General features: G+C 64.9%; 54 protein-coding genes and 1 tRNA gene (2 of these 55 running past the window's edge). 26 read left to right on the plus strand and 29 right to left on the minus strand.

The genetic code is table 11. The features are described from left to right. Positions 1-534 carry the end of an NAD(P)/FAD-dependent oxidoreductase gene (locus BMI91_RS08315; RefSeq protein WP_078604631.1) on the plus strand. Its footprint begins 753 nt before the window's first position, so only the last 534 of its 1,287 coding nucleotides appear in the window; its start codon lies beyond the left edge, outside the window; its stop codon occupies positions 532-534. A 161-nt stretch (positions 535-695) separates the two neighbouring features. Next, complete coding sequence (locus BMI91_RS08320; protein ID WP_078604632.1) at positions 696-2,804, plus strand: OmpA family protein; 2,109 nt, start codon at positions 696-698, stop codon at positions 2,802-2,804. 76 nt (positions 2,805-2,880) lie between these two features. Here the strand turns inward: BMI91_RS08320 and BMI91_RS08325 are convergent. Further along, positions 2,881-2,957 (minus strand) — tRNA-Met (locus tag BMI91_RS08325). A gap of 137 nt (positions 2,958-3,094) precedes the next feature. Here BMI91_RS08325 and selD point away from each other — a divergent pair. Beyond that, entirely contained in the window at positions 3,095-5,260 is a 2,166-nt protein-coding gene (gene selD, locus BMI91_RS08330; protein WP_078604633.1) for a selenide, water dikinase SelD, read from the plus strand. A gap of 174 nt (positions 5,261-5,434) precedes the next feature. Here the strand turns inward: selD and mnmH are convergent, their stop codons facing one another. The 3 genes from mnmH to BMI91_RS08345 all read right to left on the minus strand — a co-directional run bounded on the left by mnmH (position 5,435) and on the right by BMI91_RS08345 (position 7,421). Continuing rightward, positions 5,435-6,484, minus strand: coding sequence for a tRNA 2-selenouridine(34) synthase MnmH (gene mnmH, locus BMI91_RS08335; RefSeq protein ID WP_078604634.1), 1,050 nt, complete (start codon positions 6,482-6,484; stop codon positions 5,435-5,437). After that, positions 6,484-7,068 carry a L,D-transpeptidase gene (locus tag BMI91_RS08340; protein ID WP_078604635.1) on the minus strand — a complete coding sequence of 195 codons (585 nt, stop codon included), beginning with the start codon at positions 7,066-7,068 and terminating at the stop codon, positions 6,484-6,486. Before BMI91_RS08340 ends, mnmH begins: the two co-directional genes overlap by 1 nt. A 146-nt stretch (positions 7,069-7,214) precedes the next feature. Continuing rightward, complete coding sequence (locus BMI91_RS08345; protein WP_078604636.1) at positions 7,215-7,421, minus strand: YgaP family membrane protein; 207 nt, start codon at positions 7,419-7,421, stop codon at positions 7,215-7,217. 127 nt (positions 7,422-7,548) lie between these two features. Here BMI91_RS08345 and BMI91_RS08350 point away from each other — a divergent pair, with 127 nt between their 5' ends. Beyond that, on the plus strand, positions 7,549-9,777 hold the full coding sequence (locus BMI91_RS08350; RefSeq protein WP_078604637.1) for a heavy metal translocating P-type ATPase: 2,229 nt from the start codon (positions 7,549-7,551) through the stop codon (positions 9,775-9,777). Positions 9,778-9,881: 104 nt separating this feature from the next. Then, positions 9,882-10,343 carry a lytic transglycosylase domain-containing protein gene (locus BMI91_RS08355; RefSeq protein WP_078541963.1) on the plus strand — a complete coding sequence of 154 codons (462 nt, stop codon included), beginning with the start codon at positions 9,882-9,884 and terminating at the stop codon, positions 10,341-10,343. 136 nt (positions 10,344-10,479) lie between these two features. Here BMI91_RS08355 and BMI91_RS08360 read toward each other — a convergent pair whose 3' ends face one another. Together BMI91_RS08360 and BMI91_RS08365 are read right to left on the minus strand one after the other, a co-directional pair. Beyond that, positions 10,480-12,987 carry an ABC transporter permease gene (locus BMI91_RS08360; RefSeq protein ID WP_078604638.1) on the minus strand — a complete coding sequence of 836 codons (2,508 nt, stop codon included), beginning with the start codon at positions 12,985-12,987 and terminating at the stop codon, positions 10,480-10,482. Beyond that, a complete protein-coding gene (locus tag BMI91_RS08365; protein WP_078604639.1) occupies positions 12,984-13,682 on the minus strand; it encodes an ABC transporter ATP-binding protein in 699 nt (232 codons plus the stop codon). The genes BMI91_RS08360 and BMI91_RS08365 overlap by 4 nt, the downstream gene beginning before the upstream one ends. A 40-nt stretch (positions 13,683-13,722) precedes the next feature. Between BMI91_RS08365 and BMI91_RS08370 the strand changes: the two genes are divergently transcribed. Continuing rightward, complete coding sequence (locus BMI91_RS08370; RefSeq protein ID WP_244176592.1) at positions 13,723-14,385, plus strand: arylesterase; 663 nt, start codon at positions 13,723-13,725, stop codon at positions 14,383-14,385. 4 nt (positions 14,386-14,389) lie between these two features. Here the strand turns inward: BMI91_RS08370 and BMI91_RS08375 are convergent, their stop codons facing one another. Then, positions 14,390-14,797, minus strand: a complete 408-nt coding sequence (locus tag BMI91_RS08375; protein WP_078604641.1) for a hypothetical protein — start codon at positions 14,795-14,797, stop codon at positions 14,390-14,392. A gap of 115 nt (positions 14,798-14,912) precedes the next feature. On the opposite strand from BMI91_RS08375, the gene hemF reads away from it, so the two are divergent. Next, positions 14,913-15,812 carry an oxygen-dependent coproporphyrinogen oxidase gene (gene hemF, locus BMI91_RS08380; protein ID WP_078604642.1) on the plus strand — a complete coding sequence of 300 codons (900 nt, stop codon included), beginning with the start codon at positions 14,913-14,915 and terminating at the stop codon, positions 15,810-15,812. Positions 15,813-15,955: 143 nt separating this feature from the next. On the opposite strand, the gene hemE is transcribed toward hemF, so the two are convergent. Next, a complete protein-coding gene (gene hemE / locus BMI91_RS08385; RefSeq protein ID WP_078604643.1) occupies positions 15,956-16,987 on the minus strand; it encodes a uroporphyrinogen decarboxylase in 1,032 nt (343 codons plus the stop codon). A 99-nt stretch (positions 16,988-17,086) separates the two neighbouring features. Between hemE and hemC the strand changes: the two genes are divergently transcribed. After that, positions 17,087-18,040 (plus strand): hydroxymethylbilane synthase, encoded by a 954-nt coding sequence (gene hemC, locus BMI91_RS08390; protein ID WP_075774169.1) that lies wholly within the window; start codon positions 17,087-17,089, stop codon positions 18,038-18,040. A 4-nt stretch (positions 18,041-18,044) separates the two neighbouring features. Here the strand turns inward: hemC and BMI91_RS08395 are convergent, their stop codons facing one another. Then, positions 18,045-18,605: a hypothetical protein gene (locus tag BMI91_RS08395; protein ID WP_078604644.1), complete on the minus strand. Its 561-nt coding sequence runs from the start codon at positions 18,603-18,605 to the stop codon at positions 18,045-18,047. 180 nt (positions 18,606-18,785) lie between these two features. Here BMI91_RS08395 and BMI91_RS08400 point away from each other — a divergent pair, with 180 nt between their 5' ends. Next, positions 18,786-19,991 (plus strand): MFS transporter, encoded by a 1,206-nt coding sequence (locus tag BMI91_RS08400; protein ID WP_078541972.1) that lies wholly within the window; start codon positions 18,786-18,788, stop codon positions 19,989-19,991. A 3-nt stretch (positions 19,992-19,994) separates the two neighbouring features. Here BMI91_RS08400 and BMI91_RS08405 read toward each other — a convergent pair whose 3' ends face one another. From BMI91_RS08405 to clpS, 3 genes are all read right to left on the minus strand, one after another. Further along, complete coding sequence (locus BMI91_RS08405) at positions 19,995-20,804, minus strand: SDR family NAD(P)-dependent oxidoreductase (protein ID WP_078520396.1); 810 nt, start codon at positions 20,802-20,804, stop codon at positions 19,995-19,997. A gap of 40 nt (positions 20,805-20,844) precedes the next feature. Then, entirely contained in the window at positions 20,845-21,924 is a 1,080-nt protein-coding gene (locus BMI91_RS08410) for a class I SAM-dependent methyltransferase (RefSeq protein WP_078604645.1), read from the minus strand. 79 nt (positions 21,925-22,003) lie between these two features. Next, entirely contained in the window at positions 22,004-22,330 is a 327-nt protein-coding gene (gene clpS, locus BMI91_RS08415; protein ID WP_078520398.1) for an ATP-dependent Clp protease adapter ClpS, read from the minus strand. Between the two features lie 120 nt (positions 22,331-22,450). Between clpS and BMI91_RS08420 the strand changes: the two genes are divergently transcribed. Both BMI91_RS08420 and BMI91_RS08425 read left to right on the plus strand, forming a co-directional pair. Continuing rightward, positions 22,451-23,149, plus strand: a complete 699-nt coding sequence (locus BMI91_RS08420; protein WP_078604646.1) for an HAD family hydrolase — start codon at positions 22,451-22,453, stop codon at positions 23,147-23,149. Positions 23,150-23,436: 287 nt separating this feature from the next. Further along, positions 23,437-25,254, plus strand: coding sequence for a D-alanyl-D-alanine carboxypeptidase family protein (locus tag BMI91_RS08425; protein ID WP_425274933.1), 1,818 nt, complete (start codon positions 23,437-23,439; stop codon positions 25,252-25,254). A 192-nt stretch (positions 25,255-25,446) separates the two neighbouring features. On the opposite strand, the gene ccoS is transcribed toward BMI91_RS08425, so the two are convergent. The 5 genes from ccoS to BMI91_RS08450 all read right to left on the minus strand — a co-directional run bounded on the left by ccoS (position 25,447) and on the right by BMI91_RS08450 (position 30,769). Then, entirely contained in the window at positions 25,447-25,608 is a 162-nt protein-coding gene (ccoS, locus tag BMI91_RS08430) for a cbb3-type cytochrome oxidase assembly protein CcoS (protein WP_078520399.1), read from the minus strand. 12 nt (positions 25,609-25,620) lie between these two features. Then, positions 25,621-27,846: a cation-translocating P-type ATPase gene (locus BMI91_RS08435; RefSeq protein ID WP_078604647.1), complete on the minus strand. Its 2,226-nt coding sequence runs from the start codon at positions 27,844-27,846 to the stop codon at positions 25,621-25,623. A gap of 4 nt (positions 27,847-27,850) precedes the next feature. After that, a complete protein-coding gene (locus BMI91_RS08440) occupies positions 27,851-28,315 on the minus strand; it encodes a FixH family protein (protein ID WP_341853195.1) in 465 nt (154 codons plus the stop codon). Continuing rightward, positions 28,312-29,760: a cytochrome c oxidase accessory protein CcoG gene (ccoG, locus tag BMI91_RS08445; RefSeq protein WP_078604648.1), complete on the minus strand. Its 1,449-nt coding sequence runs from the start codon at positions 29,758-29,760 to the stop codon at positions 28,312-28,314. The genes BMI91_RS08440 and ccoG overlap by 4 nt, the downstream gene beginning before the upstream one ends. Before the next feature lie 124 nt (positions 29,761-29,884). Continuing rightward, a complete protein-coding gene (locus tag BMI91_RS08450) occupies positions 29,885-30,769 on the minus strand; it encodes a LysR family transcriptional regulator (protein WP_078604649.1) in 885 nt (294 codons plus the stop codon). A gap of 100 nt (positions 30,770-30,869) precedes the next feature. Between BMI91_RS08450 and BMI91_RS20025 the strand changes: the two genes are divergently transcribed. Next, positions 30,870-31,034 (plus strand): hypothetical protein, encoded by a 165-nt coding sequence (locus BMI91_RS20025; RefSeq protein WP_158522118.1) that lies wholly within the window; start codon positions 30,870-30,872, stop codon positions 31,032-31,034. Positions 31,035-31,328: 294 nt separating this feature from the next. On the opposite strand, the gene ccoP is transcribed toward BMI91_RS20025, so the two are convergent. The 4 genes from ccoP to ccoN are packed head-to-tail and all read right to left on the minus strand — an operon-like array spanning position 31,329 to position 34,804. After that, positions 31,329-32,213 (minus strand): cytochrome-c oxidase, cbb3-type subunit III, encoded by an 885-nt coding sequence (gene ccoP / locus BMI91_RS08455; RefSeq protein WP_078520403.1) that lies wholly within the window; start codon positions 32,211-32,213, stop codon positions 31,329-31,331. A gap of 31 nt (positions 32,214-32,244) precedes the next feature. After that, positions 32,245-32,445 (minus strand): cbb3-type cytochrome oxidase subunit 3, encoded by a 201-nt coding sequence (locus tag BMI91_RS08460; protein ID WP_078604650.1) that lies wholly within the window; start codon positions 32,443-32,445, stop codon positions 32,245-32,247. A 13-nt stretch (positions 32,446-32,458) separates the two neighbouring features. Beyond that, positions 32,459-33,187 (minus strand): cytochrome-c oxidase, cbb3-type subunit II, encoded by a 729-nt coding sequence (ccoO, locus tag BMI91_RS08465; protein WP_078604651.1) that lies wholly within the window; start codon positions 33,185-33,187, stop codon positions 32,459-32,461. Between the two features lie 12 nt (positions 33,188-33,199). Next, positions 33,200-34,804 (minus strand): cytochrome-c oxidase, cbb3-type subunit I, encoded by a 1,605-nt coding sequence (gene ccoN / locus BMI91_RS08470; protein ID WP_078604652.1) that lies wholly within the window; start codon positions 34,802-34,804, stop codon positions 33,200-33,202. Between the two features lie 263 nt (positions 34,805-35,067). On the opposite strand from ccoN, the gene BMI91_RS08475 reads away from it, so the two are divergent. Further along, a complete protein-coding gene (locus BMI91_RS08475; protein WP_078604653.1) occupies positions 35,068-35,907 on the plus strand; it encodes a universal stress protein in 840 nt (279 codons plus the stop codon). A 48-nt stretch (positions 35,908-35,955) separates the two neighbouring features. On the opposite strand, the gene BMI91_RS08480 is transcribed toward BMI91_RS08475, so the two are convergent. Continuing rightward, complete coding sequence (locus tag BMI91_RS08480) at positions 35,956-36,261, minus strand: hypothetical protein (protein WP_158522119.1); 306 nt, start codon at positions 36,259-36,261, stop codon at positions 35,956-35,958. Positions 36,262-36,485: 224 nt separating this feature from the next. On the opposite strand from BMI91_RS08480, the gene BMI91_RS08485 reads away from it, so the two are divergent. Further along, a complete protein-coding gene (locus BMI91_RS08485; protein WP_078604655.1) occupies positions 36,486-36,896 on the plus strand; it encodes a hypothetical protein in 411 nt (136 codons plus the stop codon). Between the two features lie 12 nt (positions 36,897-36,908). Here BMI91_RS08485 and fnrL read toward each other — a convergent pair whose 3' ends face one another. Further along, a complete protein-coding gene (fnrL, locus tag BMI91_RS08490; protein WP_078541984.1) occupies positions 36,909-37,655 on the minus strand; it encodes a transcriptional regulator FnrL in 747 nt (248 codons plus the stop codon). Positions 37,656-37,715: 60 nt separating this feature from the next. Here fnrL and hemN point away from each other — a divergent pair, with 60 nt between their 5' ends. The 5 genes from hemN to BMI91_RS08515 all read left to right on the plus strand — a co-directional run bounded on the left by hemN (position 37,716) and on the right by BMI91_RS08515 (position 41,765). Continuing rightward, complete coding sequence (gene hemN / locus BMI91_RS08495; protein WP_078604656.1) at positions 37,716-39,071, plus strand: oxygen-independent coproporphyrinogen III oxidase; 1,356 nt, start codon at positions 37,716-37,718, stop codon at positions 39,069-39,071. Positions 39,072-39,173: 102 nt separating this feature from the next. Then, positions 39,174-39,338 (plus strand): DUF2256 domain-containing protein, encoded by a 165-nt coding sequence (locus BMI91_RS08500; protein ID WP_078605101.1) that lies wholly within the window; start codon positions 39,174-39,176, stop codon positions 39,336-39,338. Positions 39,339-39,369: 31 nt separating this feature from the next. Continuing rightward, the gene (gene acuR, locus BMI91_RS08505) at positions 39,370-39,999 is read left to right on the plus strand and encodes an acrylate utilization transcriptional regulator AcuR (RefSeq protein WP_078604657.1); all 630 of its coding nucleotides are present in this window, start codon (positions 39,370-39,372) and stop codon (positions 39,997-39,999) included. An 11-nt stretch (positions 40,000-40,010) separates the two neighbouring features. Next, complete coding sequence (acuI, locus tag BMI91_RS08510) at positions 40,011-41,003, plus strand: acrylyl-CoA reductase (NADPH) (protein ID WP_078604658.1); 993 nt, start codon at positions 40,011-40,013, stop codon at positions 41,001-41,003. A 12-nt stretch (positions 41,004-41,015) separates the two neighbouring features. After that, the gene (locus BMI91_RS08515) at positions 41,016-41,765 is read left to right on the plus strand and encodes a sulfite exporter TauE/SafE family protein (RefSeq protein WP_078604659.1); all 750 of its coding nucleotides are present in this window, start codon (positions 41,016-41,018) and stop codon (positions 41,763-41,765) included. On the opposite strand, the gene BMI91_RS08520 is transcribed toward BMI91_RS08515, so the two are convergent. Further along, a complete protein-coding gene (locus tag BMI91_RS08520) occupies positions 41,762-42,766 on the minus strand; it encodes a helix-turn-helix transcriptional regulator (RefSeq protein WP_078604660.1) in 1,005 nt (334 codons plus the stop codon). The genes BMI91_RS08515 and BMI91_RS08520 overlap by 4 nt on opposite strands. Before the next feature lie 57 nt (positions 42,767-42,823). Here BMI91_RS08520 and cysD point away from each other — a divergent pair, with 57 nt between their 5' ends. From cysD to argE, 4 genes are all read left to right on the plus strand, one after another. Next, positions 42,824-43,759 (plus strand): sulfate adenylyltransferase subunit CysD, encoded by a 936-nt coding sequence (gene cysD, locus BMI91_RS08525; RefSeq protein ID WP_256365665.1) that lies wholly within the window; start codon positions 42,824-42,826, stop codon positions 43,757-43,759. A gap of 58 nt (positions 43,760-43,817) precedes the next feature. Then, positions 43,818-45,725 carry a sulfate adenylyltransferase subunit CysN gene (gene cysN, locus BMI91_RS08530; RefSeq protein WP_078600135.1) on the plus strand — a complete coding sequence of 636 codons (1,908 nt, stop codon included), beginning with the start codon at positions 43,818-43,820 and terminating at the stop codon, positions 45,723-45,725. A gap of 134 nt (positions 45,726-45,859) precedes the next feature. Further along, positions 45,860-47,044: a M24 family metallopeptidase gene (locus tag BMI91_RS08535; protein WP_078604661.1), complete on the plus strand. Its 1,185-nt coding sequence runs from the start codon at positions 45,860-45,862 to the stop codon at positions 47,042-47,044. Between the two features lie 4 nt (positions 47,045-47,048). Beyond that, complete coding sequence (argE, locus tag BMI91_RS08540; RefSeq protein WP_078604662.1) at positions 47,049-48,203, plus strand: acetylornithine deacetylase; 1,155 nt, start codon at positions 47,049-47,051, stop codon at positions 48,201-48,203. Between the two features lie 6 nt (positions 48,204-48,209). Here the strand turns inward: argE and bhcA are convergent, their stop codons facing one another. Beyond that, positions 48,210-49,403: an L-aspartate--glyoxylate aminotransferase BhcA gene (bhcA, locus tag BMI91_RS08545; RefSeq protein ID WP_078604663.1), complete on the minus strand. Its 1,194-nt coding sequence runs from the start codon at positions 49,401-49,403 to the stop codon at positions 48,210-48,212. 196 nt (positions 49,404-49,599) lie between these two features. Here bhcA and bhcR point away from each other — a divergent pair, with 196 nt between their 5' ends. Beyond that, on the plus strand, positions 49,600-50,400 hold the full coding sequence (gene bhcR, locus BMI91_RS08550; protein ID WP_078604664.1) for an HTH-type transcriptional regulator BhcR: 801 nt from the start codon (positions 49,600-49,602) through the stop codon (positions 50,398-50,400). Here bhcR and BMI91_RS08555 read toward each other — a convergent pair. The 4 genes from BMI91_RS08555 to ugpB all read right to left on the minus strand — a co-directional run bounded on the left by BMI91_RS08555 (position 50,397) and on the right by ugpB (position 54,591). Next, positions 50,397-51,449 carry an ABC transporter ATP-binding protein gene (locus BMI91_RS08555; protein WP_078604665.1) on the minus strand — a complete coding sequence of 351 codons (1,053 nt, stop codon included), beginning with the start codon at positions 51,447-51,449 and terminating at the stop codon, positions 50,397-50,399. The genes bhcR and BMI91_RS08555 overlap by 4 nt on opposite strands. Positions 51,450-51,458: 9 nt before the next feature. Then, entirely contained in the window at positions 51,459-52,295 is an 837-nt protein-coding gene (gene ugpE / locus BMI91_RS08560; protein WP_078605102.1) for a sn-glycerol-3-phosphate ABC transporter permease UgpE, read from the minus strand. Positions 52,296-52,327: 32 nt separating this feature from the next. Next, the gene (gene ugpA, locus BMI91_RS08565) at positions 52,328-53,209 is read right to left on the minus strand and encodes a sn-glycerol-3-phosphate ABC transporter permease UgpA (RefSeq protein ID WP_078520423.1); all 882 of its coding nucleotides are present in this window, start codon (positions 53,207-53,209) and stop codon (positions 52,328-52,330) included. Between the two features lie 68 nt (positions 53,210-53,277). Then, the gene (gene ugpB / locus BMI91_RS08570; RefSeq protein ID WP_078569990.1) at positions 53,278-54,591 is read right to left on the minus strand and encodes a sn-glycerol-3-phosphate ABC transporter substrate-binding protein UgpB; all 1,314 of its coding nucleotides are present in this window, start codon (positions 54,589-54,591) and stop codon (positions 53,278-53,280) included. A 394-nt stretch (positions 54,592-54,985) separates the two neighbouring features. Here ugpB and BMI91_RS08575 point away from each other — a divergent pair, with 394 nt between their 5' ends. Beyond that, positions 54,986-55,456 (plus strand): hypothetical protein, encoded by a 471-nt coding sequence (locus BMI91_RS08575; RefSeq protein ID WP_078604666.1) that lies wholly within the window; start codon positions 54,986-54,988, stop codon positions 55,454-55,456. A gap of 104 nt (positions 55,457-55,560) precedes the next feature. After that, positions 55,561-55,677: the start of a hypothetical protein gene (locus BMI91_RS08580; protein WP_146684030.1), read on the plus strand. Its footprint extends 414 nt past the window's final position; 117 of the gene's 531 nt are visible here — the first part of the coding sequence; it begins with the start codon at positions 55,561-55,563; the stop codon falls past the right edge of the window.

Below are 55,677 nucleotides of genomic sequence, written 5' to 3' on the forward strand. Positions count from 1 at the left end.
CCGTTCAAATACTCGATGATGCTGCCGCCCTTCCGCGGCATCCCCGCGGTCATGGGGCTTGAAGGGCTCGTGAACCCGCGCGGCTTCGTCATCATCGACAAGCACCAGCGCAACCCGAAATACCCGAACGTGTTCGGCATCGGCGTCGGCATCGCGATCCCGCCCATGGGCCCGACCCCGGTGCCCTGCGGCGTGCCGAAAACCGGCTTCATGATCGAGTCGATGGTGACCGCCACCGCGCATAACCTCGGCAACATCGTACGTGGTCAGGAACCCGACGAGACCGGCACCTGGAACGCGATTTGCTTGGCCGATTTCGGCGACAGCGGCATCGCCTTCGTGGCCCAGCCGCAGCTTCCGCCGCGCAACGTCAACTGGTCGAGCCAAGGCAAATGGGTCCACCTCGCCAAGATCGGTTTCGAGAAATATTTCATGCGCAAACTGCGCAAGGGCACCTCGGAACCGTTCTACGAGAAGACCGCGATGAAGATGCTCGGCATCGACAAACTGAAAGCGGTCAAGAAGACCCACTGAGCCCAACCGGCACAGATATTTCTTGCCAAATCACGGGGCGGGCCTGCGGGTCCGCCCCGTGCTGATTCCTGCCGACGATCAACAGAGCGCCGGAACACACAGGTCTGTGAAACGTTTGCCCCCCCGATACGCGGCCAGATGCCGCATGAAAGGGAGACGACATGAAGACGTTGAAGACGACCACTGCGCTCGTTGCCGGCCTTGCCGCGCTGAGCCCGGCGATCCTGCCGTTCAGTGCGCTTGCCCAGGATAGCAATACCGCCGCCGCTGAATGCATCGCGAAGGCGGTCGCAGATGGCACCCCGATGGAGAAGGCGAAAGCCGATTGCGAGGCCGACGCGGCAAATGCCGATGGCTCCGCCGAAGCTGCGGCAGGCACCGATCCGGCGAATGCCGACGCGCCGATGAGCGACAGCGAAGCCGATCAGGCCGCAAAAGCCGCGATCGAAGGCGCAGCCCCGCCCGCCGATCAGGACCCGGCTGCGAGCGGTGACACCCCCGACGCCAGCGCGAAAGCCGCAGTCGAAGGCGGCGCGGATGTGACCACTCAATCCGAGACCACGGGCACCGATACCAACGCCGACGCGGCCGCCGCTGCGACGACGGATGCCAATACCGATGCGAATGCCGATGCCTCTGCCGAGACCGACGCAGCCGCTGCGACCGACGCACAGCCCGATGCTGCGGCACCGGAAGAAACCGACGGTTCGGCCACCGCAAACACCGATGGCTCGACCACCGCAACGGCTGATGGCTCGACCGATGCCACCACCCCTGCCGACGGCCAGACGGACGCCGAGGCGACGAGCACGCTCAGCCCCGACACCACCTCGCAGGACGCCCCTGCCCCGGTGACCGACACCACCGAAAACGCGATGCAGAACTCGGAGGCCCAAGCGGACAGCACCGCGACGGCAGAGCCCGAGGCGAAACCTGCAGGCGAGGCTTCGACGGACACCACCTCCGACACGCAGGTCGTGCAGGAAGGCAATGGCGGGTCCGGCGCTGAAGTCGAACCGAAGGTGATCCAGCCAGAAGAGGCCGCCAATGCCGACGCGACCGCGGACGGCTCGGCCAGCGCGGACACGACCGCAAATGCCGAAACCGATCAGCAGGCGAGCCAAGACACCGCGGCCACCAAGGCGACGAAGCTGCTGGAGAACGCGCTGACCGATACGAAAGCCGCGATCGAAGGCGAAGCCGTGCAGAACGAGGCGCTCAACGCGCCGACCGACAGCGCCGACTCCGCCGACGCCACCGAAGAGACGGTGACCGAAGAGACCGCGCGTAGCGCATCCGAAGACTTCTCGACCTCGGTCGACGCCAAGCGCGACGCAGAAGCGCAGGCCACCGCGCAGACCGACTCGTCGAAGAAGAAAAAGAAAGACCGCCTGAGCACGCTGGAAACCGCCGCGCTCTCGGGTCTTGGTGCGCTCGCCGTGGGGGCGATCCTGAACAACGGCTCGAAAGTGGCCGTGAACTCGGGCGACCGTGTCGTTGTGCAGCAACCCGATGGTTCTTACCAACTGGTGAAGGACGACAACGCGCTGCTGCGTCAGCCCGGCTCGAAGATTCGCACGCAGGACTACGCGGACGGCTCGTCGCGCACGATCGTGACCAAGCCCGATGGCAGCCAGATCGTCACCGTCTATGACGCCCAGCGCCAGATCCTGAAGCGGACGCTGGTCCAGCCCGACGGCACGCAGTACCTGCTGGTCGACGACGCGCGCGGCGCCGACCCGGTCGACGTCTCGGCGCTTCCCAAGCCCAAGCCCGTCGCGACGGTTTCGTCCAGCAACGAGCAAGCGCTCCGTGATGCGCTGACCCGTCAGAGCGGCATCGACCGTACCTTCACGCTCTCGCAGGTGCGCAACATCACCCCGGTGCGTGATCTCGCCCCCGCGATTTCGGTCGAGAACATCAACTTCGAGACCGGGTCCGCCGCGATCCAGCCCGATCAGGCGCAGGCCCTCTCGGCTCTGGGTCAGGCGATCCAGCAGCGCATCGACGAGAACCCGCGCGAGCTGTTCCTCGTGGAAGGCCATACCGACGCCGTCGGCAGCGCCGCCTACAACCTCGCGCTCTCGGACCGTCGCGCGGAATCGGTTGCGCTGGCTCTGAGCGAGTATTTCGACGTGCCCGCCGAGAACCTCGTGGTGCAAGGCTATGGCGAACAGGACCTGAAGGTGCAGACCGAAGGCGCCTCGGAAGCCAACCGCCGTGCCGCAGTGCGCCGGATCACCGATCTTCTGCGCACCGCCTCGAACTGAGGTTGAGCCAGAGACAAAAGCAAAGGGCGCCCTGCGGGGCGCCCTTTTCGCATGTCTCCCGAAAGAGAGGGAGGAGTGGTGGCGAGGGGGGGACTTGAACCCCCGACCCCACGATTATGAGTCGTGTGCTCTAACCAGCTGAGCTACCTAGCCACTGGGGGGCTAACTAGGCAAAGCGGATCGTCCAGTCAAGGACGTTTTGCGGGAAATTTGCCCCCATTTCGCTGCGGCATATTGGGAATTGGCGAAGCCGCGCGCAAAGGCTAGGCATGAGGGGAAAAGGAGAGACCATGCACGCCGCCCCTGCCCTGCCCCTGACACGCGATATCGTTCTGATCGGGGGCGGACATACCCATGCGCTGGTGCTTCGGATGTGGGGGATGAACCCGCTGCCGGGTGTCCGGCTGACCGTGATCAATCCAACCCCCTCCGCGGCCTATTCGGGAATGCTGCCGGGCCATGTCGCGGGGCATTACACGCGCGACGAGCTGCAGCTCGATCTGGTGAAGCTCGCGCGGCATGCGGGCGCGCGGCTGGTTCTGGGGCGCGCCACGGGGCTCGACCGGGCGCGGCGGCTGATCGAAGTGCCAGGGCGTGCGCCGATCGCCTATGACGTGGCCTCGATCGATATCGGGATCACGGCCGAGATGCCGCAACTTCCGGGCTTTCTCGACCACGTCGCGCCCGCGAAGCCGCTCGACGCTTTCGCCGATGCCTGGGACGCTTTCGCAGCCAATCCGCCCGTGTCGCCAAAGATCGCCGTGGTCGGCGGCGGCGTGGCGGGGGTGGAGCTCGCGATGGCCTGCGCGCATCGGCTGCCGCAGGCACAGGTCACGGTCTATGAGGCTGCGCCCGAGTCGCTGCGCGCGCTTGGCGCCGGCGCGCGGAACGCGATGCTGGCGCACTGCGCGCGGCTTGGCGTGACCATCGAGACCGACGCGGCGCTGATCGGCGCGGGAAAAGGGCAGCTCCTGCTGGAAGGCGGCCGCACGGCGGAGGCCGATTTCATCATCGGCACAGGCGCCACGAAACCCGCCGACTGGCTGCCCGAGACCGGGCTCGATCTGACCGACGGCTTCGTCACGGTCGGCCCGACGCTGCAAAGCTCCGACCCCGCGATCTTCGCCGCAGGCGACATCGCACATCTCAGCCACGCGCCGCGCCCCAAGGCGGGCGTCTATGCGGTGCGCGAAGCGAAGCCGCTCTTCGCCAACCTGCGTGCGGCGGCGTCAGGCGGCGCGATGAAGACCTATCAGCCGCAACGCGATTATCTGAAGCTGATCTCCACGGGCGGCAAGCAGGCGGTGGCCGACAAATGGGGCCTGCCGTTGAACGGTGCATGGCTGTGGCGCTGGAAGGACCATATCGACCGCAAGTTCATGGCGAAGGTCCACGACCTGCCCGCGATGCTGCCGCCGCCGCTACCGCGTGAGCACGCGCAGGGGATCGAAGACGTTCTGGGCAGCAAACCGATGTGCGGCGGCTGCGGCGCGAAGCTCGGCGGTCAGGCGCTGCGCGAGGCGCTGTCCGATCTGCCCGCGCCCGCGCGCGGCGATGTGCTGAGCGGTCCGGGCGACGATGCCGCCGTGCTGTCTTGTGGCACGCAAACGCAGGTCTTCACCACCGATCACGTCCGCGCCTTCACCGAGGACCCGTGGCTGTTGGGCCGGATCGTGGCGCTGCATGCGATGAGCGACGCCTGGGCGATGGGCGCAGCCCCGCAGGCGGCCTTGGCGCAGGTCACCCTGCCCCGCCAATCAGAGGAACTCGGCGCGCGGGCCCTGCGCGAGATGCTTAGCGCGGCGTCCGAGGCTTTCCGCGACGCGGGCTGCGATCTCATCGGCGGCCATACCTCGATGGGCGCGGAGCTGACACTGGGCTTCACCGTGACCGGGCTGGCGGAGCGGACTTTGGGCCAAGACGGCGCGACGCCCGGCGAGGTGCTGATCCTGACGAAGCCCCTTGGAACGGGCGTGGTCCTCGCCGCCGAGATGGCGAAACACGCGCCGGGCGAGGTGGTGGCAGGCGCGCTGGAGAGCATGGGTCGCAGCTCTGCCGAGGCCTCCGTGATCCTCGCGCCGGTGGCCTCTGCGATGACGGATGTGACGGGCTTTGGCCTCGCGGGGCATCTGCTGGGTCTGTGCGAGGCGTCGGGCGTCTCGGCAGAGCTGAACCTCGCCGCGATCCCGCTGCTCGATGGGGCCGAGGCTTTGGCCGAGGCAGGCGAGCACTCGACGCTTCTGCCGCAAAACATCGCCAATTGCGCGGGCCGGATGACCGCGCCGCCGGGCCCGCGAACGGAGCTGCTGCACGATCCGCAGACCTCGGGCGGGTTGCTGGCGAGCGTGCCCGCGGCGCAGGCTGCGGAGGTTCTGGCAAAGCTGGAAGCGGCAGGCTACCGCGCCACGCAGATCGGCGTGATTGCGGAGGGTCCGGCGTTCCTGCGGGTGCGGTGAGAAAAGGGTCGCGCCCGACCCTTGGGTGGGCGCTTTGACCGGTCGGTGGCTTGGCGCGTTATCTCGCAAGTCCGGAAGACATTCCAACTCGCGATGACATCGCCGATGCGCCCTCCCGGGGGGGAGGGTCGGGCGCGGCCCGGGACTGGTCGCCCGCGCGGAGGGCTCACGTACTTAGCGCTCCGCCATCTCCTGCGCCTCTTTCACCACCTGCGCAGCCAGCCCCTCGATCGCCTCCGGCGCGAGGCTTTCCGCCTCGATCACCCGCTCATGTTCCACATGGCGCGCGCGGTGCTTCTCGTATCGTGGATCGTAATGGTCGCGCATCAGCTCGCCCGCCAGCGCCGCATATTCCCCCGCCGTGGCCTGTGCCTGCCACGCCGCGATCCGCTCGGCGGGTTGGAAGGGCCGCAGCTGATCGAGCACCGCCAGCAGCCGATCGGCATCCGCCGTGATATCCGCATAGGCCCGCGCCAGGTACTGCGCCCGCTCCGACAGCGGCGCACGCACTCGCAGGCGCGGAGCGTCCTTGATCGCGGCCCAGATCCCCGCGGGCAGTTGCAGATCACCGATCTTGGAGCTTTCCGCCTCCAGCAGCACCGGCCGCGCCGGATCGAGCGCCGCGATCTCCATGATCAGCCGCGACTCGAAATCCTTCTGGCTGGACTGGCCGCCCTCCATCGCCCCGAAGAGCGAGCCGCGATGATTGGCGAGCCCCTCCAGATCGATGACCTGCGCACCCTGCGCCCGCGCGGCTTTCAGGATGTCGGTCTTCGCGGTGCCGGTGTTTCCGTCGAGAACGACCACCGGACAGGGCATCGCGGCAAGCCCGGCCTCCACGACCAGCGACCGGAAGGCCTTGTAGCCGCCCTCGACAAGCTCCACGCGCCAACCGACCTGCTTCAGGATCGTCGCGAACGACCCCGAACGCTGCCCGCCGCGCCAGCAATAGACCAGAGGCCGCCAGCCGCCTTCCTTATCGGCCAGTGGCCCTTGCAGGTGTTTCGCAGCATTCCGCGCCACCAGCGCCGCGCCGATCTTGCGCGCATCGAACGGCGCGACCTGCTTGTAGATCGTGCCGACACGGGCGCGCTCCTCATCGTCGAGCACAGGCAGGTTGATGGCGCCGGGGATATGATCCTCGGCGAATTCCGAAGGTGAGCGCACATCGATGATCGTGTCGAAATCGAGCGCGGCGACCTCGGCAATCGAGGTAAGTTTCATCAGTAGACAGTGACCTGCGTGCCGACGGGAACGCTGTTGAACAGATCGATGACATGATCGTTCACCATCCGGATACAGCCGTTCGAAACCGCGTGCCCGATCGAGCCCGGCTCGGTCGTGCCGTGGATGCGGATCGCGGTGTCACGCCCGTTCTGGTAGAGATACATCGCCCGCGCGCCGAGCGGGTTCTGCGGCCCGCCCTCCATCCCGTCCTCGTATTTCTTGTAGGCCGGATTGCGTTCGATCATCTCGCGGGTGGGCGTCCAGCTCGGCCACTTGACCTTGCGCGCCACCGTCGCGGTGCCGCGGAACTTCAGCTCATCCTTGCCGACGGCCACGCCGTAACGCATCGCCACGCCCGGCGCGACGATGTGATAGAGGAAGAACTTATCCGAGACGATGATGATCGAGCCCACCGGCAGATCCGGCTTCACCGCCACTTTCGTTGGGTAATATTGCGAGCCGATCGGCCAGCGCTTGGCCGGCCCGGTCTCGACGCTTTGCGCAGGTTCGGTTGCGGCAATGGCGGGCAGGCTTGCGAAGGGCAAGGCGGCCAGCGAGAGAAGAAAAGCGCGGCGATCCATTATCAAACTCCTGCAAAATCCTGCGGCGTCTCCCGGCTACGCGTTCGACACAAACCAAGGGTGAGGCTAGCAAAGCCGCCCCACCCTCTCAAGAATTTGGTCTCGGGTCAGAAAAAGGCCAGCGCCAATCGTTGCCGCTTTGTCGATTACTTACCGAAAGCGCAGCCCGATTTGATGCCGAACTTGCCGAAGATCATCGCCGCCGGGCAGAAGCCGGTGAAAGCCGATTGCAGCAGGTTCGCGCCGATGAAGGCGGTGAACCACAGCCAATATATCGAGACATAGACGGCCAGCAGCAGCGAGATCAGGATCATCACGCCAGCAAAGGCAAAAATCGCACGGTCGAGGTTCATTCGAGGGCACTCCACGAAAAAAGGTTACGTTGTCAGAAGATATAACAGTTACTCACGACAAATTCAATTGCTTGCATATGTCGCGCGACGCTTGACCGCAGCCCCGTGCAGGATCAGATAACGCCCTATGAGCGAAGCCACTTTTATCATCGACGCCATGCATTGCGGGGCCTGCACCGGACGGGTCGAACGCGCACTCATGGCACAACCCGGCGTACAGAACGCCTCGGCCAACCTGATGGCGCGCAGTGCGCATGTTGAGTTCGACGGGCCTGCCGATCTCGAAAGCCTCAAATCGGCCCTCGACCAGGCGGGCTATCCGGGCCGTCTGAAAGAGGAGATGGCCAGCGGCCCCAGCGCCGCCGAGCGCCAGATGCAGGAGGCGCGCCAGCTCAAGCGCCAGTTCCTGACCGCGCTCGCGCTGACCGCCCCGGTCTTCGTGCTCGCGATGGGCGCGCATATGATCCCCGGCATGCATCACCTGATCGCCAATACGATCGGGATGCAGGCAAGCTGGTGGGTACAGATGATCCTCACCGCGCTGGTGCTGGCCTTCCCAGGCCGCGTTTTTCTGCGTATCGGGGTGCCCGCGCTGTTGCGCGGCTCGCCCGAGATGAATTCGCTCGTCGCGATGGGCTCGCTCGCCGCGTTCGTCTATTCCGCCCTCGTCACGCTTGCGCCCGGGCTTCTGCCCGAGAGCGCGCGCGGCGTCTATTTCGAGGCGGCGGCGACCATCGTCACGCTGATCCTGCTGGGCCGCTGGCTGGAGGCGCGCGCCAAGGGCCGCGCAGGCGAGGCGATCTCGCGGCTGATCGGGTTGCAGCCCAAGACCGCGCGCGTGCAGACCGAAAACGGCGTCGAGGAACGTCCGATCGAGGAACTCGTGCCCGGCGACATCCTTCTGCTCGCCCCCGGCGAGCGCGTAGCCCTCGATGGGATGATCGCCGAGGGCGCCGGCCATATCGACGAGAGCATGCTGACCGGCGAGCCGGTCCCCGTCGCGAAATCCGAAGGCGATCCGATCACCGGCGGCACGGTGAATGGCGAATCCGCGCTGAGCTACCGCGTCACCGCGACCGGCGCCGACACCGTCCTGTCGCGGATCATCGCGATGGTCGAAGCCGCGCAGGGCGCGAAACTGCCGGTGCAGGCGCTGGTCGACAAGGTCACCCGCGTCTTCGTGCCCGTGGTGATGGCGCTGTCGCTCCTGACTTTCGCGATCTGGATGATCGCGGGCATGGGCTTTTCGCATGCCTTCGTCGCGGCGATTTCGGTGATGATCATCGCCTGCCCCTGCGCGATGGGTCTGGCGACGCCGGTCTCGATCCTCGTGGGCACCGGGCGCGGCGCCGAACTGGGCCTGCTGTTCCGCCGCGGCGACGCGCTGCAACGCCTCTCGGAAGTCGCAGTCGTGGGCTTCGACAAGACCGGGACGCTGACCGAAGGCCACCCCGCCCTGACCGATCTCGAACCACTCGCCGATCTGCCCGAGACGGAAATCCTCGCGCTCGCTGCAGGGGCCGAGGCGCGCTCGGAGCATCCGCTGGCCCGTGCGATCCTCGCCGAGGCTGAGACGCGCGGCATCGCCCATGCGCCGGTCAAACGCGTCAAGGCGTTGTCCGGCAAGGGGCTGCGCGCGCAGGCCGAAGGCGCGAAGCTCTGGATCGGCAATGCCGGTGCGATGGACGAGGCCGGGGCCGATATCGCCCCCTATGCCGAACGTGCGAAGGCGCTGGCCGCAAAAGGCCGCACCCCGGTCTGGATGTCGCTCGACGATCGCCCTGTCGCCCTGATGGCGCTGTCGGATCCGATCAAACCCGAGGCGCGCGAAGCGGTCGACGCCCTCCACAAGGCGGGCAAGCAGGTGGCGATGGTCACCGGCGACACGCGCGCCACTGCGGAAGCGGTCGGCCACGATCTCGGCATCGACCGGATCGAGGCCGAAGTGTTGCCCGACGGCAAGCGCGACGCGGTCGAAAGCCTGCGCCAGATCGGCCCGGTCGCCTTCGTGGGCGACGGCATCAACGATGCGCCTGCCTTGGCTGCTGCCGACGTGGGCCTCGCGATCGGCACCGGCACCGATGTCGCCATCGAGGCCGCCGAGGTCGTGCTGATGCGCGGCGACCCGAACGGTGTCGCGATGGCGCTGGAACTGTCGCGCGCGGTGATGCGCAACATCCGGCAAAACCTGTTCTGGGCCTTTGCCTATAACGTCGCGCTGATCCCGGTCGCGATGGGCATCCTCGTGCCCTTCGGCGGGCCCGGCCTGTCACCGATGCTGGCGGCGGGCGCGATGGCGTTCTCCTCGGTCTTCGTGGTCACCAACGCGCTGCGCCTGCGTCGCGCCCTGCGCTGATCCGGGCGTGGATCGGCGAGAGCGCGCCGAGGCTGGAACTCCGCCCTTCCCAAGCGGCAACGACGGCGTTTAGCTGCTTGCGACCCACCACCCGGAGCGCCCGCATGCTGACTCGTCGCCTCTTTCTGCTCTCGCTCGGCGCTCTCGCGGCCTGTGGCGGCTCGCCGCGGCCGATGGCGAAACCGGCCTACGCACTGCCGCTCCATCGCAACGAGACGCCGGAAATCCGCGCCCTGATCAACCGCTATTCGGACCATTATGGCGTTCCGCGCAGCCTCACCCACCGCGTGGTCCAGCGCGAGAGCCGCTACCGCGCCGATGCCCGCAACGGCCCCTATTACGGGCTGATGCAGATCCTGCCGCAGACCGCGCGTGGCATGGGGTTTCGCGGCAAGCCGCATGACCTGCTCGACCCCGACACCAACCTGAAATACGCGGTGAAATACCTGCGCGGCGCGTGGCTGGTCTCGGATGGCTCGGAAGATCGCGCGGTCAAATGGTATTCGCGCGGCTATTATTACGAGGCGAAACGGCGCGGATTGCTCCGGGAAACCGGGCTGCGCTGACCTGCGACCTGCGCATCCTCGAACGAAGGACGCTCCGCGGGGATATTTGAACCAAGGTGAAGCAAAGCGCCCTTCCTTCGGCTTGGCCGAAATATCCCCGCCGGAGGCATCCGACAGTTTCCAAGCAGAGCTGCCCTCACTCAGGCGCGCGCAACACCCCCGCAGGCCGCGCCGCCAAGGGACGCAGCGCGAAGACCAGACCGGCCAGCAGCGTCGCGATAACGCCGCCCGCGACGATCAGAAGCGCGGGGAGCGGGGCGAAATGGAACTCCGCCCCCATCACCAGATCGACCACGGCCCAACCCGCGAGCCCGCCGAAGAGGATCGCGACCAGACCCGCCGCCGCGCCCATCAGTGCCGAACGCAGCGCGAAGCTCGCTAGGATCGCCCCGCGCGTGGCGCCGAGCGTCTTGAGCATCGCAGCCTCCCAGGCCCGCTCCCGCTCGCCTGCCGCTGCCGCACCGATCAGCACGACGAAGCCCGTCAGCAGCGTCACGCCCGCGGCCAGCGAGGTCGCCCGTGCGATGGCCGAGAGCGCATCGGTCACGCGCTGCAGGGCGTCGCGCACGCGGATCGCAGTGATATTGGGGAAACGCTCCGCCAGATCGCGCATCACCTGCGCCTCGGCGCTTGGCGGCGCGTAGATCGTGGCGAGCCATGTATGGGGCGCGCCGCGCAGTGCCGCCGGATTGAGGGTCAGGACGAAACCGATCCCGCCGGTCGAGAAATCCACATCGCGGAACGAGGTCACCTTCGCGGTGATGTCGCGCCCGAGGATGTTCACCGTGATTGTATCGCCGAGCTTCAGGCCGATCTCCTGCGCCTCCTTGGCCGAGAAGCTAGCCAGCGGCGGGCCGTTATAGTCCTTCGGCCACCATTCGCCTGCGGTGATCTTCTCGCGCGGGGTCTCGGCATAGGTCACGCCGCGATCGCCGCGCAGCACCCAATGCTCGCCATGCGTCTTGCGCGCGTCCTCGCCGTTGATCTTGGTGATCACGCCGCGCAGCATCGGCACGCTTTCGACCTTGGTGACTTCGGGCATATCCGCCAGCAGATCGGTGAAGGGCTGGATCTGGTCGGGCTGGATGTCGATCACGAAATAGGCGGGTGCGACCTTCGGCAAATCGCGGTCGATCGCCCCGCGCAGACCGCTATCGACCTGCCCCACGGCCGCCAGAACCGAGAGGCCGAGGCCCAGCGACAGGATGACCGAGCGCGCTTCGGAACGCGGCCCGCCAATCGCGGCAAGGGCTGCGCGCAGCACGGGGCGGCCCCGGGCGCTATGCTGGGCGCGGCGCGCCAGCCAGCGGATCAGGCTGGCGGCGAGCGTGAGGATCAGGAGCGCCACGGCGATGCCGCCGAGGCTCGCCAGCGTCAGTGTCCAGAGGCCCGAGAACCACGCCGAGACGGAGACAATGACCGTCAGAAGCGCGACGGTCAGCACAAGCGTGGGCCAGCCCGGCAGGCGGCGGCCTGCGCCGGTGTCGCGGTAAAGCGTCGCCGCGCGCATCTTCGACATGCGCGAGAGCGGCCAGAGGGCAAACAGCATCGCGACCAAGGCACCGTAAAGCGCGGCCTCGCCCAGCGGGCCGGGATCGAGCCCGATCTCGACCGGCAGCGGCAGCGCGCGTTCGATCAGGCCGGATGCGCCGAGGACGAGACCGGCGCCAAGGACGAGCCCCGCGAGAATGCCCGCGAGGCCGAGAGCTGCGAGCTGCAGCAGAAACGCCGCGCGGATCGTACTTCCGGTCGCGCCGAGCGCGCGCAGGGTGGCGATGGTGGGCGCTTTGCGTTCGATCCATGCCGCGACGGTGGCTGAGATGCCGACGCCGCCCACTGCCAGCCCGGCAAGCCCGACCAGCACGAGGAAAGAGCCTAGCCGTTGCACGAAACGCTCCGCCCCCGGCGCGGCACGGCGGCGGTCGGACCAGCGCATGCCAGCCCCGTCGAACCGGGTCTCGGCCTGCTGTTTCAGGGTGGCGAGGTCGGTGTCTGGCGGCAGGGTCGCGCGGTATTCGGTCTCGAAAAGCGAGCCCGGCGAGAGAAGCGGCGTGTTCTCGATGGCCGAGAGCGAGACGATGGAATGCGGGCCAAGCCCCATCCCCGTCCCGGTCGAATCCGGCTCGCGCACGATCCGCGCCATCATCACGAAATCCTGCCCGCCAAGCTGCACCTTATCGCCGGGGCTCAGGCCCAGACGGTCGGCGAGGATCGGATCGAGGAAAATCCCCGGCACGCCGCCCTGCCCCGTCAAAGCGTCCGGCGCAACGGGCGGATCAAGCTGCAGCTTTCCGGTCAGCGGATAGGCCCCGTCCACTGCCTTCACCTGCGTCAGCGCGCGGTCGGCGGGATCGGTGCCGGTCGACAGCATCGAGCGAAAATCGATCACCTCGGAGACCGCGGTGGCGCGGTCGGCGATCCATTGCAGCTCCTCGGGCTTGGCGCGGCGATAGGTGAATTCGTATTGAGCGTCGCCGCCCAGCAGCACCGCGCCCTGATCCGACAGCGCGCGCTCGATGGCCGAGCGCACCAGCCCCACGGAGGCGATCGCCGCTACACCCAGCATCAGGCAGAGCAGCATCACCCAGAAGCCGCGAATGCCGCCGCGCAGCTCGCGCCGGGCGATGGAGAGCGCGAGGCTCATGCGGGGGCGTCCGTTGCGATGTGATCGCCCACGACTTCGCCGTCGCGCAGCTCCACGATGCGGTCGCAGCGCGCGGCCAGTTCCGGTGCGTGGGTCACGAGAACCAGCGTCGCGCCGTGTTTCTCCTGCAGACCAAAGAGCAGCTCGATGATCGTCTCGCCCGTGGCACTGTCGAGATTGCCGGTGGGTTCATCGGCCAGCAGGATCGCAGGCCGCGGCGCGACCGCGCGGGCCAGAGCCACCCGCTGCTGCTCGCCACCCGACATCTGGCTGGGATAATGTTCGAGCCGATGCGCCAGCCCGACGGCGTCCAATTCGGCTGCGGCGCGCTCGAACGGGCGCTCCACCCCCGCGATCTCAAGCGGCATCGCGACGTTTTCCAGCGCCGTCATCGTCGGGATGAGGTGGAAGCTTTGGAAAACCACCCCCATATTACCCCGACGAAACCGCGCCAGCGCATCCTCGGACAGCTTCGAGAGATCATGGCCCAAAGCGGTGACAGACCCGGAGGTGGCGCGTTCGAGCCCGCCCATCAGCATGAGGAGCGACGATTTGCCCGATCCAGACGGCCCCGTAAGCCCGACGCTTTCCCCTTTCGCGATGCTCAGGTCGATCCCGTTGAGGATCTCGACCGGCCCGGTATTGCCATCGAGCGCAAGCCGCGCGTCTTTCAACTCAAGGATCGTGTCACTCATGCGCCGTCTTTCTTTTGCTTCAAAGGGATATGGGCCGCGGATGGGGATACGCAAGCGGATCGCGGCGGGTTTTATCGCCGCAGGGCTGGCTCTGGGGGCCGGGCCCGCGATGGCGGAGGTATCGATCCTCGCATTGGGGGACTCGCTGACCCAAGGCTATGGGCTCGATAATCCGGCGGACGGGCTGGTGCCGCAGCTGCAGGGCTGGCTGCAGGGTCATGGGCAGGATGTGAAGATGATCAATGGGGGCGTCTCGGGCGATACGACCGCAGGCGGGCTGTCGCGGATCGACTGGCTGCTGACGCCCCAGCCCGACGCGGTGATCGTGGCCTTGGGCGGCAATGACCTGCTGCGCGGGCTGCCGCCGGAACAGGCGCGGGCGAACCTCGATGGCATTCTGGCGAAACTGCAGGCGAAGGGCATTCCGGCGCTGCTGGCGGGGCTGCCCGCACCGGGGAATTTCGGGCCGAAATATCAGCAGGATTTCGACGCGATCTATCCCGATCTGGCGAAGAAATACGATGCCGTTCTGGTGCCCAACCTGCTCGCTCCGATCACGGAGACCCCGATCGAGGAGCGCGCCAAGACCGACCTGATGCAGCCCGACAATATCCATCCCTCGCCCGAAGGGGTGAAGAAGGTGGTTTCTGCTCTGGGTCCAAAGGTGCTGGAACTGCTCGCGAAGGTGAAACAGGGGAGCTGAGCGCTCAGCTCTCCTCTTCGGGATAGGCCGCCTTGCAGGCCGCGATCTGCGCCTCGGCGGCCTTCGACAGCTCCGCCTGCCGCTTCAGAAGCGCTTCCAGCTTGCGTTTCTCGGCGGCCGGATCGATCGGAATCGGGCGCTGCCGCGTCACCGTGTAATCCTCAAGGCACATACGCGGCCTCTGGATCACCTTGTCGCCCTTGGTGATCGTGTCGTAGCCGCAGATTTCCCAGCGGCTCGACGTGGTCTCGTAGCTCTGCCACGCGTAGCCCCGCGCGATGTTACCCTGCACCTCGCCCACCAGATTGGTGACGCGCCGCAATTCGGTCGTGGACTGGCGGATGCAACGCTCCTGCGGGGTGCCGCAGGCGGCGAGCAGGACGAGCGGGATCAGCATCAGGGCGTGGCGCATGGGCGGTCTCCTTCGCGTTCAGCCTACGCCCGCTTCCGACCGCGATCAATCGCGCCCTTCCCGCATCCCTCAGCGCCTGATAAGGATCACGCTAAAGATTTGGGAGGCCCTACGCATGACTGATACGGTTGAGGATTTCGACGCCCGCAAGGCCCGCGCGAGCCAGTGGTTTTCCGACCTGCGCGACCGGATCGTCACGGCGTTCGAGGGGCTGGAAGACAGCCATGCGCAAGGCCCGCTTTCCGATCAGGCGCCGGGCCGGTTCGAGGTGACGCCGACCGAGCGCAAGGGGCCGAACGGCGAGGATCATGGCGGCGGCAAGATGAGCGTGATGCGCGGCGGCCGCGTCTTCGAGAAGGTCGGCGTGAACATCTCCACCGTCTGGGGCGAACTGGCACCCCGCGCGCAAAAGGCGATGGCCGCACGCGGCGTGCCGGGGATGGAGGACGACCCGCGCTTCTGGGCCTCCGGGATCAGCCTCGTCGCACATATGCAGAACCCGCATTGCCCTGCCGTGCACATGAACACCCGCATGTTCTGGACGCCCGGCGCGTGGTGGTTCGGCGGCGGTGCCGACCTCAATCCCTGTCTTGAGTATGACGAAGACACCGCGCATTTCCACGCCGAGATGCAGGCCGCCTGCGACGCCCATGACAAGACCTATTACGACCATTTCAAAGCCTGGGCGGACGAGTATTTCTTCATCCCCCATCGCGGTCGGGCGCGCGGCGTCGGCGGGATTTTCTACGACGATCTGAACACCGGCGAGTGGGAGGATGATTTCGCCTTCACACAATCGGTCGGCGCGGGCTTCCTGCCCGCCTTCCAGCCGCTGATCGAGAAACGCCGCGTGCAGGACTGGTCCGAAGACGACCGCGAGACCCAGCTGCGCCATCGCGGGCTCTATGCGGAATACAATCTGGTCTATGACCGGGGCACGAAATTCGGGCTCGAGACCGGGCATAACGCAGATGCGGTTCTGATGAGCCTGCCGCCGGTCGCGAAGTGGTATTGAGGGGATAAGGCGCGCATAGGCCCAAGGTTGGAGGGGCGCTGCCCCTCTGCGCTTGCGCGCATTCACCCCGGGATATTTTCGCCAAGAGGAAGAGGGGGATGCGCGCCCGCATACTCGGACGCGCGCTCGGTCGAAACCGCGCGTCAGCCGTTGCGGATCGTTTCGACCATCAGGGCCACATTCTCCGGATCGGCATCGGGAGTGATCCCGTGGCCGAGATTGAAGATATGCGGGCCCTTGCTGAAAGCTTTCACCACGTGGCGCGTCTCGTCGATCAGCGCCTGACCGCCGGTGACCATATGCGACGACGCGAGGTTACCCTGCACGCAGCCGGACACCTGAACATGTTCGGCGCCCCATTCCGGCGTGATCGAATTGTCGAGCGCGACGCAATCGGCGCCGGTCTTCTGATGGAAGCCGATATAACCCTCGCCCGCCTCGCGCGGGAAGGCGATGACCGGCAGGCCCGGGAAGCGCGCTTTCATCTCGGAGATGATCTTGCGGGCGGGTTCGACGGCGAAATCCTCGAAATCCTGACCTTTGAGCGAGCCCGCCCAGCTGTCGAAGATCTTCACGACCTCGGCCCCGGCCTCGACCTGTTTCGACAGGTATTCGATGGTCGAGACGGTAAGCAGGTCGATGATCTTCACGAAAGTCTCGCGATCTTCGGCCTTCAGCGCATGGGCCGGGCCCTGATCTTTCGTGCCGCGACCCGCGATCATATAGGTCGCGACGGTCCACGGCGCGCCGGCGAACCCGATGAGCGTGGTCTCTTTCGGCAGTTCTTCCGAGAGGATCGAGACGGTCTCATAGACCGGGTTGAGCGTCTCGTGGATGTCGTCCTTGGTCTTGAGCTTGGCGAAGCCGTCCGCCCCGGTGATGGTCGAGAGGCGCGGACCCTCGCCGGTGACGAACCACAGATCGGCGCCCAGAGCCTGCGGCAGCAGCAGAATGTCGGCAAACAGGATCGCCGCGTCGAAGCCGTAGCGGCGGATCGGTTGCAGCGTCACTTCGGCGGCCAGTTCGGGATTGTAGCACAGCGACAGGAAGTCGCCCGCCTTCGCCCGCGTCGCGCGATATTCCGGCAGATAGCGCCCTGCCTGCCGCATCATCCAGACCGGAGGGGTCGGCAGCACTTCGCCTTTCAAAGCTCGCAGGATCGTCTTGTCGGTCATTCTTGCGCCTCCTCTTTGCACCCCTTCGACGCGACCTGTGGCGTCATGTCAAGCGCAGGGCTTCTTGCAAGGTCCATCTGTCGCGGATATTCCGGGGCCATGACACAGATGCCCGATGCGAAATCCCCGCTCAAGATCGGCACCCGCGGCTCGCCGCTGGCGCTGGCGCAGGCCTATGAGACCCGTGACCGGCTGATGGCCGCGCATGGTCTGCCCGAAGACGCTTTCGAAGTCGTGGTGATCAAGACCACGGGCGACGACCGGGCGATGATCGCGGCGGACAAGCCGCTCAAGGAGATCGGCAACAAGGGCCTGTTCACGAAGGAAATCGAAGAGGCCATGGTCGATGGCCGCATCGATATCGCCGTGCATTCGATGAAGGACATGCCGACCGAGCAGCCCGAGGGGCTGGTGCTCGATTGCTACCTGCCGCGCGAAGACGTGCGCGATGCCTTCGTCAGTCTCGAATACGACTCGATCATGGCCCTGCCCGAAGGCGCGACGGTCGGCACGTCCAGCCTGCGCCGCCGGGCGCAGCTTGCCCATGTGCGCCCCGATCTGAAACTTGTCGAGTTTCGCGGCAATGTGCAGACCCGGCTGAAGAAGCTGGCGGACGGCGTCGCTGCGGCGAGCTTCCTCGCCTATGCGGGGCTGCGGCGTCTGGGGATGGAGGACTCGGCGCGCGGGCCCATCGCTCCCGAGGAGATGCTGCCGGCCGTCGCGCAAGGCGCGATTGGGATCGAACGCCGGATGGCCGATGCCCGCGCCGAGGCGCTTCTCGCGCCGATTCATGATCTGGTGACCGAGCAGCGCCTGCTGGCCGAACGCGCCTTCCTCGCGACGCTGGACGGCTCTTGCGAAACGCCGATTGCGGGGCTTGCGCTGATCGAGGGCGACCGGCTCTGGCTGCGCGGCCAGATCCTGCGTCCCGACGGTTCCGAGGCGCTCGCGGGCGAGCGCTGGGGCAATATCGACGAGGGCGCCGCGATGGGCGAACACCTCGCGCGCGATCTGCTGTCTCAGGCGGGCGAAGGGTTCTTCGACTGGCGCTGAGCACTCAGCACAGAAGCTGACCGGCGGCGCGGCGCTCCAGCGCCCGCTCCATCTCGGGGATTTCGCCGTCGCCGAAGCCGCGCAGGGCAAGGCGTTCCAGCGGGCTGATATCGCACCAGAGGTTTTTGAGCACCTTGTCGCGGCGCTTGCGCGGCACATCGGCCAGACGCATCTCGTAGATCTCGTCCGCCGCCGCGAGCAGGCGCGGATGCAGAGCCTCCAGAAGCGGCTCGAACGCGGCACGCGCGGACTTGGCATTACGCAACCGCAGGATCGCGCCCTCCCCTATCGTCATCGTCTGGATCAGCGTCCAACCGAGCACGTCGGCAGCGCGATGCGGCGGGATCGGGGCGTGACCGCTGAGGCCGTAGGTCAGGCTCAGAACCCCGCGCTCTTCTTGCGGCATCGCCAGCACCACGCGGGCGCACTCCTGTTCCAGAGCGGTTTCGGCATCTTCCAGACGGCCCAGCCGCGGGGTCGTCACCTGCGCGGGCGGAACCTCCGCGCGCAGCAGGATATTGCGGATCACATTGTCGAACTTCAGTGCGATATGACGCGAGAGCATGATGCTTCCTTTTACATGTACAACCTCTCCCGCCCTGCCTTTTGAACTAGGTTTCCAGCGCAGCCGTTCCCTGCCTGTGGCGGTTTTTCGCCGAGCATTTCGCTAAGCCTTTGTAGCTCCACGAGTAAGGCTTCGCGGCTGCCTCTTGAACTTGGACGCCCGAAGGCGCAAAGCGGCGACATGCTACGTCCGATCCGCCTTGTCCTCTCCGATCCTGCTCTGCGCCTCGCCGCCATTTTGCTGGTGCTGTTCGGCGCCCATGCGGCGACGATGGGGCCCTATGTCTCGGCGCTGGCGATCAAGGTCTTCGGCCTCTCGGACCGCGCTTATTCGGGCGTGCTGATGGTCGCCTCGGTGCTGTCGGTCTCGGCCTCGGTCGGGCTTGGCATCCTCGCCGATCAGCGCGCGAACCGCCGGGCCATCGCGCTTGGCACCTCGGCGATGCTGATCGTAGGCTCGGGGCTGGTGCTGGCGGGCGACAACTGGGTGGTCTTCGTGATCGCCAACGCGCTGATCTTGCCGCTCTCGGCATCGATCTTCGGCCAGCTCTTCGCACTCTCAAGGCTTGCAGCCTCGACCCACCCCGCAGAGGACCGGCCCGCGATCCTCTCGACGCTGCGCGCGCTCTTCGCGCTGCCCTGGGTGGTGGTGCTGCCGATCTGGTCGGTGGTCTTCGACCGAGGCGCTGCGATGACCTCGATCTACCCGGTGACGCTGACGTTGGGGGCTACGATCCTCGCGCTGACCTTCCTGTTCTGGCCGCGCGACGGCGCGACGCGCTGGCCCGACCCGAAATCGGGGCTGACTTTCCGGCAATCCCTGCACGAGATGGCGAACCTGCCGATCCTCGCCCGCGTCGTGGCGCTTGGGACGATCAACGGGTCGATCATGCTCTATCTCGTCGTGATGGGGCTCGTGTTCGAGGCGACGCCCGGTCGTGGGGCCGCCGATACCGCGCTTTACGCAGGGCTCATGGCGGGGCTGGAGGTGCCCTTCATGCTGGCGCTGCCGCTGGTTCTGGGTCGGATCGAGCGCACGACGATGATCTGGATCGGGGCTGCGCTTTACGCAACCCATCTGGGGCTGCTGCCGCTGCTTGCGCCCACGCCTTACGTCTGGTTTCTCGCCCTGCCTGGCGCGATCGGCGGCGCGGTCGTGCTGACCCAACCGATGGCCTATCTGCAGGACCTGCTGTCGAACCGGCCCGGCGCGGGGGCCTCATTGATGGCGCTGCAGAAACTGGCAGGCGACGGGTTCTCGGCGGCCATCTTCGCCATTGGAACGGCTATTGCGGGCTATGAGCTGGCCGCAGCGGCAGGCGCCCTTCTGGGCGTGGCCGGCGCGGGCGTACTCTGGGCGATGGACCGGCGCGCGGCGCGGTCCTGAGCCTTAGAAGGCCGGGACCTGCACGCGGTCGAGAAGGCTGCGCCCGCCATCGACATTGATGATCTGCCCGGTGACGAAGCTCGCCCCCGAAGACGCCAGATACTGCACCGTCTCTGCCAGCTCCGACGGCGGCGCGATCCGGCCCAGCGGCGTGCCTTCGCAGATCGCCTCTCGCCAGTCGTCGTTTTCCTTCAGCGCATCCTGCAGCGAGCGGCTCATCACCGAAGCGAAGCTGACGCCGTTCACCCGGATCCGCTTCGGCGCGAGCGCCACGGCGAGCGAGCGGATCGCCTGATCCTGCGCCGCGCAGGCGATCGAATAGGCCATCAACTCGGGCTGGGTACGGTTCGAGGCCAGCGTCGAGACGTTGATGATCGAGCCGATCTCGCCTTCGGTCCGACCCTCATCCTCGGCCTGCTTGATCATCCGCTTGGCGGTCATCTGACTGACCCGCAGCGCCGATTTCATGTTCTGCGACAGCATCGAATCGAGCACCTCGACGGACGGATCAAGCGGATCGCAGGGCGCGAAGGTACGCGCACAGTTCACCAGAATGTCGATCCGGTCGAACGCGTCCACGGTGGCCGAGAGCAGGTTCTTCACCGCCAGCTTCTCGCACAGATCGCCCGAGAAATAGCGCACCGGCCCTTCGGTCTTGGCCGTGTCGCCCAGTTCGGCGGCAAGCTTCTCTTCATCGATATCGGCAAACATCACCTGCGCGCCGCGATCGACGAAATGGCGCGCGATGGCCTGACCGATACCGTGGGCTGCGCCCGTGACGATGACGGTCTTGCCGGAAACAGAAAGGGACATTGGGTGTCTCCTCGTGGATGTTGAGGCAGGTTAGGCGAGCTTAGCGCCGCTTGCGAGGGGCAAGGCGGCGTTTCGGCTCGGCTGTGGCGCGCGTGCCCGCCGATTTCCCCGGGGTCTTCCCGGCGGGGATCGGCTTGGCAGCGCGGATGATACGGAAACGGGTCGAAGGGCCGCTGGGCGGCGTGATCTCTTCAATCTCGTGGAACGCCGCGGCGAGCGCGTCGGCATAGGGCAGATGGCGGTTCGCCACCATCCAGAGCGTGCCCGACAGCGACAGCATCCCGCGTGCGGCCTGAATGAAGGCCAGACCGAGTGCCGGATCGGCCCCGCGCGCTGCCCCGTGGAAAGGCGGGTTCATCACGACGGCCGTGTAGCGCTCTTCCGGCGCATGCCGCGTGGCATCGGCCCAAAGGAACTGTGCGCGTGGATCGGTGATGTTGCGTTTCGCGCAATCCAGCGCGACCGCGTCCGACTCGACCAGATCGAGCCGTTCGACGCCCTTGCGGGCGAGGATCTGCGCCGAGAGCCAGCCCCAGCCCGCGCCGAGGTCGGCGACTTTCGACGGTAGGCTATCCGGCAGGCACTCCGCCAGAAGCGCCGAGCCCTCATCCACCGCATCCGCGGAGAACACGCCCGGACGGGTCACGAAGCCTTCGACCGGGTGGATGTCCTGAGCCGCCCAGTCGGTCAGCAGGTCGGGGGCTGCGAAGAACCATGCGATCTTGCCATGGGCCTTTGCGATCGGCGCGGACAGCTCCACCCGTCCCCGCAACTCCTTGAGCAGCGAGTCGATCCCTTCGGTCTTCACCCCGTCGATATAGATCGGCCCGCCCGGCGCCACGCGCTGACAGGCTTCGGCAATCAGCGCGCGGGCTTCGGCCTTGGCGCGGGGCGCGAAGATGATCGCGGCGGCATAGCTGCCCTCGGCAGTCGGCGAGACGCGAACGCCGCGCTGCGCGAGCACGTCATGGTCGGGTTTTTCGGGCTGAATCGCGACGAGGCGATCGACCGGAAGACCGCCGAGGTCCAGCGTGCCCACAGGCGCGAACAGCGCGATGTCTCCCTCGGGCGGAAGCGCCTCGGGCATCTCGAGAGCGAGCGAAAGTCGCGGATGGCTCATGCAGGGAACCCTCTGAAAGAAACGAGCCCGCCGAATAGGCGGGCGCGACTGAATTTGCAAGGAACCGCTTGGGCGGCCTTTAGTCCTTCTCCATCGTGCATTGCAGCGGGTGCTGGTGGCGGCGCGCGAAATCCATCACCTGCGCCACCTTCGTCTCGGCCACCTCGAAAGAGAAGACCCCGACCACCGCAAGGCCCTTCTTGTGCACGGTCAGCATGATCTCGAACGCCTGCGCGTGGTTCAGACCGAAGAACCGCTCGAGGATATGGACGACGAATTCCATCGGCGTGTAATCGTCGTTCAACAACATGACCTTGTACATCGGCGGGCGCTGCGTCTTCGGCCGTGTCTTGGTCGCGAGGGACGCGTCGTTATCGCTGTCGTCCTGGTCGTCGTCGGACATCATGTAAAGAGGCTCGGTCAAGGGCGCTCCGGCATCAGGAATCGTTGAGGGGCTCTGGCGGAATATAGGGTCTTCGTGACATATGAAAAGTCCTTCGACACCTGTGACGAGAAAGGCGGGACCATGCGGCTCACGGCGATTGGCTTCGATGCGGATGATACGCTTTGGCATAACGAGCGTTTCTTTCAACTCACGCATGACCACTTTACCGAATTGCTGCGCGACCACGCCGAGCCCGATCATCTGGCAGAGCGGCTGATCGCGGCGGAACGTCGCAACATCGCGCATTACGGCTTTGGCATCAAAGGCTTCACCCTGTCGATGATCGAAACCGCGATCGAAGTGAGCGAAGGCCGCGTGCCCGCGACGATCCTGTCGGAGATTCTCGCGGCAGGGCGGGAGATGCTGTCGCACCCGATAGAGTTGCTGCCCCATGCACGCGAAACGATCGAGGCGCTGTCGGACGACTACCGCATCCTTCTGGTGACGAAGGGCGACCTGATCGACCAGGAGCGCAAGCTGGCGCAGTCAGGCTTGGGCGAGTTGTTCGACGCGGTCGAGATCGTCTCGGACAAGAAGCCCCCGATCTACACCGAGATTTTCGCGCGCCATGCCGAAGGGGCGGAGCACGGTCTGATGGCGGGAAATTCGCTGAAATCCGACGTGATCCCGATGATCGAAGCGGGCGGCTGGGGCGTGCATGTGCCCCATGAATTGACATGGGCTTTCGAGCATGCCGAGCCCCCGATGGATCATCCCCGCTTCGCGGAATTGCCGGACCTCGGCGCGCTGCCAAATTTCGTCGCGAAAATCACGGACTAAAATCTTTCTTCTCAGAAAAATTTTGCGAGCGCCGCGCCTTTGCGTCGCGTCACCTGCCGCATGACCTCACGCGCGCGCGAGCGGAACCAACCACTGCTAGAGACAACTTCGCGAGAGACCTACCACATATTGCGGTATTGCATGAATGTCGCAGTGAAAGCTCTTGAAAATAGACAGTTTCCAGCCTGCAACACCCATGCTACGCTTCTCGCTAACAAGCCCCGCAAGCTGGCTCAGATCGGCAACGCAAGAAGGGGCAAATTTGAGGCAGTGAAATAGGTGAAACCGTGACCACGCTGATGCGCTGGGTCCGTGATGGGCTATTCGTAATCCTTCTGACACTCATTGCGCCGATCGCTGCGCAGGCCGCGCCCTACGCGGCGATGGTCATGGACATGCGATCGGGCGAAGTTCTCTACTCCAAGAATGCCGACACGCCGCTGCATCCTGCGTCGCTGACGAAGATGATGACGCTCTACATCACCTTCCAGGCGATCGAGCATGGCGAGTTCAGCCTCGATTCCATCGTCACCGTGACGAAGCACGCCGCCAGCCAGCCGCCCTCGCGTCTCGGCCTGCGCCCCGGTCAGAAGATCGCCGTGCGCTACCTGATCCGCGCCGCCGCGATCAAATCCGCCAATGACGCCGCTGCGGCGCTTGGCGATTACATCGGCGGCTCGGAAGAAGGTTTCGCCGCGCGGATGAACCGCACCGCCCGGCAGCTGGGCATGAAGAACACCCATTTCGTCAATGCCAACGGCCTGACCCGCAAGGGCCACCTGTCCTCGGCGCATGACATGACGATCATGGGCCGTCACCTGTTCTTCGACTATCCGCAATATTACAACATTTTCTCGCGCCGCTCGGCGGATGCGAAAGTGCGCACCGTCTATTCGACGAACCGCAAATTCCTCGCGGCCTATAAGGGCGCGGATGGTATCAAAACCGGCTACACCTCGGCCTCGGGCTTCAACCTGACCGCCTCGGCACAGCGCGGCAACAAGCGCATCATCGCGACCGTCTTCGGCGGCACCTCCACTGCGCAGCGCAACGCGAAAATGGCCGATCTGCTGGATCTGGGCTTCAAGCGCGCTCCGAATAACGCGCCGACGAACCGCCCCCGGATCCCGCAATATATCGAGCCCGCGCAATCGCCGATGCTGATGGCCAACCTCGCGCCGAAGAAGAGCCCGCGCCCCGATATCCGCCCGACCGCGCCGACTGCGGATAGCGATGCGATCTCGATGGCGCTCGCCGCCGCGGTGCAGGCCGATCAGGTGGATGAGAGCACCGACATCCCCGAGGACGTGGCCGAAGGCGCGCAGGACGCTACTGCGGACACGCAAGATGTCGTCGTGGCCGATGCTGGCACGCTCGGGATCGGCGCGGAGATCACCGCAAGCCCCCGCCCGCAGCGCAACCCGCGCGAGATTCAGGTCGCGGACGCGACGAAGGCGCTTCCGGCCGAGGTGACCAAGGCTACCCCGCTGGCTCAGGCGCAGGCGCATGACGCCGCCGTCGCCGCCGGCAAGGCCAGCGCGGATGGCAGCGAAGAGCCGAGCGACGTGCAGCTTGCCTCCTACGAGCCCGGCGCGTCGGACGGCCCGAAATTCGTCCAGTCCACCCAGCCGCAGCCGGAGACGATGGAGCTGGCCGAGGCGCATACGCTCGATCTGGATCAAAACGGCAAAGCCGATGGCGCCAAGGCCCCGTCCAGCTTCGTGCAATCGACGGACCCGCAGCCCGAGACCGCGCAGATGGCCGCAGCCCCCGAGAAGCGCAAAAGCGAGATCATTCTCGCCGCTCTCACCCCCCCTGCCCCGGCCCCCGAGCAGAAACCGCGCGTGGTCGCCCGCGTCTCCAGCTCGGGTGGGCGCAACTGGGGTGTCAGCCTCGGCCTGTTCGGTTCGCGATTCGCCGCAGAGCGCCACATGCTGACCACGGCACTGATGGAAAGCGACACTTTGGGCGAAGCTTTGCGCAAAGTGGCCACCCGAAAGACCGGTTATGAGGCGAATTTCGTAGGAATGACCCAAGACATGGCACAACTGGCCTGTGCAAGGCTCGAGTCTCGCGCTATGGACTGCAAAGTGGTCGGCCCCTGAGAGTCTTCCCTTAGGGGCAAAATATGAAAAGCCGCGCTTGGTCAGCGCGGCTTTTCCTTTTTCCGGACCTTATGGCACCCGCCGCGCGGATCGCACCGACAGGAGCCTCCGGCGGGGATATTTATGCCAAGGCGAAGCGGGCGCGAATCTAAGGGGATCGGGCCGTCCGGTCCGGCCCTGCGCGTCGCGCGCTCAGTCCTGCTTCGGGTGGTCGTCGAACTCGTCGGAAAGGATGCGCTCGGCATCGCCTTTCGGGTCGTCATACTGATTGTTCTTCAGCGACCAGAAAAACGCCCCGAGGCCAATCCCGCCGAGCAGCAGGGAAATCGGAATCGAATAGAGAAGAACCTCCATGAGGGGCTCCTTTCAGCGCAGGCGCAGCGAGTTGAGCGAAACCGTGATCGAGCTGGCCGACATCGCGAGCGCCGCCATCAGCGGCGTCGCAAGCCCCGTCAGCGCGAGCGGCACGGCGATGATATTGTAGACGATGGAGATGCCGAAGTTCTGCTTGATCCGGCGGCGGGCGCGCACCGAGATCGAGGCGGCATCGGAAACCGGCGCGAGATCCTTCCCCAGAAGCACGATATCCGACGCCGTGCGCGCGGCATCCAGTGCGGAGGCGGGCGAGACCGAGACATGGGCCGCGGCCAGCGCGGCGGTGTCGTTGAGACCGTCGCCGACCATCAGCACGCGGTGGCCCTGTTGGGTCAGATCGCTCACGAGCTGTGCTTTCTCCGCGGGCAAGGCACCGGCGCGGTAGGTGTCGATCCCGAGCCGCGTGGCGAGATCGCTCACCGCGCCTTCGACATCACCAGAGACCAGCCAGACCTGCTTGCCCTGCGCCTTCAGACCGGCCACGGCCTCTTCGGCCCCGGTGCGCAGCGTGTCGGCAAAACGGATCGAGATCGGTGCCGCATCTCCAATCTTGAGATGGGTCGCGGTGGTCGTGCCGTCCTCGGCGCCGATCCAGTTCGCACGACCGAGCCGCACGCGCTGTCCCTGCCAGACACCTTCGACGCCATAGCCCGGAACTTCGCGCAGATCGCTCAGCGCAGCGGGCGCAACGCCCTGCCCTGCCGCGGCCTCATTCAGCGCACGGGCGAGCGGGTGGCTCGAGCCTTCGGCCAGCGCCATCGCGACGGACAGCGCCTCGGGCGAGAGATCGGAGAGGTTCTGCGGGCGCGGCGCGCCCATGGTCAGCGTTCCGGTCTTGTCGAAAACAACCGTATCAATCTCGGCCATACGCTCCAGCGCGGTGCCGTCCTTGATCAGAAGCCCCTTGCGGAACAGCTTGCCCGATGCGGCGGTCACCACGGCAGGCACCGCAAGCCCCAGCGCACAGGGGCAGGTGATGATCAGCACGGCGGCGGCGATATTCACCGCCAGACGGAAGTCGCCGCCCGTGATCCAGGCCCAGGCGCAGAACGCACTGAAGGACAGGATATGCACGATCGGCGCATAGGCCCGCGCCGCCCGTTCGGCGAGCGAGGTGTATTTCGTCTTCGCGCTTTCGGCCATCGCGACGAGATCGGCCATCCGATGCAGCGAGCTGTCGCGCCCGGCCGCCGTCACGCGCAGGGTCAGCGGCCCGGTCAGGTTCACCTCACCGGCGGAGAGCGTCATACCGGGCAGCACCTGCACGGGCAGGCTTTCGCCAGTCAGCAGAGAGCGGTCGCTCTCGGATTGGCCCTCGGTCACCTCGCCATCGGCGGGAATACGGCCTCCCGGGCGCACCCGGATCAGATCGCCGGGCACAAGTTCGCCCACGGGCACGGTGACCTCTTCGCCGTCGCGCAACACGGTCGCGCGGGGCACTTCCAGCGCGGCTAGCTCTTCGGCGGCCGAGCGCGCCACGGCGCGGGTGCGATAGTCGAGATAGCGGCCCACCAGCAGGAAGAAGGTGAGCATCGTCGCCGCTTCGAAATAGGCGTGTGCCCCGGAATGCATCGTCTCGAACAGCGAAATCCCGAGCGCGAGCAGGATCGCGAGCGAGATCGGCACATCCATCCCTAGACGCCCGCCGCGCAAGCTCGCCCAGGCATTGGCGAAGAAGGGCTGGCCCGCGAAAATCGTGGTGGGCAGCGCGATGGCCGCCGAAATCCAGTGGAAGAGGTCGCGCGTCGAATCCTCCGCCCCCGACCAGACCGCGATCGAGAGCATCATGATGTTCATCATCGCGAAGCCCGCGACGCCCATGCGCATCAAGAGGTCCCGTCCGCGCTTGTCGGCCTCGGTCGCGGACAGCATGCCGGGATCGAGCTCGTGCGCCTCATAGCCGATCTTGTCGAGCGCCGCGATCAGCCCCGCCGGTTCGACATCGCCCGCCGCATCAACCGAGGCGCGTTTCAGCGTCAGGTTCACCCGCGCCGACTTCACACCCGGCTGCTTCATCAGCTCGCGTTCGACATCGGTGATGCAGACCGCACAATGCGCCGTGGGCAGCGACAGCATGATCCGCGCGCCCTTGATGTCACCCGACTTCGCTATCTGCTCGGCCGAGGGGGCCGCGATGCAGGCGGGACAGGCCGAAGCCGAGACATGCTCGTCCTCGAACGGTTCGCTATGCGATGGAGAAGCGGGCGACACCGACATCGGCTCAGCCTTTCACGAACAGGTCAATCCGCTGGCGGAACTCCGTGCCGTCGGCGGCTTTCGCGTCGAGATGCACCAGCCACACGCCCGGCGCAAGATCGAGCTTCGTGGTGAAGATGCCGCCGACATAGTCGAAATCGGGCGTCATGTCATCGCGGACATGGGTGGTGCGCCCGACGAGCGCCTTGAACTCGGCCACCCTCGCGGGCAGCCCGTCCTCGTCGCGGATCACGAAGCTCAGCTTGCCGTCGGAATACTCCGGCGACACGGTCCAGCCGAGCGCATCCTGCGCCAGTTTCTCTTCGTTGAAGGTCTGCGAGGCGACATAGGAATTGTCGACCTCGAGGCCGGGGAAGGTGCTGACAGCCTGCCACGCCATGACGAGGTTGACCGCGATGATCACCCCGAAGGAGGCCACCGCGATCATCAGCACTTTTCTTCCGGTCAGCGGTTTCGCCATATCGGTCATTGTACCCTTCCGTTGAATACGGTCGTCTCCGACACGCGATCAGTATTGGTCATGTCCTCGATCCACATCGTCAGCTCGGTACGCTCGCTGGTGGCGATGGACGAACCGGGTTCGGCGACAATATAGACCCTTTGGGTCATGGTTTCATCTGCGGGCACCGTCACGGTGCTCCCGTCCTGACCTTCGAGCAACACGCTCAGCGTGCTTTGCTCGGCCGGATCGGGGGCTTTGACGGAGACCTTGAACTCGGTCGCCTCGCCCGCCTTGTTGCGCAGCCGCAGCGTGTAGATGTTGCGGATCGCGCCCGAGGGCTCCACCACGAAGAGCGGATCGCGGTTCGGCGTCACGTTGAAGTCGATGGGCGAGCGCATGAAGAGCGCGACGACCAGACCGATGCCGATCAGCGACCACATCGAGAAGTAGAGGATCGTGCGCGGGCGCATGATGTGCTTCCAGACATTGATGACCGGATTGCCCGAGCGCTCGTTCGCCTCGTCCTTCAGCGCCATGTAGCCGATGAGGCCACGCGGCTTGCCGATCTTGTCCATCATCTCGTTGCAGGCATCGATGCACAGGCCGCAGGTGATGCATTCAAGCTGCTGGCCGTCGCGGATATCGATGCCCATCGGGCAGACGTTGAAGCAGGCCATGCAGTCGATGCAGTCGCCCTGCGTCGGATCGTGCTGGCCCTTCTTGAGCTTGCCGCGCGGCTCGCCCCGCCATTCGCGATAGGCGATGGTGATCGTGTCTTCGTCCATCATCGCCGCCTGAATGCGCGGCCACGGGCAGGCGTAGATGCAGATCTGTTCGCGGGCGAAGCCGCCGAAGGCGAAGGTCGTGAGCGTCGCCACCGCGATCGTCGTATAGGCGATCGGCGAGGCGGTGCCGTGGAACAGATCGGTCAGCAGCGTAGGCGCATCGGTGAAGTAGAACACCCAGGCGCCGCCGGTCGCGACGCCGATCAGCAGCCAGAGCACCCATTTCGTGATGCGCTTGCGGAACTTCTCGGCGTTCCATTTCTGACGCAGCAGACGGATACGCGCGTTGCGGTCGCCCTCGACCCAACGCTCGACAAGGATGAACAGATCGGTCCAGACGGTCTGCGGGCAGGCATAGCCACACCAGACGCGCCCCAGCGCCGAGGTGAACAGGAACAGGCCAAGGCCCGCCATGATCAGAAGGCCCGCGACGAAGTAGAATTCATGCGGCCAGATTTCGATCATGAAGAAGAAGAACCGGCGGTTCGCGAGGTCCAGAAGCACCGCCTGATCGGGTAGCTCCGGGCCACGATCCCAGCGAATCCACGGCGTGATGTAGTAGATGCCAAGCATCACCGCCATGAGCACCCATTTCAGGTTGCGGAACTGGCCGTGCACGCGGCGCGGAAAGATCGGCTCGCGGGCGGCGTAAAGCGGCGGGGGATCGACTGGTTCGGTGGAGCTCACGACTCTCTCCGTTCATATATTTCTCTGCGTCACAGGCTCTTCTGGTATGACACAGTCGTGAAGGCTTTGACCTGCGTCAAAAAGACAGGTCTGCCATACAGGAAATCTTCACTGGTTGGTATTTTTACTGGTTACCGGCATGCGCCGCTTGCTTGAAGAGCCAAGACATGAACTGGCGTAGCGCCGGTCGCCTCACGCCCGGTCGCGTAACCGTGTAATAGCCTTTTTCCTCGCTGTCTTCAAACAGTAGCCGCAACCGTCCGGCCGCAATATCCTGCTCTACCCAGACCAAGGCGGTCACCGCCACCCCCTGCCCGCCGCGCGCCGCTTCGAGCAAAAGATTGCCCGGCATCGCTGTCAGGCTTTTGGCCTGATCCTGCGTGACACCATGGCGCGCGAACCAGTCGGTCGACTCGGAAGTGCCGAGCTCTTGCAGCCACGGCAGGCCACGCAAATCCGCCGGGCAGTCATACCGCCCATCCCCCACCAGCGCAGGAGCCGCAACCACGACGATGGGCGAGCGCACCAAAAGCCGCGACTCGAGGCCGGGCCAGTCCCCCGATCCGTAGCGCAGCGCCATCTCGACCCCGCCCGGCGCAAGCGTGGAGACGGTCGCCGAAGGGTCGATAGTCAGACCGATCTCGGGATGGGCTTCGCGAAAGTCCGGCAGCCGGGGCAACAGCCAGGCCGAGGCGAAGCTTGGTGTAGTGGCGATTTGCAGCGGGCGGGAGTCGGCGGTGTCGCTCAGCGAAGCGACCGCTTCGGCAATCGTGCCGAACCCGTCGCGCAGCGCTTGCGCAAGGCGGCGACCGTCGGGCGTCAGCGCAGGCCGCGGGCCCGACCGGTCGACAAGCGTCAGACCGAGCCGCTCTTCGAGCCCTCGCAATTGCTGACTGACGGCTGCATGCGACACGTTGAGCGCACGTCCCGCCTCGGCCACCGATCCGCACTCTGCGAAAGCCGAAAACGCCCGCAGCGCGGTCAGGGAGGGAAGGGTTCGCCAGTCCATATCTGTAACTTCAACTTACATAGTGGAAAGTTTCCTGAGTCGCATCTTCGCGCAAATAAAGCATCCTGACCAGAGTTGACCCGCCTTCAGGAGATCAGACATGAAAGATAGAGTTACGCCCGACACGCTGATGCTGTTCGCCCGCATGAACCTCCATCCGCCGCAAAGCAACTGGCCGCACCTGCCGGACCCGATAGACTCGCGTAAGCGCCATCGCGCACCGCGCCCCTCTCTGCGCCAACGGTTTCGGGAGATTTGGAAATGATCGGGATCTGGGCGCAGAGCTTCACCATCGCTACGGGCCTCGATCAGCGCCCCGGCCTGCCGGCGGCCCGCTCTCATCGGCGTTCACATCGGCGTGCAAAGACAAGCGCAGAGCTTGTTTTGCCCAAAGATGACCCCAAGATAGACGACAGGTAACCCTCGACAAACGAGAGGGCCCCGCGACGGGGGCCCTCTGAAATTGGGCACCGGCACCCCCAGGAAACGCGCGAACAGGACGGGGTGCCGGTGCGACCCGCCAGACCAAAGCCCCGCGGGATCTCTGTGTTTTCGACCGTTACTGGCCGCCGCCCAAGCTGTGAACGTAGGCTGCGACGGCGCGGATATCCGCTTCCGACAGACGCTCGTTCCAGTTCGGCATAACGCCAAAGCGGGCGTTGGTGACCGTGTAGGTCAGCGTGTCCACATCCCCACCGTAAAGCCAGACGGCGTCGGTCAGGTTGGGCGCACCCTGCATCTGGTCGCCGGTGCCGTCTTCGGCATGGCAGGCCGAGCAGTTGTCCATGAAGACGGTCTCGCCTTCAGTGGCCATTGCTTCGTCATGGTCCTGACCCGAGATCTTGCGGACGTATTGCACGACCTGATCGATCTGCGCGGGCTCGAGAAGCTCGTCCGTGCCGAAAGCGGGCATTTGCGAGTAACGTGCCTCGCCATCCGGGTCCGTCTCGTTGCGGATGCCGTGCGTGACGGTGAAATGGATGTCCTCCATCGTGCCGCCCCACAGCCATGCGCTGTCGAGAAGGTTCGGATAGCCCAGCTTCGAGTTGCCGCCCGCACCCGCACCGTGGCACTGCGCGCACCAGGTCCGGAACACGGCCGCACCAGCGTTCTGGGTGTAGTTGTTCAGCTCGGGATCGCTCGAAATCTGGTCGAGATCGACCGAGACGAGCTTCTCCTGGATCGGCTTGTTCGCCGCAGCGAACTTGTCGATATCGGCCTGCACATTCGCGCGGGTCGACGAGTGCATGATCCCCGGCGTCGCGCCGGATTTGAAGATCGGCCATGCCGGCATCGCGATCGAGTAACCGATCCCCCAGATGACGCAGGCATAGAAGGTCCACAGCCACCATTTGGGCAGCGGATTGTTGTATTCCTCGATGCCGTCCCACTGGTGACCCGTGGTCTCGACCTCGTGCTTGTGCTTGCTTGGTCTCTTGCTCATGTTCTCCACGCCTCCTTACAACGTGGCGCCGTCAGTCCTTGGGGGACCGGCTCTCGCCGGCCTCCGAGGCATTGGCGGGTTTGTCTTCGTGCCGGAACGGGATCTCGGACGTATCTTCGTAGGTCTTGCGCGAACCGGGCCGGAAGACCCAGGCCACGACGGCCAGGAAGAAGACGAACATGAAGATCAGAAACCAGCTGTCCGCGAATTCCCTGAAGATGTGATAGTCCATTGATCAGCTCCCCTTACCGGCTGGCCACGGGTTCGAAGGTCGAGAAATCGACCATGGTGCCGAGCACCTGCAGATAGGCGACGAGTGCGTCCATCTCGGAAATGCCCGGGCGACCGTCGAAATTACGGACGTTCGTCGCGTTGGGATAACGCTCCATCAGCCCGTCATAGTCGCTGTTCGGATCGGCCTGAGCGGCAAAGTCCGCCTTGGCGTTCTCGATCATGTCCGAGGTATAGGGCACGCCCACCATCGCATCGGTCGAGAGCCGCTCGTCGATATGCGCGGGATCGACCATGCGATTGAGCAGGAAGCCGTATTTCGGCATCACCGATTCCGGCACGACCGACTGCGGATTGGTCAGGTGATCCACTTGCCAGGCATCCGAGTAGCGGCCGCCGACGCGAGCGAGGTCGGGCCCCGTCCGCTTCGAGCCCCACTGGAACGGGTGGTCGTATTGCGACTCCGCTGCCAGCGAGTAATGGCCGTAACGCTCCACTTCGTCGCGCATCGGGCGGATCATCTGCGAGTGGCAAACATAGCAGCCCTCGCGGATGTAGATATCGCGCCCGGTGAGCTCCAGCGGCGTGTAGGGCCGCACCCCTTCGACGTCCTCGATGGTGTTTTCGAGGTAGAAGAGCGGTGCGATCTCCACGATGCCGCCGATCGTGACGACCAGGAAGGCGAAGATCAGCAGGAGCGTGGCGTTCTTTTCAAGAACACTGTGCTTGTCGAGAAGTCCCATCTGTTCCTCTCCTTATTCAGCCGGCACGGCGGCAACCGAACGCGATTCCACGCGCGGCTGACGAGCGACGGTCATCCACAGATTGTAGGCCATGATGATGCCACCCGTGAGGTAGAGCACACCGCCCAGACCACGGACCACGAACATCGGATGCATGGCGGCCACGGTGTCGGCGAAGGCGTTCACGAGGAAGCCCTGGCTGTCCACTTCGCGCCACATCAGGCCCTGCATGATCCCGGCGACCCACATCGAAGCGGCGTAGAGCACGATCCCGATGGTGGAGAGCCAGAAGTGCCAGCTGACCAGTTTCAGCGAGTAGAGCCCTTCACGTGCCCACAGACGCGGCACGAGGAAGTAGAGCATGCCGAAGGTGATCATGCCGTTCCAGCCGAGCGCACCCGAGTGCACGTGACCGATCGTCCAGTCGGTGTAGTGCGACAGCGAGTTCACCGCCTTGATCGACATCATCGGGCCTTCGAAGGTCGACATGCCGTAGAAGCCGACCGACACCACCATCATGCGGATGATCGGATCGGTCCGCAGCTTGTCCCATGCGCCCGAGAGCGTCATCAGACCGTTGATCATGCCACCCCAGGAGGGCATCCACAGGATCACCGAGAAGGTCATGCCCAGCGTCGAGGCCCAGTCGGGCAGCGCCGTGTAGTGCAGGTGGTGCGGACCGGCCCAGATGTACAGGAAGATCAGCGCCCAGAAGTGCACGATCGACAGCTTGTAGGAGTAGACCGGACGTTCAGCCTGCTTCGGCACGAAGTAATACATCATGCCCAGGAAGCCTGCGGTCAGGAAGAAGCCCACCGCGTTGTGGCCGTACCACCACTGCGTCATTGCGTCCTGCACGCCCGAGAAGACCTGAACCGACTTCGAACCGAAGAACGAGACCGGGATCGACAGGTTGTTCACGATGTGCAGCATCGCGATGGTCACGATGAAGGACAGGTAGAACCAGTTGGCGACGTAGATATGGGGTTCCTTGCGCTTGAAGATCGTGCCGAGGAAGGCCAGCAGATAAGCGACCCAGACGATCGTCAGCCAGATGTCGACATACCATTCCGGCTCGGCATATTCCTTCGACTGCGTTGCGCCGAGGATGTAGCCGGTCGCGGCGAGTACGATGAACAGGTTATAGCCCCAGAACACGAACCAGCCGAGGCTGTTGCCACCGAACAACCGCGCTGCCGAGGTGCGCTGCACCACGTAGAACGACGATGCGATCAGCGCGTTGCCACCGAAAGCGAAAATCACCGCCGACGTATGCAGCGGGCGCAGTTTGCCAAAATTCAGATAGCCCTGTGCCCATTCGAAATTGAGCGCCGGATAGGCCAGCTGGAAGGCGATAATGACGGCGACCAGGAAGCCCACGACACCCCAGAAGGTCGTCGCGATCACCCCGGCGCGAACCACGCCGTCGAAATACTCGTTCTGAGCCACCGGCTGGCGGCTCCCCATGGTGCGAAGCACCCAGATGAATGCGATGGCCGCGGCCAGCATGACCTCGACTGCATTCACCTGATAGGCAAGATCGCGCGCGTAGCCGGCCGCAATGGCGGCCAGAACCGCCACAAGGCCAAGCGCGATCAGCTTGATATAATCCCACATTTTGTGCGTCCCTTCGTCTGGTCTGCCCCTGCGGCACCCTCGTAAACCGAGAATCCTCCTGGGCTTGACTGGAGTCCTTGTGGTCCGAGGGTATGCACGATGCCTTGATCTGCATCAAATGCTCGCGATCACAGTGCGCCATTCGGTCGCAGTTATGTGATATGACGGGCACGTCCCTTGATCCGCGTCAAAGTGCGGCCGATCTCTTCGGGTTAGTCTCTGGTCTCACATGCTTATTCGCTTTTGGCGCAAGGACAGGACCCATGGCTTACAAGACACTTCTCACGATCGTCACGGATCCCAAGGCGGCCGCGACACAGATCGATACCGCCGTGGCCGTCGCCCGGCGGCGCGACGCCCATCTCGACGTGCTCTGCCTCGGCGTGGACCGCACGCAGACTGGATATTACTACGCGGGCGCGACCGCCTTCGTGCAGCAGGAAACGATGGATCGCGCGCAGGACGATGCGCGCAATGCCGAGACCGCGGTGCGCGCGCGGCTCGAAGCCGAAGATATCCGCTGGGGCGTCGATGCGGTCGTCTCGCAAATCGGCGCGATGCCCACAGTTGTCGGCCAACGCGCCCGCTTCGCCGATCTGGTCATCATGGGCCGCCCCTATGGCGAGGGCCGCGGGCCGGAGATCGAAGCTGCGGTCGAAGCCGCGCTTTTCGAGGGCCAGGTGCCGGTCGCGATCGTGCCCGACGGGTATAACGGCGACATGCCCGCCAAGCGCGTCGTTATCGCGTGGAATCAATCTCATGAGGCGATGCGTGCCGTCCGCGCCGCCCTGCCCGTTCTGAAATCCGCCGATCTGGTCGATATTACCGTGATCGACCCGCCCGCGCATGGGCCCGAGCGCTCCGACCCCGGCGGCCAGCTCAGCCAGATGCTGGCGCGTCACGGCGTCCATGCCGAGGTGTCGGTGCTGGCCAAGACCATGCCGCGCGTGTCGGACGTGCTCAACCGTCATGTCAGCGACAGCGAAGCCGATGCGATCGTGATGGGGGCTTACGGCCATTCGCGCTTCCGCGAAGCGATCCTGGGCGGGGCGACGCGCCACATGCTCGAGATGGCAGAGGTTCCGGTGATCATGGCGCACTGAGCGCGCCACCTTTCTGAACGGATGACGGCGCCTCTCGGGGCGCCGTTTTCATGACCCGAAGTCGGTCTTTATGCCCTTCGCCTTGCCGAGCTTGCGGCAATAGCTGGCCCAGTCGCGGAAGTCCTGCGAGAAGGCCGCCATCTTGCCGCGCCCGCGCCAGTCGTCAAAGCTTTCACGCTGATGAACCGCGACCCAGCTGGCGGCATCCGTGCGCCCTTCAGCCTCGGCCTGCTTGATCGCCGCGCCTCGCCAGATCATCCCCGCCCGGTCGAGCTTTTCCGCCCGCGCGGGGTCGGACATCATCGTGCCGACGCCGTGAAACAGGCCCGAGCATTGCGCCATACTCTGCGACAATGGCTGCGCCACACTCAGGCCTGGAGCGGCAACGAGGAAGAAACAAGTAATCAGGATACGCATAAGACCTTCCACGATGCTGCCTCCCCTTGTTTACCTAACGACAGTGCCGAAACCGGGGCAGAACCCGCACGAATTCGCGACCTTGTCGCGACATCCCTGCCCTGCGCGGAACCCCGGTCAGGCTGACGGGTTGGCTGGTTAAATAAAGACCGGAGCCCCCAATGACCCGCATCATCCTTCCCGCCCTTCTCGCCAGCCTCGCGCTGCTCGCCGCCTGTCAGGAAATGGCGCCGAAACAAGACGGGGCGACACCCAAGACGCTGCCGGAGGGCATGGTCGGGCGTTGGGGACTGACGAAAGCCGATTGCGACGGCTCACGCGATGATGCCAAGGGCCTGATGGTGGTGAAGCCGGACAGCCTGCAATTCTACGAGTCGCAGGCCAAACTCACTGAGATCGACAGCGCGACCGATCGCGTGGTGCGGGCGACGTGGAATTTTACTGGCGAAGGACAAAAATGGCAGCGCGACATCGTGCTGACCCTGTCGAGTACGGGCATCTACCTCTCGCGTCAGGATATCACGCGGGACTCGATGAAGCCCCTCACCTATCGACAGTGCGTGTCCCCCTGATCGGACGGATGCTCAGATGAGGAAACCGCCGTCGCTGTCATCACCTGCTTCCAGCAGCAGCCGATCCATATCCGGCACGGTGACATGGCGCTTGCCCTGCAGCTCGATCACGCCGTCGCGTTTGAGCGCGGACATCTGACGGCTCACCGTCTCGAGCGTCAGCCCGAGATAATCGGCCATCGCCTCGCGCGTCAGCGGCAGATCGAACACCATCTGCCGGGCGCTGGGGCTCATGTTGATCGACGCATCGCGCCGCGCCACGATCGACAGCAGCGAGGCGATCTTCTCGCGCGCGGTCTTGCGGCCCAGAAGCAGCATCCATTCTCGCGCCGCGTCCAGTTCGTCGAGCGTCATCTGCAACAGGCGCTGAGCGATGTGGGGCGTGCGCTCCATCATCTCCTCGAAAGGCTTGCGCCGGAAGCAGCACATCAGAATATCGGTGGTCGCGGTCACGTTATAAGCGGCACGGTTGCGCCCGGGACGGCCCACGAAATCCGAAGGCAGCAAAAGGCCAACCATCTGGGTGCGCCCGTCTTCGAGCGTCTGCGTCAGGGTCGCAATACCCGAGACGACCGAGGCCACGAAATCCATCTGGTCGCCAGCCCAGATAATCGTCTGGCCTGCCTCGAAACTTCGGTAATATTTGATCTTCTCAAGCTGTTCGAGCTCGTCTGCATCGCATCGTGCGCACACAGCGCGATGTTGGATCGGGCAGTCTCCGCAGGCGAGCGAAGCAGGCTGAACGTCATCATGTGCCATGTGGATATTGCTTGATCTGGGTCAAATTCTGTTGCGCGTCTTACATCTAAAGATACGCCTATGGAACAGGAATCGCAACTGACCCGGCTCGGGCTCTTCGACGCACGGGTGCCCCGCTACACAAGCTACCCCACCGCCCCCCATTTCGCGGGCGATGTCGGACCGATGGAATTCGCGCACTGGATCGAAGCGATCCCCGAAGGTGCGTCGATCTCCCTTTATATGCACGTGCCGTTTTGCCGACGGCTGTGCTGGTTCTGCGCCTGCCGCACGCAAGGCACGCAGAGCGAAGAACCGGTGCGCGCCTATGCCGAGACGCTGCTGGCCGAACTGCGTCTTTTCAAGGAACGCTTGGCCCCCGGCGTCACGCTGTCGCGGCTGCATTGGGGCGGCGGCACGCCGACGCTGATGCCCGCCGAGATGATGCGCCGCCTCGCCGATGCGGTATTCGATGCGGTGCCGATGGGCGAAGGTGCGGAATTCTCGGTCGAGATCGACCCGAATGAGATCGACGCCGAGCGCATCGACGCGCTGGTGGAAACCGGAATGAACCGCGCCTCGATCGGGGTGCAGGATTTCGACCCGCAAATCCAAGGCGTTATCGGGCGCGATCAGAGCTACGAGATCACCAAGGCCGCGGTCGACATGATTCGCGAACGCGATGTCGCGAGCCTCAACGCCGATATTCTTTACGGGCTGCCGCACCAGACGCCGACGAAGATCGCGGACTCGGTGCAGAAGCTGCTGTCTCTCGGCCCCGACCGGGTGGCGCTTTACGGCTACGCGCATGTGCCGTGGATGGCGCGGCGCCAGACCATGATCCCGTCGGACCACCTGCCCACCCCGCAGGAGCGCCTGAAGCTGTTCGAGGTGGCGCGCGAATTGTTCGTGGCCGACGGCTATGACGAGATCGGCATCGACCATTTCGCCCTGCCGACCGACGGCCTCTCGATCGCGCAAAGGGCAGGCAAGCTGCGGCGCAATTTCCAGGGCTATACCGACGATCAGGCCGAAGCGCTGGTCGGGCTCGGCGCTTCGTCGATCTCGCGCTTCCCGCAAGGCTATGCGCAGAACGCGCCCGCCACCTCGGCCCATACCGCGGCGATCCGGGCGGATCGGTTCTCGACCTCGCGCGGGCACCGCTTCACCGCGGATGACAAGATGCGCGCGCGTCTGATCGAGGCGCTGATGTGCGATTTCGAAGTGAGCGCAGCGGAACTGGTGCAGGACTTCGGCGCCGATCCGGAAGAGCTGTCCGCGCTGTTCGCCACCTGCGCCGAGCATTTCGGCGACATGGTTCAGGTGAGCGCGGGGGGGCTGCGCATTCCGGTCAAGGCCCGCCCGTTGACCCGGATGATCGCGCGCCATTTCGATGCCTATGATCTGTCGAAAGCCGGGCACAGCTCGGCGATCTGATCGAAGGGAAGAGGGACGGGAGAGGGGTCGCCGCGCGCGGCCCCTTTTCTTTTGCGCGGGGTCATCCGGCGACGCCCCGGCCGCGTATCGCCCTGCATGAAGATGCGCCGCAAATCCGATCTGCCGATGAAGCTCTGCGCCAACTGTGGCCGCCCCTTCGCGTGGCGCAAGAAATGGGCCCGGGATTGGGAGAGCGTGCGCTACTGCTCAGAGCGCTGCCGGAGATCAGCAAAGACCGAACCGCCGAGGCGAAATCGCGGCGATTGATTTATCATACCGCATGGTATATTAATTCCGCATGACCGCTACGCCAGCCCCATCGCGCCGTGGCCGCCCGCGCCGGAAACCGGAGGATCAGGACGCCCGAAAGGCGCTGATCCAGGCGGGGTTGGCGCAACTGACCGAGCGCGGCTACGCGAGCGTCGCCCTAGAAGAGATCACCGCCGCCGCCGGTGTCACCAAGGGCAGTTTCTACCATTACTTCCCGACGAAAGCGGCCTTCGGCGCGGCGCTGATCGACGCCTATGGCGCCTATTTCGAAGACAAGCTCCGCCGCGCCTTCGACCGCGCGGACCTTACCCCCCTCGCCCGGCTCACTGCTTTCACCGAAGAGGCCGAGGCGGGCATGGCGCGGTTCGATTTTCGCCGTGGCTGCCTGATCGGCAATCTCGGTCAGGAGATGGGCAGCCTGCCCGAGGAGTTTCGCACCCGCCTGATCGCGGTATTCGAGCGCTGGCAGAGCCTCACCGCGACCTGCCTGCGTGACGCGCAAGCGGTGGGCGAAATCGGCCCCGATCATGACGCCGACGCCCTCGCAGAGCTGTTCTGGACCGGCTGGGAAGGCGCGGTCCTGCGCACCAAACTTCAACGCAACCCCGAGCCGCTGCGCCGTTTTACCGACGGCTTCCTGCGGCTCGCCCGAAGCTGAAAGGATACCCCATGGTCAAAGCCATTCTGATCGAGAAACCCGAAGAGACCCAGAGCGCCGCGCTCAAGGAGATCGACCTGCCCGATCTGACCGAAGGCGAGGTGGCCGTCGACGTCGCCTACTCGACGATGAACTACAAGGACGCGCTGGCGATTACCGGCGCGGGCCCCGTGGTGCGCAGCTTCCCGATGGTGCCGGGCATCGACTGCTCGGGCGTCGTCGCCAACAGCAAGCATCCCGATTTCGCGAAAGGCGACCGGGTCGTGCTCAACGGCTGGGGCGTGGGCGAGAAGCACTGGGGCGGGCTGGCCGAGCGCGCCCATCTGAAAGGCGACTGGCTGGTGAAGCTGCCCGACGGGATCTCCTTGCGTCAGGCGATGGCGATTGGCACCGCGGGCTACACGGCGATGCTCTGCGTGATGGCGCTCGAGGCGCATGGCGTGACGCCCGAGAGCGGCGAGGTCGTCGTGACCGGCGCGACTGGCGGCGTGGGCAGCGTAGCAACGGCGCTTCTGGGCAAGCTGGGCTACAAGGTCGCGGCCGTGACAGGACGCCCCGAAGAGGAAGACTACCTCAAGGGCCTCGGCGCCGCCTCGATCGTTCCGCGCGAGGATGTCTCGGGTAAACCTCGCCCGCTGAACAAGGAACGCTGGGCCGGGGCTGTCGACGTGGTCGGCGGCGAGGTGCTCGCCAATGTCCTGTCGATGATGACCTATCGCGGCACCGTCGCGGCCTGCGGTCTGGCGGGCTCGATGAACCTGCCGACATCCGTGGCCCCTTTCATCCTGCGCGGCGTGACCCTTGCCGGCGTCGACAGCGTGATGTGCCCGATCGAGGACCGCGTCGAGGCATGGCGTCGCCTGGCCGCCGATCTCGACATGGACAAGCTCGCCGCGATGGAGACCGAAGTCGCACTGGAAGACGTGATTGCAACCGCGCCGAAATTCCTCGAAGGAAAGATCCGCGGGCGGATCGTCGTTCCGGTCGCACCTGACCTCGGCTGATTACGGTAGATAATGCTGTCTTTTCTGATCCTCGCGCTCGCCGGTCTCGCGGCGGGCGCTTTGAATGCGGTCGCGGGCGGCGGGACCTTCCTGTCCTTCCCCGCGCTCGTCTGGACCGGCGTGCCGCCGATCACCGCGAATGCGACCGCGACGCTGGCGGCCCTGCCCGGCTATCTGTCGAGCGCATGGGCCTTCCGCCACGAGTTGCGCCACAAGGGCCCGATGGCGCTGCGCACGATCCTGATCGCCGCCGTGGCAGGCGGTTTTCTCGGTGCGCTGCTGCTATTGATCACCCCCGAGAAACTGTTCGCAGGCGTGGTCCCGTGGCTGTTGCTGCTGGCGACGGCGGCCTTCGCTTTCGGACCGTTCCTGCTGAAAGCGCTCCAGCGTTCGGGCCGCACGATGGGCGCGGTTTCGGCCTTTGCTCTGCTGATGGCCGTGACGATCTACGGCGGCTATTTCAACGGCGGCCTCGGGATCATGCTGCTCGCCGCGCTCGGCCTGATCGGCTTCACCGATCTGCACGCGATGAACGGGCTGAAGAACCTCGTCTCGGCGGTGCTTTCGCTGGTCTCGGTCGTGACCTACGCAGTGGCCGGGCTGATCGACTGGCAGGCGGTCGTGGTGCTGGGCATCGCGAGCGCCATCGGCGGCTATCTGGGCGCGCATCTGTCGAAACGCATCACCAATATGGCGCTGCTGCGCGGCTTCATCATCGCGGTCGGGCTGGTGATGGCGGCGGTCTTCTTCGCGCGCGGCTAACCCAGCCAGAGCGCCGAGCCGAACATCTTGCGCAACAGCCCCGTCTGGCCGCTGACACCCGCGCGAGCGTAGATCTGCTTCGAGGTCGAGCGCGCGGTCTCCAGCGTCCAGCCCAGCCGCTCGGCCGCGTCGCGCAGGCTCGCCCCGTCACACAAAAGCGCCGCGAGCCGCGCCTCGGACCGGTTGAGATCGAGCGCGCCGGCGATCCGCGCGACTGGCAAAGCTTCGGCCCGCGGCATCTCACGCAGATGACCGATCAGCGCGGGACTGCCCCGCCATTGTCCCGGCGCAAGACGGAGAACACCCCGGCCCTCAGGTCCCAGTGGAATCGGCCGGACGACCTCCCGCCCCTCTCCGAGTGCAGCAAGGTTCTGACGAAAGCGCAGCGCAGCGTCGGGATCGGCGAATTCCGGGCGTGCGCCCATGCGCAGCCGCAACCAGCCTTGCGCATCGAACTCCGCCGCCACGCGCGGGTCGAATGCGAGCACCGTGCCCGCAGGCGTCAGCACCACCCAGCCAGCGCCGAGCGCTTCGGCAGCCTCAGTATCACGCGCAGCACGGGCTCGCTCGCCACCGAGCGCCTCGCGGATCATCATTGCCTGCCCCAGATGCGGCGCGAGTGTCGAGAGCGCCAGCGCCTCGGCCGCGCGGAAATCCCGATGCGGACGCGCGATCATCAACACAGTTTGACCCGCCGCCCCCGCCGCAACTTTCAGCGCGCGGAGCGGTCCGGGCCATTCGATATCGCCCGGCAGGTCGATCTGCGAATAAACCCGGTCAAGGCGCATAGGGTGCAGGCGCGCAGCATCGGGCAAAGCAATCCTGCCAACCTGCCAGCCCGCGCCCTCCCCCTCGTTCGCGAGAATCTGCACCGCCGCGCCCTCGGCATGGGCAGCCTCACAAAGCCGCTCGAGAAAGCGCACCCAGCCAGCCTTTCCCGCCTCGCTCGCCGCCGCGAAGAGCGCGTTGATCAACAGTGTGTTCTCGGACTGACCCAACATAAGCCGTATTTACCCCCCCATTTGGGGGGTTATCCAGCAAAACCCGACGCCTATATCTTGGAAAACCGCGTTCAGACAGAGACCTCCCTCATGAACAAGACCCTGACTCACCTGCAGCGGCTCGAAGCCGAGAGCATTCACATCCTGCGCGAAGTCGTGGCCGAAGCCGATAATCCGGTCATGCTCTATTCCGTCGGCAAGGACAGCGCGGTGATGCTGCATCTCGCGAAAAAGGCCTTCTACCCGTCGCCGCCGCCCTTCCCGCTGATGCATGTCGACACGACGTGGAAATTCCAGGCGATGTACAACCTGCGCGACAAGGCCGCGAAGGATGCGGGGATGGAACTGATCGTGCACCAGAACCCCGAGGCGAAGGCCAAGGGGATCAACCCGTTCGATCACGGCTCGCTGCATACCGACATGTGGAAAACGGAAGGTCTGAAACAGGCGCTGGACAAGCACGGCTTCGACGTGGCCTTCGGCGGCGCGCGCCGCGACGAGGAGAAATCCCGCGCGAAGGAACGCGTCTTCTCGTTCCGCTCGGCCAATCACCGCTGGGACCCGAAGAACCAGCGCCCCGAGCTTTGGCGCCTCTACAACGCCAAGAAGGCCAAGGGCGAAAGCGTCCGCGTCTTCCCGATCTCGAACTGGACCGAGCTGGACATCTGGCAATATATCCACCTCGAAGGGATCGAGATCGTCCCGCTCTATTTCTCGGCCCCGCGCCCGACGGTGGAACGCGACGGGCTGATCCTGATGGTCGATGACGACCGCTTCCCGCTGCGTGATGGCGAGGAGCCGAAGATGCGCTCGGTGCGCTTCCGCACGCTGGGCTGCTACCCGCTGACCGGCGCCGTCGAGAGCGAGGCGCAGACCCTTCCGGAAGTCATTCAGGAAATGCTGCTGACCACCACCTCCGAGCGTCAGGGCCGCGCGATCGACCACGATCAGAGCGCCTCGATGGAGAAGAAAAAACAGGAAGGCTACTTCTGAGCCTTCCCCTCCCGAGCCGCACGCGCGCCTTCATTTCCACCCTATCAGGTGAGCCGACATGACGACCAACGATCCGATCTACAAGACCGACGCGCTGATTGCGCAGGATATCGACGCCTATCTCGAGGCGCATCAACACAAGACCATGCTGCGCTTCATCACCTGCGGCTCAGTCGATGACGGGAAATCGACGCTGATCGGGCGGCTGCTCTATGACAGCAAGATGATTTTCGAGGATCAGCTGGCGGCCCTTGAAGCCGACTCCAAGCGCGTCGGCACCCAAGGCCAGGAGATCGACTTCGCGCTACTGGTCGACGGTCTCGCCGCCGAGCGCGAGCAGGGCATCACCATCGACGTGGCCTATCGCTTCTTCGCAACCGAGAAGCGCAAGTTCATCGTCGCGGACACGCCCGGCCACGAGCAATACACCCGCAACATGGTCACCGGCGCTTCGACCGCCGATCTGGCCGTGATCCTGATCGACGCGCGCAAAGGCGTGCTGACCCAGACGCGGCGCCACTCCTATCTCGTCCACCAGCTGGGCATCCGCCATATTGTGCTGGCCGTGAACAAGATGGACCTCGTCGATTACGATCAGGCGACCTTCGACGAGATCGTGGCCGATTACAAAACCTTCGCCGACAGCATCGGCATCGAAGGCTTCACCCCGATCCCGATCTCGGGCTTCAAGGGCGACAACATCACCGGCCCGAGCGAGAACACCCCTTGGTACAAAGGCCCCTCGCTGCTGCCCTACCTTGAGGCGGTCGAGGTGGACGTGACCTCCGATCAGGAGCGCCCCTTCCGGATGCCGGTGCAATGGGTGAACCGCCCGAACCTCGACTTCCGCGGCTTCTCGGGGCTGGTGGCCTCGGGCACCGTGAAACCGGGCGACGAGGTGCGCGTGCTGCCCTCGGGCAAGACCTCGAAAGTCGCGCGGATCGTCAGCTTGGAGGGCGACCGCGACATGGCGGTGGCAGGCGAATCCACGACGATCACGCTCGCCGACGAGATCGACTGTTCGCGCGGTCAGGTCATCGTCGCCGCGAAAGAGCCGCTGGAGGTTGCCGATCAGTTCGAATCCACGCTCGTCTGGATGGACGAGACCGAATTGGTGCCGGGCCGCGCTTATTGGCTGAAAATCGGCACGCAGACCGTTTCGGCGACCGTCCACGAGCCGAAATACGAGGTGAACGTCAACACGCAGGAGCATCTGGCGACGAAGACGCTGGACCTGAACGCGATCGGCGTGGCCAACATCACCACCGACCGCGAGATCCCCTTCGCGCCCTATGGCGAGAACCGCGATCTGGGCGGGTTCATCCTGATCGACAAGATGACCAACCAGACGGCGGCTGCGGGGATGATCAATTTCGCGCTGCGCCGGGCTCAGAATATCCACTGGCAGGCGACCGATATCGGGCGCGAGCATCATGCCAACATGAAGCACCAGAAACCCGCCGTGGTCTGGCTCACGGGTCTCTCGGGCTCGGGCAAATCCACGATCGCCAATATCGTCGAGAAGAAACTGGCGCGGATGAACCGCCACACCTTCCTGCTCGATGGCGACAACGTCCGCCACGGCCTTAACAAGGATCTGGGCTTCACCGAGGCCGACCGCGTGGAGAACATCCGCCGCGTCGGCGAGGTCGCGAAGCTGATGACCGATGCGGGCCTGATCGTGGTCACGGCCTTCATCTCGCCCTTCCGCTCCGAGCGCGACATGGTCCGCGCGATGATGCAGCCGGGCGAATTCCTCGAAGTCTTCGTGGACACGCCGCTGGAAGTGGCCGAGGCGCGCGACGTGAAAGGGCTTTATGCCAAGGCACGCGCCGGTCAGCTGAAAAACTTCACCGGCATCGACTCGCCCTATGAGGCGCCCGAGAATGCCGAAATGCGGATCGACACCACTGCGATCAGCCCCGAGGAAGCGGCCGATCTGATCATCGAGCGGCTCATTCCGTAAGCGGTTACATCCGCTGCACCAAGTCACGCGAACGTGCGGCCCTCCCGGGGGCCGCACGTTTTCGTTTTGGCCTTGACCTCGCTCGGGGGCGCGCCCCAACCTGCGCGAAATACCGCCAGCAGAAAGAAGCCCGAATGCCGATCGAAAACGTGCACTTCAGCGAACTCGAATATTCCCGCCGGATCGCGCTCGTGCGTGCGGCGATGGCGCAACGCGAGATCGACATTCTCTTCATCACCAACCCCTCGAACCAGTTCTGGCTGACGGGCTATGACGGCTGGTCCTTCTACACGCATCAGGGGGTGATCCTGCCGATGGAAGGCGCGCCCTACTGGTGGGGCCGCTTCATGGATGCCAATGGCGCGCGCCGCACCGTCTGGATGGAGGAGGAGCACATCCTCCATTACAACGACGCGATGGTGCAATCCGACATCATGCACCCGATGGAAGACCTCGCATCGCACCTGCGGATCATGGGCTACGGCAAGGCCCGGATCGGTGTCGAGATGGAGACCTATTTCTACACCGCGAAGGCCCATGCGGTCCTTTATGAAGGGCTGCCCGAGGCCACGCTTCTCGACGCCTCGGTGCTGGTGAACTGGCAACGCCTGATCAAATCCGACGAGGAGTTGCGCTTCATGCGCCGCGCCGCGCGGATTTCCGAACTGGTGATCGAACGCGCGATGGAGCTGGCCGAGCCGGGGCTGCGCAAGCACGATCTGGTGGGCGAGCTCTATCGCACCGCCGTGCAGGGCGAGGAAGACAGCTGGGGCGACTACCCGGCCATCGTACCGATGCTGCCCTCGGGCCCCGATGCCTCCGCCCCGCACCTGACATGGAATGGCGAGGCGCTGAAGGCGGGCGAGGCGACCTTTGTCGAACAATCCGGCTGCTACCGCCGCTATCATGCGCCGCTCTGCCGCACCGTGTTCCTCGGCAAACCGCCGCAACACATGATCGACGCGTCCGAGGCGCTGACCGAGGGGCTGAACGCAGGGATCGAGGTCGCCCGCGCCGGCAACCGTGCCTGCGATATCGCCCGGGCGCTGAATGTAGAACTCGCGAAGGTCGGCATCGAACGGCCCAACCGCGCGGGCTACGCGGTTGGCTGCTCTTACCCGCCCGATTGGGGCGAGCACACCGTCTCGATCCGCGACACCGACGAGACGATACTGGAGCCCGGCATGACCTTCCACTTCATGCCCGGCCTCTGGATGGATCATTGGGGGATGGAGACGACGGAGACCATCGTGATCACCGAGGACGGCCCCGCCATGCCCCTGTGCAACGTCGAGCGCAAACTATTCATCAAGGACTGAGACCATGCGGATCGACACAACCCGCGCGATCCTCTCGGACCTGATCGCCTACCCAACGATTTCGACCGACAGCAACCTGCCGATCATCCATTACATCGCGGACCGGCTGGAAACCGTCGGCGCGGCGGTAGAGGTGATGGTCGACGAGAGCGGCCACAAGGCGAACCTTTTCGCGACACTGGGCGCGCCGCGCGACGGCGGGCTGGTGCTGTCGGGCCATTCGGACGTGGTGCCGGTCACCGATCAGGACTGGACCAGTGATCCGTTCGACATGACCGAGCGTGACGGCAAGCTCTACGGGCGCGGCGCCTGCGACATGAAAGGGTTCATTGCGGCCTGTCTCGGCTCGCTCGATCTGCTGGCCGAAGCCGCGAAAACCCGCCCGATCCATTTCGCCTTCACCCATGACGAGGAGGTCGGCTGTCTGGGCGCGCAGGAGCTGGTGAAGCTGCTCGCGAAACGCCCGGTCAAACCCGCGCTTTGCATAATCGGCGAGCCGACCTCGATGCAGGTGTTCGACGGCAACAAGGGCTGCTGCGAATATACCGTGCGCTTCGAGGGGCTGCCGGGCCACAGCTCCGCCCCCGAGAAGGGCGTGAACGCGGTCGAATACGCGGTGCGCTACATCAACCGCCTGTTCGAGCTGCGCGCCGAACTTGTCAGACGCTGCCCCGAAGGCTCGCGCTTCGACCCGCCGCAGACGACACTCAACGTGGGCGCGCTGAAAGGCGGCATCTCGCATAACGTGATCGCGCCCCGCGCCGAACTGGCCTGGGAGATGCGCCCGATCAACGCCGCCGATATGGAGTTCGTCAAAGGCGAGATCGCGAGCTACGTCGAAGACACGCTGCTGCCCGAGATGCGCGCAATCGCGCCCGAGGCCGGGATCGCTACCGAGACCATCGGCGAGGTCGTGGGGCTCGAGCCGATGGACGACAATGCCGCGCGCGATCTGGTCTTCGCGCTGACCGGCCAGAACCACGCGGGCTGCGTCGCCTTCAACACCGAGGCCGGGCTGTTCCAGTCGCTCGGGATGGATGCGGTGATCTGCGGGCCGGGTTCGATCGAGCAGGCCCACAAGGCCGACGAATTCGTCTCGCTCGAGCAGATGGATCAGGCGCTGACGATGCTGGGAAGGCTCGCCAGCGCCCGAACCTGACCGCTCTTACGCGGCGGCTTGTCGCACAGGGGTGGCGGCGGTCTCGCGGTAATGCGCCTGGGCTGCGGCAACCCCGCTGCCCAGCTTCACCGGCAGGCCGAGATCGACCATCGCCATCTCGGCCGTGACCAGCCCCGAGAGCGCCATCACATCGGTCATCAGGCCCAGATGCCCGATGCGGAACACCTTGCCCGCGACATCGCCCAGCCCGCCCCCGAAGGCCACGCCATAAGTATTCAGCCCCTGCGCCACGATCCGGCCGGCGTCGAACCCATCGGGCGCACGCACCGCGCTGACGCTGTTGGAGTAGAGATCGGGCGAGACGGCGCAAAGCTCCATCCCCCAGGCCGCCACCGCGCGGCGTACGCCTTCCGCGATCCGGGCATGACGGGCGAAGACATTGCCCAGCCCTTCCTCCAGCAGCATGTCGCAGGACGCCTTCAGCCCGTTCAGCATCCCCACGGGCGGCGTGTAGGGGTAGCCATTGGCCGCGTAGCCCGTACGCATGTCGCGAATGTCGAAGAAGCAGCGCGGCAGCTTCGCGCCCTCGACCGCCTCCAGCGCCTTTTGCGAAAAGCCGGTGATGGCGAGGCCCGGCGGCAGCATGAAGCCCTTCTGACTGCCAGTGACCGCAACATCGACGCCCCAGTCATCCATCCGGAACTCCATCGACCCGATCGAGCTGACGCCATCCACGAAGAACAGCGCCGGATGCCCCGCCGCATCCATCGCGCGCCGGATGCCCGCGACATCCGAGGTCACGCCGGTTGCGGTCTCGTTATGTGTGGCGAGCACCGCCTTGATCTGGTGGCCCGTGTCGGCGCCGAGGATGTCCGCGAAGCGCTCGACCGGGATGCCCTCACCCCACGCGACGCTGACCACCTCGACCTCCAGCCCGTAACGCTGGCACATGTCGATCCATTTATGGCTGAACATCCCGTTGCGGCAGGCCAGAACCTTGTCGCCGGGCGAGAGCGTGTTGGTGATCGCCGTCTCCCAGCCGCCGGTGCCGGTCGCGGGGAAGACGAAGGCCTCGCCCGTGGTCGTCTTGAGCACTTTCTTCACACCGTCCAGCGCCGGATGGATGATATCGGCGAAACCGGGGCTGCGATGATCCATCGTCGGGATATCGACGGCTTTGCGTAGCGCCTCGGGGATGTTGGTCGGGCCCGGAATGAAAACGGGATTGAGATGGATCATGACGCCTCCTCCATGTGTCGGAAGCGTTTCTACCATGGCGCGGCTGACGCAGAAATTTTTACGGATCGTGGGCGTTTGCGCCGCGTCAGCCAAGAATTCTTATGGAATTCAGGGCTTTGTTTTTTTCACACAGTGAAATTAGATTTTGCTTTATACTGCGTAAGATATTTCTTTTTGCCGCTCAGAGGTGCGCCCGATGACCACGCCCCGCCGGAAGGGCCGCCCGAAAGGCTTCAACACCGACCCCGCGCAGGGCACGATCCTTGCGTTGGACCGGGCGCTCGACGTGCTGGACCTGCTGGCGCGGCATGGCGGGCTGTCGCTGAGCGCCATCGCGCGCGAGCTGGACCAGTCGCCCGCGACGATGCACCGGGTTCTGGCCACGCTTCATGCCCGCGATTTCGTGGAGCCCGAGGCGCAGGACTGGCATATCGGCCCGGCGGCCTTCCGCATCGGCTCGGCCTTCCTGAGGCGCACCAATGTCTTCGAGCGTGCCCGGCCGCTGATGCAGGATCTGATGCGCGCGACCGGAGAGACGTCAAATCTGGGCGTGGAGCGCGCGGGACAGGTTCTGTTCACTGGGCAGGTGGAGACGCATGATCCGATCCGGGCGTTCTTCCCACCGGGCACGGTCGCGCCGCTGCACGCGTCGGGCATCGGCAAGGCGCTTCTGAGCACCTATGCGCCGGACCGGCTCGACCAGCTCCTCGCGGATTACGATTTCGCGCAGTTCAATGATCGCACCATCGGCGATGCGGAAGCCTTGCGCGCAGAACTGGAGCGGATCACGGCGCAGGGCTACGCGGTGGACGATGAAGAACGCACGCTGGGCATGCGCTGCATCGCCGCGCCGATCTTCGACGCGCATGGCGACGCGGTCGCGGGGATCTCGGTCTCCGGCCCTGTGCAGCGAATTCCCGATAGCCGCCTGCCCGTACTCGGGCACGCGGTCGCTCAGGCCGCGAAAGCGATCAGCCACCGGATCGGCGCGGCTTAATTCAGCCGCTGACCGGTTTTCGGATCGAAGAGATGCAGGTCCTCGGCGTTCACCGAGAGCCGCACCTGCTCCACCGCCTGCTTCTCCATATGCACGCCCGGCAGCGCCGCGGTCATTGCCTCGCCGCGCCCTTCCAGCGTGCCGTGCAGGAGCGTATTCGCGCCCAGCGGCTCGGACAGGGTGACATTTAGCGTCAGCGGCCCGTTGTCATCGGGATGCAGGTGTTCGGGCCGGATCCCGAGGCTGACCGGGCGATCGGGCAGATCGGTCGGGCCGAGCGTGACATGGCCCAGCATCACCTGACCGGCGCGCACCTCGGCGTCGATGACATTCATCGACGGGCTGCCGATGAACTGCGCTGCGAAGATCGTCACGGGGCGTTCATAGACTTCGAGCGGCGTGCCGATCTGCTCGGCCACGCCGCCGTTCATCACGATCATCCGGTCGGCCATGGTCATCGCCTCGACCTGATCGTGGGTCACATAGAGCGCGGTCACGCCGAGCTTGCGCTGCAGCTCGCGGATTTCGACGCGCATCTGCACCCGCAGCTTGGCGTCGAGGTTCGACAGCGGCTCGTCGAACAGGAAGACCGAGGGCTCGCGCACGATGGCGCGGCCCATCGCCACCCGCTGACGCTGCCCGCCCGACAGTTCGCGCGGCTTGCGCTCGAGATAGTCCGACAGCTGCAGCAGCTTCGCCGCCTCGTCGACGCGTCGCTTGATCTCCGACTTCGCCATGCCCGCGATTTTCAGCCCATAGCCCATGTTCTGACGCACCGACATATGCGGGTAGAGCGCGTAGTTCTGGAACACCATCGCGATGTCGCGGTCCATCGGCTCGCGCTCGTTCACGCGGGCCTCGCCGATGCGGATCTCGCCCTCGGAGATGCTCTCCAGCCCCGCGACCATGCGCAGAAGCGTCGATTTCCCGCAGCCGGACGGACCGACGATGACGATGAATTCGCCATCCTGGATGTCGATCGAGACCCCGTGCAGAACCTCGGTCTTGCCGAAACGTTTCTTGATATTTTCGAGTTCAACGGTCGCCATTGTCTGCCCTTATTTCTCGCTGTCCACGAGGCCGCGAATGAAGAGTTTCTGCATCGAGATCACCACGATCACCGGCGGGATCATCGCGAGGATCGAGGTCGCCATGATGACCGGCCAATCTGCGATATCGTCGCCCGACGGGAACATCTGCTTGAGCCCCATGACGATGGTGTTCATCTCGGGATTGGTGGTGATGAGAAGCGGCCAGAGATACTGGTTCCAGCCATAGATGAAGAGGATCACGAAGAGCGCCGCGATATTCGTGCGGCTCATCGGCAGCAGGATATCGAAGAAGAAGCGCATCGGGCGCGCGCCGTCGACGCGCGCAGCCTCGGCCAGCTCGTCGGGCACCGTCAGGAAGAACTGCCGGAACAGGAAGGTCGCCGTGGCCGACGCGATCAGGGGCAGGATCAGGCCGGAATAGCTATTGAGCATCCCGAAGCCCGCCACGACTTCGTAGGTCGGCACGATCCGCACCTCGACCGGCAGCATCAGCGTGATGAAGATCATCCAGAAGAAGAAGCGCCGCCCCGGAAAGCGGAAATAGACGATCGCGAAGGCCGACAAGAGCGAGATCGCGATCTTGCCGAGCGCGATCCCCAGCGCCATCACCAGCGAGTTCACCAGCATCGTCGCGACCGGCACGTTCACCCCGGAGAACAGCGCATCCGAGTAGTTCTGGATCAGGTGCGAGCCCGGCATCACCGGCATCGGCGCCTGCGCGATCTCTTGCTGGGTATGGGTCGAGGCCACGAAGGCCAGCCAGATCGGGAAGAAGATCACCAGCACGCCCACGATCATGAGCACATGGGTCAGCCACAGACCGGAGCCGCGCTTTTCCACCATGCCCGGGGGCGGTTCGTTGTGCATGTCAGCCATCAGTAATGCACCCGCTTCTCGACGAATTTGAATTGCAGCACCGTCAGGAAGCCCACGACCACGAGCAGCACCACGGATTGAGCGGCGGAGCTGCCGAGATCCTGACCGACGAACCCGTCGGCGTAGACCTTGTAGACGAGGATCGTAGTGGCCTGTTGCGGCCCGCCGGACGTGATCGTGTGGATCACGCCGAAGGTCTCGAAGAAGGCGTAGACGATGTTGACGACCAGCAGGAAGAAGGTCGTGGGCGACAAGAGCGGCAGCACGATCGTGAAGAAGCGCCGCCAGAACCGCGCCCCGTCGATCGCCGCCGCCTCGATCACCGATTTCGGCACCGCTTGCAGCGCCGCGAAATAGAACAGGAAGTTGTAGCTGATCCGCCCCCAGGCCGACGCCACGACGACAAGCCCCATCGCCTCATGCTCGTTGAGCACATGGTTCCAGTCGTAACCCATCTGGTTGAGATAGAAGGCGACCACACCGATCCGCGTGTTGAACATGAAGAGCCACAGCACACCGGCCACCGCGGGCGCGACCGCATAGGGCCAGATTAGCAGCGTGCGATAGGTCCCCGCCCCTTTGACGAGCCGATCCGCCAGCACCGCGAGGAACAGCGCCGGGATCATCGAGACCAGTGTCACGAGGGTCGAGAACACCGCCGTCGTCACGAAGGACGCGCGGTAATAGGGGTCGTTGAACAGGTATTCGAAATTTCCGAGGCCCACATATTGCATCGACAGGCCGAACGGATCGGGGATGAACAGCGATTGCCACACCGCCTCGCCCGCCGGGTAGAAGAAGAACACGCCCGAGACGATCAACTGCGGCGCAAGCAGCAGCATCGGCAAGAGCCAGCCCTTGAAGGTTACGCGTTTTTCCATATCGGGATCGGGGCCTTCGAATAGAAATAGCCGCGGGCAGGTTTCCCCCGCCCGCGGCCGGATTTGGGTTAGCGGTTGGCTTGCTCGAAGCGGCGCAGCAGCTGGTTGCCACGCTCCACCGCGTTGTCGAGCGCGTCCTGAGCGGTCTTGTCACCGGCCCAGACAGCTTCCAGTTCCTCGTCGATGATGCCGCGGATCTGGTCGAAGTTGCCCAGACGGATGCCCTTCGAGTTCTCGGTCGGCGCATTCGCGGTCATCTGCTTCACAGCCACATCGGTGCCGGGGTTCGCGTCATAGAAGCCCTGCTCGCGGGTCAGATCAGCCGCGGCCTTGGTGATCGGCAGGTAGCCGGTGTCCTGGTGCCACTTCGCCTGCACTTCCGGCGAGGAGAGATAGCTCAGGAATTCGGCGACACCCTTGTAATGGCTGTCATCCTTGCCCGACATCACCCAAAGCGAAGCGCCCCCGATGATGGTGTTCTGCGGCGCACCGTCCACGTCACCCCAATAGGGCAGCGGGTGCACTTCGAAGTTGAACTTGGCTTCGGACTTGATGCCCGCGTACCCGGCCGAGCTCTCGGTGAAGAGCGCGCAGGTGCCAGCGCGGAAATCGGCGCCGCCTTCGTTGCGGCGGCCCTTGTAGATGAACTCACCCTTCTTGGCCCAGTCACCCAGCGTCTGGATATGCTTGACCTGAACGGGGCCGTTGAATTCCAGCTTCGCGTCGAGACCGGCGAAGCCGTTCTCTTGGCTGGCGAACGGGACGTTGTGATAGGCCGAGAGGTTCTCGAGCTGGATCCAGCTCTGCCATGCGGTGGTCATCGGGCAATCGACGCCCGAAGCCTTCAGCTGGTCGAGCACCTTGCCGACATCTTCCCAGGTGGTCAGCGGCGCATCCTTGGCCACGCCTGCCTCGTCGAGCATGTCGCGGTTGACCCAGAGAACCGGCGTCGAGGAGTTGAAGGGCAGCGACAGCATCTTGCCGTCGGTGGTGGTGTAGTAGCCCTTCACCGCGCCGATATAATCGTCGGGATTGAAGTCGACGCCCGCGTCTTCCATCACCTGATAGACCGGCTTGATCGCGCCCTTGGCGGCCATCATCGTCGCCGTGCCGACCTCAAACACCATCAGGATGTCGGGCTGCTCACCGGCGCGGAACGCCGCGATCCCGGCGTTCAGCGTTTCCGAGTAGTTACCCTTGTTGGTCGCCACGACCTCATACTGGTCCTGGCTGGCATTGAAGTCCTTGACCTGCTGATCGACGAGCTCGCCGAGACGGCCGGTAAAGGCGTGCCAGAACTGGATTTCCGTCGCCGCATTGGCCGTGAAGGGCGCAATGAGCGAGGCCGACGCAAGCGCCGCACCGAGTGCAAAATTCTTCATGTCTTCCTCCCATATGTAGCGGGATTCATTGTTGGATGGATCTGAGGCCCCGTGCGAAGCCTCCGCGCTACGCGGCGTAGTGTGCGGATGTAACAGGAACAAAACAAGAGAGTGATTTCGTTTTCGCTTTCACGCTCGGTCGCGTTACCCGATGCGGAGCCGTGCCTCCTCAATCCCTATTTTTCATAGGAATTTCGAAGTTTCTCGAAGTTAGGCCGATCCATTGCTCACGATTTTGTGAAGCGCATTTTTGCGCGCTTCGACCAAAACCGAACAAAAACCGACAGCACCGCGCAACGTCCGAGCATGTTTCGCCCCACCCCCGCCGCGCTTTGCCGAATCCCTCCGATTTGCTAGCCTGCTGAAATGGTTCAACTCGGTTCGGATCATCGTCATGTTCTTTGCGTCGTATCAGTTTTCTGCCTTTCCGATCCTTGCCGCCGCAGGGATCGCCCTCGCATCGACGGGCATCGCTTATGCCCAAAGCTCCGGTGAAGGTCCCGCCCTGCGATGGGATCAGGCCGAATGCCTGCGCGATCATGCAACCGACTACCTCGAGCAACGGGCATTCCCGTCAATCCTCTTCGTGGGCTTCTGTAAGGACGGGGTTTTCGACCCCACCGCAGCGGAGATCGCACAGGGAACGAGCCGCAATTCCGCCATCGACTCGGAAGGTCTGCCGCGGTTGCAATCCGGCGCGGTCATCCCCGCCAATCCCAAAGCTGCAGTGCTCGTGTTGACCCGTGCGCAGCTCGAATGCCTGCGCGACAGCTTCGACAGCGTCGCGCGCAAGCAGGTCGCGAAACTCGACGAGACGACCGAAATTCCGGTGGCCGAGCTTGATTTCTCGGGATGCCCGCAGTGAGCGCGGGGCAAACGCCGCCCGCTACCGCAGACGCCCCCAATGTGCCCTCCGACGCGCCTGAAACGGATACGACCGCCCCGCCCGAAGTCGCGTCCAACACGGCCATGAGCCTCCGGGATAAGATCGAGATGGGCTCCTGGATCGCCACGATAGCTGCCCTCGTCTTCACCGCCGGGCAAATCTACCAATGGCGCGAGGACCGGAAGGCCGATCTCTCGCTC

Source organism: Thioclava sediminum, from assembly GCF_002020355.1.
GTDB classification, from domain to species: Bacteria; Pseudomonadota; Alphaproteobacteria; order Rhodobacterales; family Rhodobacteraceae; genus Thioclava; species Thioclava sediminum.

Coding starts and splice junctions, on each gene's coding strand:
- BMI91_RS08320 (WP_078604632.1), top strand. CDS start 696: ATGAAGACGTTGAAGACGACCACTGCGCTCGTTGCCGGCCTTGCCGCG.
- selD (WP_078604633.1), top strand. CDS start 3,095: ATGCACGCCGCCCCTGCCCTGCCCCTGACACGCGATATCGTTCTGATC.
- mnmH (WP_078604634.1), bottom strand. CDS start 6,484: ATGAAACTTACCTCGATTGCCGAGGTCGCCGCGCTCGATTTCGACACG.
- BMI91_RS08340 (WP_078604635.1), bottom strand. CDS start 7,068: ATGGATCGCCGCGCTTTTCTTCTCTCGCTGGCCGCCTTGCCCTTCGCA.
- BMI91_RS08345 (WP_078604636.1), bottom strand. CDS start 7,421: ATGAACCTCGACCGTGCGATTTTTGCCTTTGCTGGCGTGATGATCCTG.
- BMI91_RS08350 (WP_078604637.1), top strand. CDS start 7,549: ATGAGCGAAGCCACTTTTATCATCGACGCCATGCATTGCGGGGCCTGC.
- BMI91_RS08355 (WP_078541963.1), top strand. CDS start 9,882: ATGCTGACTCGTCGCCTCTTTCTGCTCTCGCTCGGCGCTCTCGCGGCC.
- BMI91_RS08360 (WP_078604638.1), bottom strand. CDS start 12,987: ATGAGCCTCGCGCTCTCCATCGCCCGGCGCGAGCTGCGCGGCGGCATT.
- BMI91_RS08365 (WP_078604639.1), bottom strand. CDS start 13,682: ATGAGTGACACGATCCTTGAGTTGAAAGACGCGCGGCTTGCGCTCGAT.
- BMI91_RS08370 (WP_244176592.1), top strand. CDS start 13,723: ATGGGGATACGCAAGCGGATCGCGGCGGGTTTTATCGCCGCAGGGCTG.
- BMI91_RS08375 (WP_078604641.1), bottom strand. CDS start 14,797: ATGCGCCACGCCCTGATGCTGATCCCGCTCGTCCTGCTCGCCGCCTGC.
- hemF (WP_078604642.1), top strand. CDS start 14,913: ATGACTGATACGGTTGAGGATTTCGACGCCCGCAAGGCCCGCGCGAGC.
- hemE (WP_078604643.1), bottom strand. CDS start 16,987: ATGACCGACAAGACGATCCTGCGAGCTTTGAAAGGCGAAGTGCTGCCG.
- hemC (WP_075774169.1), top strand. CDS start 17,087: ATGACACAGATGCCCGATGCGAAATCCCCGCTCAAGATCGGCACCCGC.
- BMI91_RS08395 (WP_078604644.1), bottom strand. CDS start 18,605: ATGCTCTCGCGTCATATCGCACTGAAGTTCGACAATGTGATCCGCAAT.
- BMI91_RS08400 (WP_078541972.1), top strand. CDS start 18,786: ATGCTACGTCCGATCCGCCTTGTCCTCTCCGATCCTGCTCTGCGCCTC.
- BMI91_RS08405 (WP_078520396.1), bottom strand. CDS start 20,804: ATGTCCCTTTCTGTTTCCGGCAAGACCGTCATCGTCACGGGCGCAGCC.
- BMI91_RS08410 (WP_078604645.1), bottom strand. CDS start 21,924: ATGAGCCATCCGCGACTTTCGCTCGCTCTCGAGATGCCCGAGGCGCTT.
- clpS (WP_078520398.1), bottom strand. CDS start 22,330: ATGATGTCCGACGACGACCAGGACGACAGCGATAACGACGCGTCCCTC.
- BMI91_RS08420 (WP_078604646.1), top strand. CDS start 22,451: ATGCGGCTCACGGCGATTGGCTTCGATGCGGATGATACGCTTTGGCAT.
- ccoS (WP_078520399.1), bottom strand. CDS start 25,608: ATGGAGGTTCTTCTCTATTCGATTCCGATTTCCCTGCTGCTCGGCGGG.
- BMI91_RS08435 (WP_078604647.1), bottom strand. CDS start 27,846: ATGTCGGTGTCGCCCGCTTCTCCATCGCATAGCGAACCGTTCGAGGAC.
- BMI91_RS08440 (WP_341853195.1), bottom strand. CDS start 28,315: ATGACCGATATGGCGAAACCGCTGACCGGAAGAAAAGTGCTGATGATC.
- BMI91_RS08450 (WP_078604649.1), bottom strand. CDS start 30,769: ATGGACTGGCGAACCCTTCCCTCCCTGACCGCGCTGCGGGCGTTTTCG.
- BMI91_RS20025 (WP_158522118.1), top strand. CDS start 30,870: ATGAAAGATAGAGTTACGCCCGACACGCTGATGCTGTTCGCCCGCATG.
- ccoP (WP_078520403.1), bottom strand. CDS start 32,213: ATGAGCAAGAGACCAAGCAAGCACAAGCACGAGGTCGAGACCACGGGT.
- BMI91_RS08460 (WP_078604650.1), bottom strand. CDS start 32,445: ATGGACTATCACATCTTCAGGGAATTCGCGGACAGCTGGTTTCTGATC.
- ccoO (WP_078604651.1), bottom strand. CDS start 33,187: ATGGGACTTCTCGACAAGCACAGTGTTCTTGAAAAGAACGCCACGCTC.
- ccoN (WP_078604652.1), bottom strand. CDS start 34,804: ATGTGGGATTATATCAAGCTGATCGCGCTTGGCCTTGTGGCGGTTCTG.
- BMI91_RS08475 (WP_078604653.1), top strand. CDS start 35,068: ATGGCTTACAAGACACTTCTCACGATCGTCACGGATCCCAAGGCGGCC.
- BMI91_RS08485 (WP_078604655.1), top strand. CDS start 36,486: ATGACCCGCATCATCCTTCCCGCCCTTCTCGCCAGCCTCGCGCTGCTC.
- fnrL (WP_078541984.1), bottom strand. CDS start 37,655: ATGGCACATGATGACGTTCAGCCTGCTTCGCTCGCCTGCGGAGACTGC.
- hemN (WP_078604656.1), top strand. CDS start 37,716: ATGGAACAGGAATCGCAACTGACCCGGCTCGGGCTCTTCGACGCACGG.
- BMI91_RS08500 (WP_078605101.1), top strand. CDS start 39,174: ATGCGCCGCAAATCCGATCTGCCGATGAAGCTCTGCGCCAACTGTGGC.
- acuR (WP_078604657.1), top strand. CDS start 39,370: ATGACCGCTACGCCAGCCCCATCGCGCCGTGGCCGCCCGCGCCGGAAA.
- acuI (WP_078604658.1), top strand. CDS start 40,011: ATGGTCAAAGCCATTCTGATCGAGAAACCCGAAGAGACCCAGAGCGCC.
- BMI91_RS08515 (WP_078604659.1), top strand. CDS start 41,016: ATGCTGTCTTTTCTGATCCTCGCGCTCGCCGGTCTCGCGGCGGGCGCT.
- BMI91_RS08520 (WP_078604660.1), bottom strand. CDS start 42,766: ATGTTGGGTCAGTCCGAGAACACACTGTTGATCAACGCGCTCTTCGCG.
- cysN (WP_078600135.1), top strand. CDS start 43,818: ATGACGACCAACGATCCGATCTACAAGACCGACGCGCTGATTGCGCAG.
- BMI91_RS08535 (WP_078604661.1), top strand. CDS start 45,860: ATGCCGATCGAAAACGTGCACTTCAGCGAACTCGAATATTCCCGCCGG.
- argE (WP_078604662.1), top strand. CDS start 47,049: ATGCGGATCGACACAACCCGCGCGATCCTCTCGGACCTGATCGCCTAC.
- bhcA (WP_078604663.1), bottom strand. CDS start 49,403: ATGATCCATCTCAATCCCGTTTTCATTCCGGGCCCGACCAACATCCCC.
- bhcR (WP_078604664.1), top strand. CDS start 49,600: ATGACCACGCCCCGCCGGAAGGGCCGCCCGAAAGGCTTCAACACCGAC.
- BMI91_RS08555 (WP_078604665.1), bottom strand. CDS start 51,449: ATGGCGACCGTTGAACTCGAAAATATCAAGAAACGTTTCGGCAAGACC.
- ugpE (WP_078605102.1), bottom strand. CDS start 52,295: ATGGTGGAAAAGCGCGGCTCCGGTCTGTGGCTGACCCATGTGCTCATG.
- ugpA (WP_078520423.1), bottom strand. CDS start 53,209: ATGGAAAAACGCGTAACCTTCAAGGGCTGGCTCTTGCCGATGCTGCTG.
- ugpB (WP_078569990.1), bottom strand. CDS start 54,591: ATGAAGAATTTTGCACTCGGTGCGGCGCTTGCGTCGGCCTCGCTCATT.
- BMI91_RS08575 (WP_078604666.1), top strand. CDS start 54,986: ATGTTCTTTGCGTCGTATCAGTTTTCTGCCTTTCCGATCCTTGCCGCC.